Source organism: Pyrodictium brockii (genome assembly GCF_055379715.1).
Genome location: NZ_AP042401.1, coordinates 1348632 through 1405391 on the forward strand (window position 1 = coordinate 1348632; position 56760 = coordinate 1405391).

The following is a 56760-nucleotide window of genomic DNA, read 5'->3' on the forward strand; positions in this document are numbered from 1 at the left end:
GCTCGAGAGGGCGGGGCTGCGTATATCGCATAAGCTTATAGTCCAGGCCACTCCTCAGAGCACCCCTAAGGCCTACATAGCGCTCGACGCCTACGAGAAGAGAGTAGTATCGTTCCCCCTGGCTAAGCTGTCTAAGAGAGAATACGAGTTCTACTACTTTGGCGGAGCCCTCGACTATGCCGGGCTGGTGGCCGGGAGACGCGTCCCCGGGGTCAATAAGAGGCTAGTGCTGATAGAGCCTACACCGGAGGGGCATAGAGAATCACCCGTTATAGGCCGCGAGGCCGAGGTGGCTAGGGTGGTCGGGGTTAGCGTAGACACGGTGCTGGAGAGGGTCAGGGTGCTCACGCGCCGCGACGCGCTCGGTAGAACGGGTGTGTTTGTCAAGCACGAGCTTGAGCCCTGGGATAGCATAGAGGATGCTGTCCGCAGGCTTGCACGCGAGAACCCCCTGTTCCGCCGCGCCCTCCGGGCTAAAGGTTCGCCGCTGGTGTGAACGGCTTTGAGGAGAGTCAAGCTGGTCAAGGATGTATACTCCCTGGTGGGCTCCCTCCCTCTCGGCTGCATATACTGCGTAAGGGGCTCAAAGATAGTGGTGTTCATAACCGGGCTCTGTGACGATAACTGCTTCTACTGCCCGGTCTCCCCCGCAAAGCTCCACCACGACGTAATTACCGTAGACGAGGAGCCGGTTAAGTCTCTCGAGGACATAGTTCTCGAGGCATACCGTATAGGGGCCGACGGGGCCAGCATAACCGGCGGGGACCCGCTCGTAAGGCTTGACAGGACTGTCAGAGCCATAAGGCTCCTGAAGGACGTGTTCGGCGACGGATTCCACGTGCACCTCTACACGAGCGGCCGCTACGCCACCTCATCGGCCCTGCTCGAGCTCGAGCGCGCCGGGCTAGACGAGATACGGTTCCATGTGGTCGGAGAGTGGGTTTTGAAGCGCATAGAGGCCGCCCTCCACCTTCTAGAGCGGGTGCGGGTTGGCGTAGAGATACCGGTGCTCCCCGACAGGGTCGAGGAGACCAAGAAGCTTATAAAGAGGCTTGATGACATGGGGGTAGAGTTTATTAACCTAAACGAGCTCGAGGTGTCGGAGGCTAATGTGCGTCAGCTCATCCTGCGCGGCTACCTGCCGAGCCACTCGAGGCCCGTGGTCAAGGGCAGCCAGGAGGCGGCTATGGAGATAGTGAAGTGGGCGGCGGCCCATACGAGGAGGATAACCGTCCACTACTGCCCTGCCGTCTACAAGGATAGTGTGCAGATGCGTGTAAGGCTTATCCGTAAGGCCCTCCGCACGGCTAGGCCCTACGAGGAGGTCACGCCGGAGGGTATGGTGGCTGTTGTGGAGGCCGAGCCAGTGGGCCCGGCGCTGGAGCTGGCTAGGCGGGGGTACGGCGAGCTGCTGGGGGGAAGGGTGCTCCTCCACCCCGGGGTGGCGGTCCCCGGCGCGAGGCTGAGGAAACGCTACCCCGCCGTGCTAGGCGCAGGCCTTCCCTCCGAGCTGCAGAGCGTAGCGGAGAATCGCGACAACTCCCCCTAGCGACTTCACCCGCGCTCCGGCAGGGGCCTCGGCGCTCACGAAGTGTATCTCCGCCCTCGTACTATCGGCTAGCCTGAGCAGCTCATCGACCCTCCTCCGGACCTCCGGGTCGGGGTGGTGCAGCATCTCGTCGAGAACCAGCAGCTTCTCCACAGCGCCCATGGAGGCGGCCTCAAGCACCTGGTCGAGCGTGTACGCGACCCTACATGGCTCCTTGGCCAGGAGCCTCTCGAACTCCTCCATGAGCCTCTCGGCCTGAATTGCTGCAGCCTCTCTAAGCGCGCTCCTCATAACCCCCCGCCGGACCTCCTCCAACACCCCCGCGTGGCCCCCCATGGACACGTTGTCCGTGTAGAGCTTCACCCTCGAGGGCAGGAGGGGGTGGAGCCTCTCGGCCACAATATCCTTGAGCGAGCCTGGGCCAGCGACCACCACTAGCAGGGGATTCTCGCGCTCCACCACGCCCGCCACAGTCTTAGCTATAACGGCCACAGACTCCCTCAAAGCATCCTCCCTTGAGGGGTCATCCTTCCCGGGCAGGTGCAGGCCCCCCTCGGCCACCACCCTAACCCCCTGGCCCCGCGCCACCGCTACAGCGTACTCGTCGTAATCCACCGCAACTATCACGGCAGCGGGCTGCGGGCCTCTAGACTCTAGCTTCTCTAGCAGCGACCTCGGCCAGCCCTTGGGCTTTACTATTTCGAGCTCCCTCCCAACATCTATGCTCATGGTATGGTACTTGCCTAGCACACCGTACTTCTCAGGCCCCTCGACAACCACGCCTCTCACACGGAGCCTCGTAGTGAACGCCTGGAACTCCGTCTTCTCAACCCTAATGGTGAGCGTCATGGGCACCCTGCTGCTCCTACCCGAGCCCCTCTCGCCGAAGTGCACCTCGCGCACAGTGCGGGCCCTAACCAGGTCTCCCGGCTGGATGACTGTGTGGAGCACCCAGATGTCGTCAGTCGTCTCCGGCACAACCTTCACCGAGCCCCGTTTGAGATCCTTGGAGAGAATCTTCATTCCCCGCCAGCCCCCCTCTCAGCCATGGTGTCTAGGCCGGAATGACCTGTTGTAAAACAGTCCGGCCGGTGGAGCCCGACGAGCTTGACGAGGTCTACCGCATAGAGGCGGAGTCGTTCGACCAGCCCTATCCACGGTGGTATCTCGATCTGCTCTACGGGCTCAGCGGTGGTGAATACTTTCTCGTGTCCCAGGGCTCTGAGGGAAGGATCACAGGCTACATAATAGGTATACCTCTCTCCTCTGGCGCCTGCCACATAGCCTCCATAGCTGTGGAGAAGAGGTGCCGCAGGAGGGGTGTTGGCACGGCCCTGCTTCAGAGCCTAGTAGAGGTCTGCAGCTCTCGGGGCTACAGCTCCTTCGTGCTCGAGGTGGAGGCCGGCAACTATCCAGCGCAGAGCCTATATGCGAGAAGCTCCTTCAAGCCCGTCATGATAGTGCCCGACTACTATGGCGAGGGCCGGCACGCTGTGGTCATGGCGTTGTTGGGGGAGAGGCCCTGCTGCCTAGACGGCTAGCCGTCCTCATGCGTTAGCGGGCAGAGGCAGGCAATGATATACGATTATGTAGGGGCGGGTGGTGGTAGATTCTCCAGGGCAGAGCCAGCCCATGACAGAGACTATAGAGTTCGTGCTGCTAGACTCTAGCTACGAGATACTGGGGAAGGAGCCGGTAGTAATCCTCTGGGGGATAACGCTTGACGGTAAACGTGTCGTGCTTCTAGACCACCGCTTCCGCCCCTACTTCTACGCCCTCATAGCCCGGGGCTATGAGGATATGGTGGAGGAGATAGCAGCTTCCATAAGGAGGCTTAGTGTGGTCAAGAGTCCGATAATAGATGCCAAGCCTCTTGATAAGAGGTACTTCGGCAGGCCCCGTAAGGCGGTGAAGATTACCACTATGATACCCGAGTCTGTTAGACACTACCGCGAGGCGGTGAAGAAGATAGAGGGTGTGGAGGACTCCCTCGAGGCAGATATAAGGTTTGCAATGAGATATCTGATAGATAAGAGGCTCTACCCGTTCACGGTTTACCGGATCCCCGTAGAGGATGCGGGCCGCAATCCAGGCTTCCGTGTTGACCGTGTCTACAAGGTTGCTGGCGACCCGGAGCCCCTAGCGGATATAACGCGGATCGACCTTCCCCCGATGAGGCTGGTAGCTTTTGATATAGAGGTGTATAGCAGGAGGGGGAGCCCTAACCCTGCAAGGGATCCAGTGATAATAGTGTCGCTGAGGGACAGCGAGGGCAAGGAGAGGCTCATAGAAGCTGAAGGCCATGACGACAGGAGGGTTCTGAGGGAGTTCGTAGAGTACGTGAGAGCCTTCGACCCCGACATAATAGTGGGCTATAACAGTAACCACTTCGACTGGCCCTACCTAATGGAGCGCGCCCGTAGGCTCGGGATTAAGCTCGACGTTACACGCCGTGTGGGGGCAGAGCCCACCACCAGCGTCTACGGCCACGTCTCGGTGCAGGGTAGGCTGAACGTGGACCTCTACGACTATGCCGAGGAGATGCCGGAGATAAAGATGAAGACGCTTGAGGAGGTAGCGGAGTACCTAGGCGTTATGAAGAAGAGCGAGCGTGTGATAATAGAGTGGTGGAGGATACCCGAGTACTGGGATGACGAGAAGAAGAGGCAGCTGCTAGAGCGCTACGCGCTCGACGATGTGAGGGCTACCTACGGCCTCGCGGAAAAGATGCTACCGTTCGCCATACAGCTCTCCACTGTTACGGGTGTGCCTCTCGACCAGGTAGGTGCTATGGGCGTAGGCTTCCGCCTAGAGTGGTATCTCATGCGTGCAGCCTACGATATGAACGAGCTGGTGCCGAACCGGGTGGAGAGGAGGGGGGAGAGCTACAAGGGTGCAGTAGTGTTAAAGCCTCTCAAGGGAGTCCATGAGAATGTTGTGGTGCTCGATTTCAGTTCCATGTACCCGAGCATAATGATAAAGTACAACGTGGGCCCCGACACTATAGTCGACGACCCCCCGGAGTGCCCAAAGTACGGCGGCTGCTATGTAGCCCCCGAGGTCGGGCACCGGTTCCGTCGCTCCCCGCCAGGCTTCTTCAAGACCGTGCTCGAGAACCTACTGAAGCTACGCCGACAGGTAAAGGAGAAGATGAAGGAGTTTCCGCCTGACAGCCCCGAGTACAGGCTCTACGATGAGCGCCAGAAGGCGCTCAAGGTTCTTGCGAACGCGAGCTATGGCTACATGGGGTGGAGCCATGCCCGCTGGTACTGCAAACGCTGCGCCGAGGCTGTCACAGCCTGGGGCCGTAACCTTATACTGACAGCTATCGAGTATGCCAGGAAGCTCGGCCTAAAGGTTATATATGGAGACACCGACTCCCTCTTCGTGGTCTATGACAAGGAGAAGGTTGAGAAGCTGATAGAGTTTGTCGAGAAGGAGCTGGGCTTTGAGATAAAGATAGACAAGATCTACAAGAAAGTGTTCTTCACGGAGGCTAAGAAGCGCTATGTAGGTCTCCTCGAGGACGGACGTATAGACATCGTGGGCTTTGAAGCAGTCCGCGGCGACTGGTGCGAGCTGGCTAAGGAGGTGCAGGAGAAGGCGGCTGAGATAGTGTTGAATACGGGGAACGTGGACAAGGCTATAAGCTACATAAGGGAGGTAATAAAGCAGCTCCGCGAGGGCAAGGTGCCAATAACAAAGCTTATCATATGGAAGACGCTGAGCAAGAGGATAGAGGAGTACGAGCATGACGCGCCTCATGTGATGGCTGCACGGCGTATGAAGGAGGCAGGCTACGAGGTGTCTCCCGGCGATAAGGTGGGCTACGTCATAGTTAAGGGTAGCGGGAGTGTGTCCAGCAGGGCCTACCCCTACTTCATGGTTGATCCATCGACCATCGACGTCAACTACTATATTGACCACCAGATAGTGCCGGCTGCTCTGAGGATACTCTCCTACTTCGGAGTCACCGAGAAACAGCTCAAGGCGGCGGCTACGGTGCAGAGAAGCCTCTTCGACTTCTTCGCCTCAAAGAAATAGCTCCTCCACCCGGCTAGCTTTATTAAACGCGTAGGCACAAGCTCTCCGAGAGGCCTGGAGGGTAAGGGGTGCAATAGAGCCAGCCTCTCCGCCGAGGCCGCTGCGCTCTTGGGTGGCTTGGAATGATCCTCGCATCCTGGAGATCCTTGGCGTGGATAGTAAGGCGTGTCGACGTAGTACTCGAGGTTGTCGATGCGCGCGACCCGGTCTCGACAAGGAGCCGGCGGCTAGAGAGGATGGTGCAGAGCCTAGGGAAGCGCCTCCTAATAGTCATCAATAAGGCTGACCTGGTGCCCCGCGGGGTCGCTGAGAAGTGGAAGCGCATCCTCGAGGATCAGGGTTACCGTACTGTCTACATGGCTGCCCGCGATCACAAGGGTACCAGGGTTCTGCGCCGGGCCATAAGAGATGTCGTTGAGACCTATCCGGCTATAGTGGCTGTTGCTGGGTTCCCCAAGACCGGTAAGTCCACGATAATAAATGCTCTGAAAGGCAGGCATAGCGCCTCGACAAGCCCTATACCTGGGAGCCCCGGCTACACTACCCACGCCCAGCTCTACCGTATAGGCGAAAACCTCTACATGCTTGACACGCCCGGCGTCATACCGGTTGAGGGCGGCCCCCTGGAGGCTATCATACGTGGCCGGCCCCCTGAGCAGCTGGAAGACCCTGTCCGCCCTGCTGTAATGCTCCTCGAAAGGGCGTTGAGGTACAACCCCTTAGCTGTCAAGGAGGCTTACGGTATCGATGAGAAGGATCCATACCGGATACTCGAGCTTATAGCCTTGAAGCGTGGATGGAGGTATAAGAGTGACGGTGAGCCCCTCATAGAGGAGGCCGCCCGCACAGTGATACGTGATTACCACACGGGGAAGCTCCTCTTCTACGTGCCGCCGGAGGAGTACATGGCCAGGAAGAGCAGCTACAAGCTCCATGCTGCACAGAGGGGGCTAAAATAGCGCCATACCCGGTCTAACGGGCTCCCATCCCCGCCGCCCCTGGGGTGCCTAGGCGTGTACCTCTACGCGCTCGTCACGGGGAGGCCTGGTGTGGGCAAGACCACGCTCGTGCGCAGGGTGGCGGAGAGGCTCAGAGAGGAGGGCTATAGGCTAGCCGGCTTCTACTGCCCCGAGGTCCGCCGGGGAGGTAGGAGGGTAGGCTTCAGGATAATGAGCCTCGATGGCCGCCATGAAGCCTGGCTGGCCAGGGTGGATGGCTGCTCCGGCCCCCGTGTAGGCCGGTATAATACGTGTAGAGAGGCCGAGGAGGTTGCAAGCCGGGCGGCCGAGGAGGCGAGCCAGGCGGACTTGGTGGTCATAGACGAGATAGGCCCTATGGAGCTTAAGCTCCCCGGCATCCGGGGGTCAATCCTATCCATCCTCCGCTCGGGGAAGCCGGGGCTGTTCGTGGTGCATGAGAGGCTCTCCGACCGGGAGGTCCTACCCCAGCTCCAGCAGCGCGGCAGGTGGTTCAGGGTAACGCTCGAGAACAGGGACAGCCTCGTAGACGAGGTCTACAGGTTTGTGAAGAGCATAGTCCATGCAGTGAGGGCTTCCCGAGGCCCAGCGGTAAATTAGAGCCCCTACCCCGGCCATCCCCTGGGAGCCTGGAGGGCGGGATGCCCGCGCGTTCCAGCGCTGAAGCCCTCCCCGGGGGCGGTGATGTAGCCTTGTTAACTTCCGCCCCCGGGTACCGCCCCAGCCTGCATATAATGCTTAAACTACCCCGGGAGCCGCATGGCTGCCTCGGGTGCAGCAGGGTATGAGCGAGAAGTGTCGTGAGTACATCATACCCGTGGGTGAGAAGCAGGTATTCATAACGCCGCAGGTGCTCGAGGTTATACACGAGTACCTCCACCGCCCAATGGGCCTTGAGGAGCTTGCCCGCAAGCTTGGGCTGGAGAGCTGGGAGGAGGCTTACGAGTTCATAAAGCGCATCCCTGCATGGATAATGTGGATGCCCATAAACATGTGGAGGATGAGGCTGGAGAGGGAGGGCTGCCTAGAGCTATTCGAGGGCGGTTCTGGAGAGGAGGCCAGCGGGTCCAGCTGAATACTAGAGATAATACATATGTTCGCCGGCCTGCTTTTATGCACTACCTTACCACGGCGTAGCAGCCGAGACTCTTTTCGTATATGACTCCATCCCTGCGGAACGTGCGGATAGCCTCTTCGACGAGGCTTGAGTCTATGCCCTCGCTGGCAGCCCTCTTGACCACTTCCTTAACCTTCGCACACCCGTCCTCGCTCTCCTGCTCAAGCTCCTCTATTATCTCCATTATCCTGGTCAGCTTCTCCTGCTTGCTCCGCGGCTTCCCGGTCATTATAACGTCTATGTCTATTCTCCCACTCTCTATGTCCATGCCACTGCTCTCCAGGAATGTTTTCATAAGCCTTATTGCAGCCTCCGCATCCTCCCTAGTAACCTCGCTACGGAGAGCCATCTTAGCATGGGCCTCGGCGAGGCGTATCAAGGCCTCAAGCTGCCTAGCCGTTATAGCTATGGGGCCTTCAGGGTTCTCACTGCTCATCCGCCTCATTTCCACGTAGAAGTCCTCTATCAGCTTGCTCGCCTCAAGGGTTAGCCTTGGCCTCATGTAGCGGCGGGCATAGCTTATGTACTTCTTCAGCAGCGTAGGGTCTATTTCAGGCTTAGTTTTCTCGGTTTCTCGGTGTACTTCGAGCACGTGCCTAGCTAGTTTCCGGTCCTCCTCCGGATTAGGCTGGTCTCTAAGTATGAATATGAGGTCAAATCGTGAGAGTATCGTGATGGGCAGGTTTATATTATCTGCGAGGGCCCTGTTGGCTAGATAGCGGCCGAACTTGGGGTTGCCGGCGGCTATAACTGTTGTTCTAGCGTTCAGCTTAGCAACTATGCCGGCCTTAGCTATGCTCACGGTCTGCTGCTCCATTGCCTCGTGTATGGCTACGCGATCCTCATCGCGCATCTTGTCTATCTCGTCTATCGCTGCCACGCCCCCGTCAGCTAGGACGAGCGCGCCCGCCTCGAGGTAGTATTCGCCGGTGGTCTTGTCCCTTATTACAGCGGCTGTGAGTCCTGCCGCAGTCGCTCCCTTACCGGTTGTATAGATTCCTCGAGGCGCTATCCTCGCAGCGTATTGGAGGAGCTGGCTCTTTGCGGTGCCCGGGTCGCCTACTATCAGCACGTGTATATCGCCACGTATCCTCACTCCGTCCTCGGTCACCTTGGGGACGCCGCCGAAGAGCGCCAGTGCTATGGCCTCCTTTATCTCCCAGTGGCCGTATATGGCGGGTGCTATGCTGGCTATAATCCTCTTGTGTATCCAGGGGTCCTTGGCTAAAGCCCTTATTCTCTCCTCGTCCTCTCTGGTTATCACTACCTCCTCGAGGATCTTCTGCGATACTTCTATGTGGTTAGCCTCTATGTATAGGTCGTAGATGGCCTTCTTCTTGGCCACCGAGTCGGGTCTAACCCTTACAATACCTACTACACTTATCCTGTCACCTGGTCTAGCAGTGTCCACGAGCTCATCCTGCAGTACCACCTCTATACTCCTCGGGAGCTGGCCCGGAGGCACCTCCTCCGGCCTCTCCTGAAGCACTATCCTCTGCCAGTCTATCAGCTTGGACTCCTCCGGGAGGAGGCGGAAGGTGCCACTGGAGGAGCCGCAGACCGGGCAGGCGGGCGGCCTCTCGAGAACGTCTCCTATAAGCTCGCCCTCCGGGGGCCAGTCAAACTTATGGCAGCCATGCTCCCTTGTACAGTGCATGAACTTTGCCTTAACCACCTTCTCCTTAACGGGTGTAGTCCTAACGAGGATGCCCTCAAGCATAACCAGTTTGCCCAGATACTCGCTCCGGAGCCGGCGGAGCGGCACAGTCCTCGGCAGGGCACGTATGCGTACATAGAAGTGTTCCACAGTCTCCGCGTACTCCGGCGCCTCGCTTTCAACAATCTCCTTCACAACGTTACTAGCCTGGCGGAGTACCTCGTCGGGACGGTCTATCAGCAGCCTGGCCAGCCTATTGTCGAACAAGTAGAGGTCGTTATAGTCAACTATCAAGCTCTTCTGGCCCATAGTTATCATCTGCTTTAGACGCTCCCTATACTTATAGGAGCCGCTACGATCCCTGAAGCCTCTTATGAACTCGTAGAACCTTTCATGTACATCGATAACTTCCTCCCGCTCAATGTTAGTTGACAGGGGCTCCATGGTTCTAGTGTCCCCGGCTCCAGGTCCTGGAGGTAGAGCTGGCGCAGAGCTGCTTCCTTAACCCTTCCCATACATGAATCTATTGATGCTCTGGCAGTATGTTACGCTTCCACTCCTCGATGGTCTTATATAACGTCTCGAGGAGCATAGCCTCCTCTGGGGCTAGCTTTGATGAGACCTCAGCTATCGCGGTGGGGCTTCTCAAGCTCTGAAGCATTATGAGGAGCCTCTTGTCCACAATCTCGGCCAGGTACTGGATCGCCTTCTGCTTCTCCTCCAGTAGGGCGGGGTTCAGCTCGCGTCTAATCCTCTCCTCGAGGCTCTCTATGAGATCCTTTACATTCCTGTAGAAGTTCTGGGGCAGGGGCTCCAGGTCGGCTGGCGTTCTGGCGCTTAGCGCGGAGAAGTGCACACGGGCTATATCCTCTATGGTTATTGGCATCTCGGTAGTGTTGGCGACTTCCTCCTCTATAAGTACTCTTGATAGCCAATAGGGTACTTCCATCTCTATGCCCTTTTGCAGCTCCACCTTCTGCCCGTCGACGGTGAACGGCTTCTCGTCCCGGAGCACCATTACGCGTACTGGCCGGAGTTTATACGCTATCTCGGAGATCTTCAACATGAGGCTAAGCCTGTCCTTGCCCATGTAGGGGCCCGGTGCGGGAATTAGCGTAACCGCTCTAATATAGGCGTTAGCTGGTGTAGAGTCCAGTATACCGGGGTATGGAGGATCCAGCCTTGAGCACGAGCCTCTCCGAGCTACTCTGGGCGGAGAAGTACCGGCCTAGAACGCTGGATGAGATAGTGAATCAGGAGGAGGTAGTTAGGAGGCTCAAGAAGTTTGTTGAGGAAAAGAACATGCCTCATCTCCTCTTCGTAGGGCCGCCGGGTACCGGTAAGACCACAGCGGCCCACGCGCTGGCCCATGACCTCTATGGAGAGAATTATATGCAGTATATGCTCGAGCTAAACGCCAGCGACGAGAGGGGTATAGACACGATAAGGACTAAGGTTAAGGAGTTTGCGCGTAGCAGAACGCCGCCTAACGTGCCCTTCAAAATAGTATTGCTCGACGAGGCCGACAACATGACCGCCGACGCTCAGCAGGCGCTCCGCCGCCTAATGGAGATGTATACTGCCTCCAGCCGCTTCATACTAATAGCAAACTTCCCCAGCAAGATAATAGAGCCCATACAGTCCCGCTGCGCCCTCTTCAGGTTCACGCCGCTCAAGAAGGAGGACGTGGTGGCCAGGTTAAAATGGATATGCGGGCAGGAGGGCTGCAAGTATACAGAGGAAGGCCTGGAGACCATATACGAGATCAGCGAGGGCGATATGAGGCGCGCCATAAACACCCTCCAGGCTGCGGCGGCCCTGGGTGTTGTAACCCCCGAGACGGTGTACAAGGTGGTGGGGCTAGCTCATCCCAGAGAGATAAGAGAGGTTATACAGCTAGCCCTAAGCGGAGACTTCATGAAGGCCCGCGAGAAGCTGAGGGGCCTAATGATAAACTACGGGCTGAGCGGCACGGATGTGATAAAGCAGATCCACCGCGAGATATTCAGCCAGGAGTTGAAAATACCCGAGGAGGTAAGGGTGATGATAGCAGACTACACGGGGGAGATACAGTTCAGGCTTGTAGAAGGAGCCGACGACGAGATACAGCTCAACGCGTTCCTGGCATGGCTGACCCTGCTGGGGCAGAAGCTGCAGGGCTCCTAGCTCCCGTAGACCATGAGCGCATAAGCCATGCCACGTTATTATTACCATGGCCTCCGCTGTCACGGGGGCATCAGCTCCGCGGCGTATCATCCCCTGGCATGAGGGGTTGGTTTTGACGACAAGGAACCTCCCCTGGATCATGAAGTATAGGCCCCGTAGGATAGATGATGTGGTTAACCAGGAACAGGCGAAGGAGAAGTTCATACCATGGTTGCGCCAGTGGCTCTCTGGGCGGCCTCCGGAGAAGAAGGCGGCCCTCCTCTATGGGCCTGCTGGCGTGGGTAAGACAAGCCTCGTAGAGGCAGCCGCTCACGAGTTTGGGCTTGAGCTAATAGAGATGAACGCGTCTGACTTCAGGAGACGCGAGGATATAAACAGGATAGCTAAGGTGGCTGCGACGCAGAGCAGCCTCTTTGGCCGTAGGAGGATAATTCTACTCGACGAGGTGGACGGCATATCTGGTACGGCCGACAAAGGCGGGCTCGACGCTATCCTAGATCTCATAAAGGTTGCTCGTCACCCGATAGTTATGACTGCCAATGACCCCTGGGATCAGAAGCTCCGCCCTCTCCGCGAAGCAGCCCTCATGATACCCTTTAACAGGCTGTCCGAGCGCCATGTGGTGCAGGTGCTGAAGAAGATATGTAGTATGGAGGGGTTGGAATGCGAGGATGCTGCCCTCAAGCTCATAGCCCAGCGCTGTGAGGGCGATCTACGCTCGGCGATAAATGATCTCCAGGCAATAGCTGAGGGCTATGGCAGGGTCACGGTGGACATAGTCAGGGGTGTGATTGCTTCGAGGGATCGCGAGTACACGCCTTGGGAGATGCTGCGCCACCTGTTCATGTCAAGGTATGCCTGGCAGGCTAAGCGTGCAGTCACCCATACTGATCTAGACTATAATACTATGCTGCAGTGGGTGAACGAGAATATCGCTGCGCAGTATAGCGACCCCGAGGATATATGGAGAGCGCATGAGGCCCTGGCCCGGGCCGACATATTCCTCGGCAGGATAATCCGCACCCAGTCCTGGGACCTCCTCTCCTATGTCTTCGAGCTGGCGGGCCCTGGAGTGGCGCTGGCTAGGAAGAAGAGCAAGTTCAAGTGGGCTAGGTACCAGTTTCCCCAGAAGATAATGATGCTCGCACGCACAAAGGAAGTACGTGAGATCAGGGATGCGCTGGCCGAGGTTATAGCTAAGCGTCTCCACATATCAAGGGCAAGGGCTAAGAGCGAGGTAATCCCGCTACTCTCTGTCATATTCAGGGAGCGGCCCGACTACGCAGCACGGCTTGTAATAGGCTACAACCTGACCGACAGCATGGTTAAGTATCTGGCGGGCCCCATGTATAGTAGGGTCAAGGAGCATGTTAACATGCTTCTGCTGAGGCTAGAGAAGCCCTCGCCTGCAAGCGCGGGTGCCCGGGCAGCGGGGGGAGAGGCTGCTGAGGGCAAGGGCCCTACTGCTACTGGCTCCGCCCAGCCCGCTGCAGCTACAAAGACGGCTAAGAGGTCTAGGTCTAGAACGAGCTCTAGAAGCAGGCGGCGTAGAAAGGGTGGCGGGTCCCAGACCACCCTCCCAATCTAGCACCAGGGCCCCATAAAACGAGGCTTAATGCCGGAACTGAGGCGCCTTAGCCCTCCTTCTTCACCTTCTCCTCGACAATTATCTTTTCTATAGCCGTCTCCGGGTACAAGCCTCTCTCATCCTTTTCAAGCTTCTTAACCATATCCCATACGTTGAGGAGCGCTACGCTAACAGCAGTAAGCGCCTCCATCTCCACGCCGGTCCTCGCTATAGCCTTAACCCTGGCCCTGCATGCTACGTGATCCTCATCCTCTATGAAGCATTTTACATCGACATTTGTAAGCTCTATGGGATGGCACATGGGCAGAAGCTGGGGCGTCATCTTAGCAGCCTGAATACCCGCTATAGACGCTACTAGGAGAGGGTCGCCTTTCTCCACGAGCCCCTTCCTTATAGCCTCTATGGTGGACCTTCTCAGCTTTATCCTGCCATAAGCGACTGCTTCCCGGTACACGACAGACTTCTGTGATATGTCAATCATCCTAGGGCTCTGGGCCGGGCTGGATACGATCTGCTCCATACCCGCCACGCCCCTCGAGGATAGAGGACTGTGGGCCCCCAGATCTCCGGTATAGCCCCGGCTTGTAAAGCACTCCGAGCGGTTTCCGGCTCTACCGGCTCTACTTGTTGAAGGCTCGGAGAAGCTCGATCAGTACAGCTGTCTTGGGGTTGTCGTATCTAAGACTAAATAGTCTTAGTCTCCCTATGCGCTGTTCCTCTACGAGCCCTGCGTTCTTCAGCTCCTCGAGATGCTGTTCCACGAGACGGTGATGGAGCCCTGTATCCTTAATAATCCTAGTTATGTTGAGCTGTCCGCTTCTGGCAAGCAGGCTAAGGATCTTGATCTTACCCTTGCTGCCGAGTATCCTCGCCAGCTCGTCGCTTTCTATGCTCATTCACCCTCCCTCTTGTACTCTATTATCTCCGCTACATGCTTCTCGAGGAGCTCGAGAGGGCCGACGCTTATGCCTATGAGAGTGCTCTTCCCCCGGTAGCCCTTACCGGATACACGTGCGTCCACAACGCCCCTCTTCTTTAGATCCATGATGTACTCGTAGACCTGGGTATGTCTCCTCGGCTTCTCGCCTATCTCCTCGCAGACGCGCTGATACTCCTCCTCAACTTCGCCTATCCTTGCATAGGCCTCGGAGGAGCGTCTAAGCACCCTTATCGCGGCGAGCAGTATCAGGAGCTCATGGAGGGGCAAGTGCCTTATAACGTCGTTTATCATTATTGATAGGTTAGGGTTTGTCTTGGCAAACGCCTTCCTCACGTGCTCTATGGTGAGCATGGGGGAGCCCTCGTCGTCGGCTTCTGTGCCGGCGAGCATTAGTATCTCGAGGGCGAGTCTAGCGTTACCACTCCCGCCGGTGTCTACTCCAACGATTTCGGCTATGTAGCTGAGTACATCGTCGCTTACAGTACCCTCGTAGAAGGCCTCGACACTCCTATACTTCAATATGTCGAAGAGCTCCGAGCTGGTGTATGGTTTGAAGTGTATAACGTTTCTGACCAGGTAGCTCTCTGTAGCGGAGTCCAGCCTGCTGAGGCTTGTCAGCCCTCTGGTAATGAATATGTAGCTTATCCGCTTGGTCAGCTCTGGGTGCTCGTCGTAGGTGCGTATGAGGAAGTACACTGCGTCGTTCCCAGCAACCTCTATGAAGTAGTCGAACTCGTCAAGGGTGATTATAACATAGGTGTCCCGGTTCTCGAGGTGCTTCAGTATAATCTGGAACATCTCCTGGGCCGAGAGGCCGCGTGGCGGGATAGGTATGTGGAGCTGCCTGGCTATCTCCTGCACGACAAAGTAGAGCGTGCGGTCTCGGTGACAGTTTACATGCACATACTCGAGTTTTATGCCCCTCTGCCTGGCAAGGTGTTTGAAATCGCTTCCAAACCTTCTAGCCGTCGCGCTCTTCCCCGTACCTATGCTCCCGACGAGGAGTACACGCTGCGAGATGGCGCCCGGCTCTAGCAGCAGTGGACGAAAGTATGTTGCCAGGCTCTTTAGCTGATCCTCTCGATGGGGTAGATAGGCTGGCACGTACTCTGGATACAGCTTCTCCTTGCTCTTGAACACCGAGGGATGCTCCAAGACACTTTCGATTATGTCACGTGCAGTAGGCATAGTTTCAGCCTACCCATGTAGGGGGCCCGCTGTACTACCTTTTACTCTCTTCCTCGCCTTCAATGCCCAGCCTGCGATACCTCCACAGCCGCATTCTATCCCATAGATTCCTCATGAGGGCTGCGACAACCCCGTATCGGGTATCCTCAAGCTTAATGCTCCAGGGCGCCTTTCGGAGCACCCTAACCCCCGCCATCCCGCTGACCAGGCGTCCTACTTCACGGCTCCACCTCTTCTCATCACCTCCCAGAAGGAAGAATCCCCTAGGCTTAGCCTCAACTCTGATAGAGTCCACGCCGCGCTTCTCGAGAAGCACCACAAGGGCTTCCACGAGGCTCCGGAGGCCCCTCTTGTCCTCAACCTCCACCTTCACGCCGATAATGAGCTCGGCGGGTACGACACGTTCTACATAGGCTGGTGGCTCCCTCACAACAATCTTAAAGGCGTCGAAAGGTGAGAGTCTAGTGGAGAAGACATATAGGAGGGGTGCCACCTCTTCTCTCTCCAACGTTACGTTATTATCATATCTTATGAGGGCGTCGCCTATCTCTTCTTCAGCCGGCTGAAGATGCCAGGGTTTAGCCGTCGCTACAAGTACCAGCCTTCCCCGGGCCACAATCCTCGGCGCCTCCCGGCCCTAGGCTTGTAGGATACCCCTCGCAGTGTAGAAGTAGATAAGTCCGCGGAGTGCCAGCCTCCCAGCATACACTGCGTCGCCCGCTAGCTCCTCCTCTATTCTCAACAGCTCGTTGTACTTGGCAGTCCTCTCACCCCTTGCCGGTGCACCTGTCTTGATAAACCCGGTTCTCATGCCCACAGCTATATGGGCTATTGCCGTATCCTCTGTCTCGCCGCTGCGGTGGCTCACGATAACCTTCATGCCGCTAGCCGCGGCGGCGCGTGCATAATCCATGGCTTCTGTGAGAGTACCTATCTGGTTAACCTTGAGCAGTGCCGCATTGGTAGCACGCATCTCTACACCTTTCCTCAGCCTCTCCAGGTTAGTGACATATAGGTCGTCTCCTACTACGGCAACCCGGTTTCCGATACGGCTCGTAAGCTCAGCATGAGCCTCGAAGTCTTCCTCGTAGAAGGGATCCTCTATAGAGGCTATAGGGTACTCATCTACAAGCCTCATGTAGTATTCTAGTAGCTCCTCTCTACTAAGCTGCCCCCCATCAACTATGTACGCGTTCCTACTCTTATCGTAGAAGTGGGAGGCAGCAGCATCAAGAGCGAGCAGGACCTCCTGGCCGGGGGTATAGCCTGCCTTAGAGATGGCCTTGATCAAGGCATCAAGAGCCTCCCTGTTCTTCTTCATAGGGGGTGCATAGCCTCCCTCATCGCCGACATTGACAGCCATAGCTCCATACTTCTCCTTGAGCACTCCTTTCAGAGTATGGTACACCTCTACCGCAATCCTGATAGCATCACTAAACGTGTCAGCGCCAACAGGCATGATCATGAACTCCTGGAAGCTGAGCTCATTACCCGCATGAGCGCCGCCATTAATTATGTTTAGGAGGGGGACGGGTAGGATGAAAGTACCTCCTACTCCCCCGATGTACTCGTAAAGGGGTACGCTTGCAGTGTCTGCGGCGGCCTTAGCTACCGCAAGCGATACTGCAACAATAGCGTTGGCTCCAAGCCTAGACTTGTTGGGAGTGCCATCAAGCTGGCACATTAGGGAATCTATCAGTCTCTGATGCCTAGAGTCAAGGCCTCGTAGACGTGGAGCAATCACACTATTGATATTATACACAGCCCGGCTGACACCCTTCCCTTTGAATGCCTTGCCTCCATCCCTGAGCTCCAGAGCCTCATGGGATCCCTTAGATGCTCCTGCAGGTGCAGCAGCCCGGCCGAAACCACCACCCCTTGTAACAACCTCGGCTTCAACTGTAGGGTTGCCGCGGGAGTCGAGAATCATCCTTGCACGCACATCCTCTATTACAAAGTCTCCGTAAAGCTCTGCTGGCAAACCCATATACCGCACCCCCCTCCAAGCCGGCCCAGGGGCTCCTAGGGGATGCGAATACTAATTATTGGCGCTGGTAAGCTTGGCTCGCTTCTAGCCAAGAGGCTATCCGAGAAGGGACATGAAATAATAGTAATCGACAAAGACGAGAAAAAGGCCAGGGAGGTTGCGGAGGAGGCGGACGTGGCATCATATGCTAGGGACGCCACGGACCCATCGACCTACGATGAGGTAAACATAGCTAACATCGATGTCGTCGTGGCGGCCACTAACAGGGATGAGGTAAACCTCTTCGCAGCACTGATAGCTAGAGAGTATGGAGTACCGAGGGTAATAGTGAAGGTTAGGGACAGCAGAATAGCCCAGATACTCTCAAGGATAGGAATAGCGGAGCATGTAATAGTAGAGCCCCGCGTAATAGGCTCAATAGTAGAGGGGGTAATTGAGGGCAAGTACAACGTGGTAGAGCTGGTCCCGGTATACGTGGGAGGCTTCCGGCTAGTAACGATAACCATAGCAGAGGGCAGCAGCGTGGAGGGCCAGCTACTCGACGAGGTCAAGTATCCACGCAGCGGGGTCAAGATACTAGCAGTATTCGATGGCGAGGAGTTCCATGATCCGGGCGAGGTGCTTCGCCTCGAGGCAGGCTTCCAGATAATTGCACTAGTACGTGATGATGTGATAGAGGAATTTCTGGAAGCCTTTAGGTAGAAGGATCTGCACTGCATGGGTCCAGGTTAGGGGTGGAGCCCTGCCTTGGCCACCAATACTACGGCAGAAGCATTCTCCCTTAATAACGTGACTAACTTCCTCGGAAAGACAGTAAGCATTGTGAGGACGAAGCTAATACCTCCACTGATAGAGGTCATAATCGTATTTGTCATAGTCTACTTGTTCCTCAGGCTAGTGAAGTCTATACTTTCAAGGCTCCAAAGGCGCGAGATACTGCCCAGCGTCCTCTCGGAGCGTATCTACAAGCTTATAGCGCTCATAACATATGTGACTACAGCGATAATCATAGTGTACATGTTTACCAGTGCGCCAGCGGTAATATACACCCTAGTAGCCCTGCTCATCGTTGTATTCCTGTCGAACTGGAATATAATAGCGGACATATCAGCCTACTACGTCATGCTGATATCTAAACAGAGCTTCAGAGGAGCTTCCCTGATAGAGCTGCCAAGGCTGGGGATAAAGGGCAAGATAATAGAAACAAGTCCTTTGTACACGCGCATTAGGACCCTCAGTGGGAAGATAGTATTCATACCCAACCACATAATGGTTAGCGAGCCGGTTACCCAGCTTACCAGCATACAGAGCGTGGTCACACTAGAGGTTGAGGTGAACAAGCCTGAGATTGAGCGTGGGAGCCCTATAGAATATATAGAGAAGGCTATCAGGACCATTCTGGCAGAGAGCAGGCTCGCCACAAGGCCTCAAGACGTAGTCATAACGGTTCTAAGCGCCTCGAGTGATAGGATTAAGCTAGAGGTGCGTATCCCAACAATGGGTGCCGAGCCTAGGCCTGCAACAGTGAACGCCATAATAGATAACCTATACCGTGGACTGGCGGAGTTGTCGCCAGCAATAAGGTTTAAGCCAGTAATCTAAAGGGGCCTGCTGCAGTGCCGTTATTAGACGCCATGCCGCGTGACTAGCAACGGTAATACAGAGATGCATGGTGGTGGCTGTGGCTAGGAAGAAAAGAGACCCATATGTCTGCCCCAAGTGTGGTACAAGAACAGAGCCGGTGAAAACCTGGCAGCTTGTATCGCCCTTCCCCGACTCCAAGGGCCGTGTAACAATAACCGTCATGGGTAGCTTCGTCTGCCCTAACTGCGGGTATCGGTGGAGGGCAGTAGTCTCCAAGATAAAGGTGGGTGGCAGCGAGGTCGAGCTAGAGTCCGGTAAGGGTGCAAAGGCCTCTATAACGGGCGAGAAGGAGGAGAGAAGGGGCGAAGTGATAGAAATCGACATAGACGACATCGACGAGGAGTGAGAGCTAGCTATCCCATTATAACTCGTTAAGGGATGTCTGCTATGCCCGCCGGCCGTTTGAACCCTTACAGCGAGGAGATGAAGACTGTAGCAGTCATAGTAGCAGTTGTAGCTATTGCTGTACTGCTGCGTGCCGGTCTGGGCTCTCGGCTAGGGATATCATCGCCCTTTGTGGTCGTCGAGGGCTACAGCATGCTGCCGACTCTATACAACGGTGATATAGTGGTCATACACAAGCCCCCGCCAACCGATATAAAGATAGGCGACATAATAGTATACCACAGCCTCCGCGGAGAACTGGTAATCCATCGGGTTGTGAAGATAGAGAAAGGCCCCGGCTGCAGACCCCTCTGCTACATAACCAAGGGCGATAACAACCCGGTAGATGATGCCACCATGGGGCTTCAGCCCTGGACGGGAGTAAGCTACAGCGATGTTGTCGGAGTAGTATGCCAGGTCAGCCTGAACATAGATGGCAGGAGGGTCAGTGCACCGCTCCGCATACCCTACCTTGGGCTTCTAAGCTTCATACTCGGCTAGGCCAGGCGGGCAGGCCCCCTTTTTCATAAAGTACTCCGCGGCCTCGCGCACCCACTGCCCTGCTGCACGGAGCCCAGCAATACTCTCTAGGAACTTCCTACACCCTAGGCCGGCCCTCCTACGCCACTCCCCGTACATATTTACGAGCCTCTTAACCGCCTCTAGGTGGAAGCTGCAAAGGCCATCCGCCACCGCCTCGCGGCCACAGATAACGCACCTCCTCGCGGGTCTGACCAAGCCGAGTGCTTTTGCAAGCTCCATCCCTGCATCCCTCATAGCCTCAGCTTTGAACCTTTCCAGCATCTCCCGGAGCACTGCCTTGGCCTCTTCTACCACCTCCCTGCGGCCAGCTCTACGAGCTCTAATAGCTTCGAGCCTCTCCTCGAAGTGCCTGGTCAGAGCCACGCTTGTGAGCTGCGGGAAGTATTTTGAGAGAACCCCGGCCACCGCGTAGCCCAGCTCGGTGGCTTCAACCCTCCTTCCCCTCGCCTCCAGGTAGCCGCGTTCAAAGAGGAGCTCCACAATCCTGGCCCTCGTGGCCTCGGTGCCTATACCGACCCTCTCCATCCACTTAACGAGTGAGGCCTTACTATAGGGTTCTGGGGGGCTTGTGTATGAGATGCTCAGGGATACCCTCTTCACAGGCACTAGGCCTCCCGGCTTGAGACGCGGTATAGCCTTCTCCTCGGGCGCTGCGAAGTAGTATATTCTAAGCCACCCGGGCTCCTCGACCCGCAGGCCCGCCAGCTCCATCGAGCCTATGCCGGGCGCTGCCAGTCTAGCGCTAGCCTTAGCAACCACCCCTGCAGGCGCCATGGAGGCGAGAAACCTCCTCACTATTAGATCGTATATCCTCCGCTCGGCCTTGTCGAGGGCCCCCCGGGGCAGCTCCCCCGTAGGGTGTATCGCGGGGTGTGCGGGGTCATCCTTAGGTCCGTTGCGCGGCCTCAACAGCCCCCGGGTGGCCTTCAGCAAGTAGTCTATGAGCTCCCGGTACTCGTTGAGCCTAGCCAGGCTCCTCGCTATAGATGCCACGTCTACTGTAGGAGGTATTTTCTGGCTGTTAGTCCTCGGGTAGCTTATCAGCCCCTCGAGGTAGAGCTGCTCGGCTATCTTCTGAGTGAACATGGGGCTGTAGCCAAAGAGCCGGGCAGCCTCCGCCTGCAGGTCGCCTAGATTGAAGGGGTAAGGCGGCTGCAGCCTCTCCATCCACTCCCGGTAGTGCTCCACACGGAGCACCCTATTCCTCCTCAGCCTCTCTGCCGCGGCCTCGGCTGCACGCCTCTCCTCGTATGCTGCGAGCGTGCCAGTATAGCTCCGGCCGCCGACCTCTACTGTGACGCGCACCGCAAACCTTGGCAGGGGCACGTGAAGCTTGATCTCCTTGTCCCTGGACACGGCCTCTATGAGCGTGGGCGATTGGACGCGCCCGGCACTAAGCACCACGCGCCTGCCGGTGACGAGTTTGACAGCGTCCATGAGCGCTCTGCTGACGTTAATACCCCACAGCCAGTCTAGCTCATGCCTGGCCAGCCCTGCCTCAATCATATCCCAGTCTAGGGGGTCAAGCTTCCTAAAGGCCCTCCTCACGTCCTGCCGGGTCAGCGCACTGAATTTAGCCCTGTAGGCCCTCCCAACATCCCCAACATTCTTTATAACCATGTAGCCTATGACGCTGCCCTCTATATCATAGTCGCAGGCATTCACGAATATTGCCGCGCTGGTTGCGAGCCTCCCCAGCACATCGAGAAACTGCCTAGTGTGAGAGGCCCCCCTGTCAATGCGCCATAGCGGCACCCAGTAGTAGCTGAACACAGGGAACCCATGCTCATCTGTAGTGAGGCCATAAAGATGCCCGGCGGCCGGCGCGATAACGTGTAGGCGGCCAGCCCAGTAGACCATCCAGAAGGGGATCCGGCCAGAGCGGCAGAGTCTCGCGCCAGACCCATCGGCAAGCGCCTCTGCTATCTTGCGCGCAGCCTTAGGCTTCTCTGCAACTACCAGCACATACCCACGGCCCATAGGACAGCTCTGCTTTGCACCGCGCCGTAGACTCCGCCGCGGAGGCACGCCGGCCACTCACCCACAGCCACGCTAGGACACACCCCTAGCAGGGAGGTTGCAGCAGCGAAGGGGCGCTTAGGGCCCAGAGAAAGGAGGAAGAGCATCCCTAGTGTACACGGAGCTTATCCAGCTCAACAAGCCACTTTAGAGGTATAGCCTGCGCATCCCCCCGCCGTGTATACCTTATAATAGTCAGAGGCAGAATTCCAGCCTCTACCTCCTTCTTGGCTATGAGCACCGGGCTCTCCCGGACATGCTCGGGCTCGCTCTCCAGGTCTATGAGCACAGGGGCGCCCATGCTTATCTGCAGGGCCCTGACCCCTATCACACGTGCCCTCTCGAACCTCGTAAGCCATGGCGGCCCTATCTTAATCTTCTTCCTAAGCTCGCTTACACTCGCCTCTGAGGCAGCCAAAACTCCCGCCCCCGGGGAGACGTCTGCGTGCATACACGGGAGGTATAAAGCGAGATAGTGCGCCTAAGCCCCTGGCGATGTGAGCACATGTGCCTGGAAGTATTAAGAGGCGGCGTGCAGCAACGCAGAGAAGCCCGGAACTAATGTAAAAATAGGATTTGGCTGTATCCAGCCTCTGAGGTCTGGGAGGTTACTCCTCCTCCTTACCCTTCTTGCCCTTCTTCTCCTCGGTCTTGGGCGCAGCGGCGATCACGTCATCTATCTTCAGTATAGCGGTGGCGGCCTCGGTAGCGCTCTTCAGCACCTGCTCCTTCACTAGTATCGGCTCGATCACATTGACCTTGGTCATGTCCTCCTCTATCTTACCCTCCACTGCGTCGATGCCGGCGAAGACCTTGCCCTCAGCGTGCAGCCTCCTCAGGTCCATGAGTGCCTGCAGCGCGTCCATGCCGGCGCTCTCGGCCAGCACCATAGGTATCTCCTCCAGAGCATCGGCGTAAGCCTCTACTGCTAGCTGCTCCTTGCCGCCTAGGCTCTCAGCGTATTTCCTAAGCCTCATAGCCAGCTCCACTTCGACCGCGCCGCCGCCGGGCACGATCAGGGGCTTCCTCAGCACGTTCCTCAGCACGTGCAGCGCGTCATTCAGGCTTCTCTCGGCCTCATCCAGCACCATGTCGTTAGCGCCGCGTAGCAGTATAGTCACCGCCTTGGGGTTGGGGCAGCCCTCTATGAACACCATCTTGTCATTGCCGACCTTCCTCTCCTCAACTAGCTTGGCGAAGCCCAGGTCCTCGGGCTTCAGGTCGCGGAGGCTGCTCACGATCCTGCCGCCGGTGGCGTACTCCAGCTTCTCGAGGTCGCTCCTCTTGACTCTTCTCACGGCCATTATGCCCTTCTTGGCTAGGAAGTGCTGGGCCACCTCGTCGATGCCCTTCTGGGTTATCACCACTATGCCGGCTTTACCAGGCTCCATGCCATCCCTCTTCATCCTCTCAACGGCGATCTCGTATATCCTGTCAACCATCTCGCGGAGCAGCTTGGCCTCCTCATCGAGGAACGCCTTTATCTGGTCGGGGGAGGTTATGTTGATCTTAGCAGTTATCTCCGGCTTCTCCACCTCGAGCGGGGCGTCGAGCAGCACTATGTAGGCGTTCTCAACCCTCTTGGGCATACCGGGGTGCACAACCTCCTTATCGAGCACAATGCCTTCTACCAGCTGGCTGTCGAGCAGGCTACCGCCCTTCTTCTTCTCTATCTTCACCCTGTCCAGCCTCACCTCGTAGGTGCCGTCGCCCCTGGGCTCGGCTACGCGTAGCACGGCCTCCACAGCCATGTCGGTTAGCTTGTCCATGGTGGCACCGCTGCCGACGTACTTGCTGTAGAGGCTGGTGGAGGCTATCCTCTTGAGGAGCTGGCGGTCGTTCACATCGACCTTTACGCCTATCTTTGATAGCTCTCCTAGGGCGTAGTCGAGGGCCTTCTTGTAGCCCTCGATGATGGTTGTGGGGTGTATGTTCTCGTCCAGCAGGTTCTCGGCCCTGTCGAGAAGCATACCTGCCAGTACCACGGCGCTGGTGGTGCCGTCGCCCACCTCGGCATCCTGGGCCTTAGCCACCTCTACCATTAGCTTGGCGGCGGGGTGCTGTATCTCCATCTCCTTGAGTATGGTGGCGCCATCGTTGGTTATGGTTACATCGCCGAAGCTGTCGACGAGCATCTTGTCGAGTCCTCGGGGCCCGAGGCTGCTCTTCAGCACCTCTGCGAGGACCTTAGCTGCTAGTATGTTGTTGCGGAGAGCCTCCCTCCCGTAAACCCTCTGGGTGCCCTCCTTGAGTATGAGTACCGGTACGCCAAGCGCCATAGCCTACACCTCTAGCCATCCCTTTGATGCGCTACGTCCGGGTAGGTTGCCTTCAGAGTGCTTCTATATAAACCTTGCTCTAGGGTTAGAAGCGGAGGGAGATGCCTAGCCTAGAAGGGCTGGTGTTGCGGCTCCGAAGCGCATAGAGTATACCCCTCCTAATGGCGTACCTGTCGCTGGCACTGTTATAGAAGAAGCCTATCTGCTCCCACACCTTCTCCCCATCAAAGTAGAGCTGCAGCCTGGGCACAGACCTTGCATAGCGCCTCACCACGCCGGGCAGCGTAGCGGCGTCAACCCTCGCCACAGCTATCACGGGCTCCACTGCACGGGCAATATCCTCCACTATGCCGGCGAGGTACCTCCCGTTAGGACTGCGCGAGTCGTAGAAGAGGACCAGGAGTATACGCGTAGACCTAATCAGCTCCTCAAGCTCGTTAGGCGCCTGGACCTCTAGCATAGCTCGCCTTCCTCTCCTCCAGCAGCTTTCGCAGCCTCTCCCTCTCCGAGCGCGTCAGATGCAGCACTATATCGGTTGGCTCCCGCGGGGCCGACGGGGGCTTGAGAGTATCCCCGACGACTACAACACCCCTCTCAATAGCCTCACGCACATCTGATGCAGGATAGAGCTCCACAAACTCCTCAAGCCTATAGTTAAAGTCGATAGCCTCCTTAGCCTCTCTCTCGGAGAGGGTGTAGCCGCACACCATGCACACCAGGTCAGGCGTCACGGCCCGGAAGCCGCAGCGGGGGCAGGCTATGGGGGTAGGCCTGCCATACTGCTCCCATGCGCTCCTCAGCAGCGGGAGGAGGTCCCTCCTATTACTCTCAACAATCTCCTTGTAGAGCCTCGAGGCATACTTTGCTGCGATGGGGCCCCCGTAGGTGACGACGAACTCGAGCTGCTCCGGGGTGAGCTTTTCAAGCTTCTCGAGGAGGTACGCGGAGGCGAGGATGTAGACATTGTTTACCGCGTTCTGCAGCCTAGACACTATAGCATCCTTGGAGGGCCTGGAGGAGTACCGCTCGACTATACCCTCCACGAGCGGTTTCAGCATCTCCTTGTAAGACTCCCTGTCGAGCCCTAGTATTCCTAGCCCAAGCCTCTGCACGGCCTCATCCACTATTGAGTCGAGCAGCTTATCCGGGTCCACCCTTGGCTGGGAGAGCCTCCTAGCACCCGAGGAGCCGCGGGAGCTGGCCCCGTGTCTACGTCTCGTAGACCCTGCTGACCTGGTGGATCTCCTCCTGCCGCGAGCCACGATGCCCACTCCCTTGGAACCCTGCTCGGAGAGAATTCCCCCCGGGCAGTAGCCCGAGTGGAGGAACTGGAGGCCCCGGGGAGCCTCTATAACTCTCCCCGGGCCCCGAGCCAGTAGCCCCGGGGGATGTTGTGACTTGCCCCCCGCGACCCCGGGATAGGGGATGACGACATTACCGCGAACAGAACCCCATGTAGCCCTCTACGAGTGGCTAGTACTTCTCGTCGTACCAGTCTCCTCCCCGGGGCATATATATGGGCCCGTTTCTGGCCGCGTAGCGGCTCACTAGATAGCTTAGAAGAATCTCCAGCTGGCGCCTCTTCTTGCGCGCGTTCTGCAGGGCAGCCTCAAACTCCTTGAGGGAGACCCCGCGGCCCTTGAACCACGCCTTTACGAGCCTCCGGTATATGTAGCGGAGAAGGCTCTCATACTCGTCCTCGAGATCAACGTTATAATGATACTTATAAACAACATGCTCTATGATTTCGCCGAGGTATTTGTCTATAAGCATTAGTGCTTCTTCATCCATGGTTCACTCCGTGTTAACTGGTAGTGGCCCGCGGATGCACCCTATAACTTCTCCCCCATAACAGTCCCCGAGGGGATTCGCTGTCTGCAAACGGTGGAAGGCGAGGAGGGGCTTCAGCGGCTACCATTCTCAGCACTAGAGGGGCGCTCAGCAGCGGTCAGAGCTCAACACAGCCCCACGAGCTCCTGGATGGCCGAGTACACCAGCCCGGCTTTAAGCTCTCCTCGAGGGAGGGCTCAGAATGCTCGTGCAATGGCATCGGAGCCCTGCCATCACGGGCGCTCATCATAGCCCAGCCTGCCTAGCCTCCGGGTGGTAGCTTAAAGCCGGCGGGCGCAGGGGCGTAGCCGGTGAAGCTCCTATGAAGATGAGGCCGCAGCATATACGTATAAGCCCCGAGAAGGTGGCCAAGAAGGTCGTCGCCGTAGGCGATCCCGCCCGCGCCAGGTTCCTGGCTGAGCACTTTCTCGAGGATGCTGAACTAGTTAACGAGGAGCGCGGCTTCAACATATACACGGGCTACTATAGGGGCGAGCGGGTCAGCGTAGCGGTACATGGCATAGGAGGGCCCTCGGCGGCCATAGTGTTTGAGGAGCTCCACATGCTTGGGGCGCGTACAATCATAAGGCTCGGCACGGCTGGCGGACTCGTACCCCGGCTTGATATAGGCGATGCGGTGGTAGCTACCGGTGCAGCCTACATGCATGGAGGCACCGTGGGCTCCTATGTGCCCGACGCCTGCATGGCTGCGGCCCCCAACCCAGTACTCACAACAATGCTCTACGAGAAGGCTAGGGAGATACACGGCCGCGTCTACCTGGGTCCCGTGTTCAGCAGCGACGCCTTCTACGCCGAGGATCCAGCGTTCGTCGAGAAGTGGTCCAAGCGTGGAATAATCGCGGTAGAGATGGAGGTTGCCACACTCTACGCGCTTGCTGCACTGAGAGGCTTCAACGCCTCCGCGCTGCTGGTGATATCGGACAACCTGGCCGTGCCCGGCAAGGAAGAGCTCAAGCACCACCAGGAGCTAGAGCCCTTCGTAGAGAAGGCTGCAAAAGCTGTACTAGAGACGTTGAAATCTTTCAACCCCTAACCTCCGGGGCCTCTGGGTATATGCGGGACGGCCGGCCTCCACCTCCCCGGCCTCTGAGGAAGCCTTGGACGCCCACGACCCCTTGGGGGGTGACGCGAGCCGTGGCCACCGAGGCCTCCCCATCTAGTATACGCACGCTCTTCAGGAACCGTGGGCTCGAGGTAGCCGAGTCCCGGTCCCAGCAGACAACCCTTCTAGGCGGCATGCTAGAGTACCACTCTGTATCCGGGGTGAGGCAGGGCTCGTACCGTATAACGGTCAGGATAAGGCCGGCGCCCTCGTCCACGCAGCTCGTCATAAACGCTTCTAGCAGGGAGAGCGCCAGGAGAGCGGCTGATATGCTGGAGAAGTTAGGCTTCAAGGTGGACGCCGACGAGGAGGTGGTGAGGGCAAAGGCGAAGGGGGTGAGCATGAGCCTCGTCAGCCGCGCCATAGATATAGCGGAGGAAGCCACAAGGTCTTGAGCAGCCTGGAAGGCCTCCGCGAGACACTCATAGCTATCCTGGCCCCCTTCCTCCGGGCCGCCGCCCTGGAAGGTTCAAGGCTTCGCCTAGGTGCTGGAGAGAGCTGCAGAGCACTGCTGTCGGAGCCCAACGCCCCGGTGCTCCGAGCGGCGGGGGTAGATGCTCTAGACTGCGGCGGCGAGGCCAGGCTGAGGCTGGTAGCGAGGAACGGCACCTGGCTAGAGGCAAGGCTCCCCATACCCGGCTGCAGCTGCAGCCTCGCGGAGCTACCCCTATACCCGCCGGCCCCGGACTACCGTGGCCCCAGCTACCGGGCTGTAAGCCAGGCTCTCCAGGCACTAGCTGGCCCCGGAGAGAGCCCGGCTGTCGTGGCAGACGCCTACACGCCGTCAACAGGTATGGTGTGCAGGCCCCGGCTGGGTTGCAGCCGTCCCGCGAGACCCCCGGCTACGCGGCCCGCCGAGGAGGGCAGCCGCATATACTCCAAGGTCTACCGGCCCAGGATAGTGCAGCCGACAATGCTCTCCTGGGTCAGGAGGAGACTCGCCAGGGGCAGCCGCATATACCGGGTGCCATGGCTCTGCGTGGGCGGAGGAGGCAGCTACCTAGCGCTGGTCTGCACACCCCCATCAGAGCAATGCAGGGTAGGGGTCGACGAGAAGGGGGTCCTGGAGATACTGGAAGGCAGAGGGGTAGCACTGGACGCCAGGAGATGCAGCCCCACGTGGCTCTACACAGCCTATCTCCTAGGAAACCTCCTGGCCGCTGACGGTGCGAGGCCTAATGCCGAGAACCCGCCACTATGGTCTCCCACGGGGCTAATACCGCTCTACGCCTCCGTGCGCCGTGAGGGTAGGAGTCTGGAACTCGTACTATTAGTCTGGAACCCGTCGCCGGTGGCCCGGAGGCACGAGCTTGTAGTCGAGGGGTACAGGCTGAGAAGGGCGCTGCTCTACACGGGGCTTCAGCCAGCATGGGAGGAGCTAATTCCGAGCTTTAATAGGGTGGCTATACCGCTTGCATCTCTCCAGACAGCGCTGGTAAGAATTGAGGGCGTGGAGCTTCCGCCTCTCTTGCGCAGGAGAGGAAAAGGCGGCATATAGCCAATGCTCTGGGAGTACTCCATAGGGATGGGAGAGCGGGAAGCGCTAGTAGGGGGGCTCCGGCAGCACAGCCTTAGGCTCGACCTTAGATCTAAGCTTGCGGCATATCTCGCATATGTAGAGAGGCATCAGCCTCTCAACCGCATTATTGCTTATAATCTGCTCAGCCATCTTTGCGACCATTCCGTATAGCTCTTTGTCCTTGAGGATAACATCTATGTAGCTTCCACCCCTACGCTTAAGCAGATAGTTGGAGACCGCAGCCGGCGTCAGCCGGAGCAGCTTAGCCGCCCGGTATATGGTCAGACCATAATCGCGCACCAGCACTATGGCTAGTGACGCCCTTATCGATGGCACGTACTTCTTTACAGCTATTTCGCAGGGCGCTGACAGAAAGCCTGCCTGTCCAGCCATAGCTCTCGTGACCCATTTTCACGAATGTTACTAGCCTATCCTTATAACAGCTGCCCCGGGCTGTATGTGAGGCGTCACCTCCGGAGCCTCCTCCAAAGCATCCAGGAGCATCTGTGATGGGAATTAGCGGTAGAAATTAGCTTACGTTCGTTTAAGAGAAAAGAAGAAAAGAACCAAATAGCTAATAGCACGGTCTTGGCGGCACAGAAGGGGCGTTGGGCAAGGGGTGTACGCCATGTCGGATCCGGTACGCATGGAGATAGACCAGGAAACCCGGGAGGCTATACGCGAGGCATTCCAGGATCTAGAAAAGCCCGTTACAATAAACGTATTCATAGGCCCGAACTGTAGATACTGCGACGAGTCGCTGAAGATAGCCAAGGTGCTTGAGGAAGAAGCCCCGGAGAAGAACGGGAAAAAGCTGGTCAAGGTACGGGTCTACGAGAAGGGTAAGGACGACGAGGAGTTTAAGAGGCAGAAGGTTGAAAGAATACCAACAACTACGCTCCTAGAGGGGTCGATAAGGTACACCGGCACCCCCAGCGGCGAGGAGATAAGAGGGCTTGTTGAGACAATTATCAGGATATCCCAGGAGGATAGCGGCCTAGACCAGACCACCATAGAGAAGATAAAAAGCATAGACAAGCCAGTGCATATAGAGGTAATAGTGACGCCTCAGTGCCCCTACTGCCCCTACGCCGCTCTCCTGGCCAACATGTTCGCCTTCGAGGCCTGGAGGAATGGGAAACGCGACTTCATAGCAGACACTGTGGAGGCCTACGAGAACCCCGACATAGCAGACAAGTACAACGTGATGTCGGTCCCTGCTATAGCTATAAACGGCGTACTAGCCTTCGTCGGCGTGCCTTACGAGGAGGACTTCATAGAGAGGATACTAGACATAGTCGAGCGCAGGAAGAAGGTAAGCGGCCCGGAGGTTATATCGGAGAGCGCCACCGGGCTCTAGACACAGTACCAGCAATCATATAGTCGTTCAAGAGGGCCAGGTGCTAGAGGCTCCGACAAATGCCTTTTCATCACGGCCCGTTTTCAGCGTCGGGAGTACTCTTCACCGCCTCCAGCACTATGGAGCTAGGATAGACGCCCCTGGAGGTAAATGGCCGGGTCTTCCGGAAATATGTAGCCGAGTGCTCCTTTATTGCCGCGGGTGGCTGACTACCAGCTTCAGCCCCTCCTTTCCCCCAGCAGCTCACTTATCTTCCTCTTGGCTATCTCAGCCACGGTTCTGCCGTCCACCTTGCCGCGCAGCTTCGGCATAACTCTACCCATCACCTTGCTTAGCGCCGCGTAGCCGCGGCTTCTTATCTCGCCCTCAAGTGCTCTCACTGCCTCCTCCACCATGCTCTCCACCATACTCATGTCTACTGCCTGTATGCCCAGAGCCTTCATGGCGTCGTCGAGCCTTGCTCCGGGGTTTCTAGCCAAGTATGCAAGCACATCAGGCACCGCGTCCTTGGCTAGTCTGCCTTGCGCGGCAGCCGAGACAACCTCCTCAATACTCTCATCGCTCAGGTTGTCTATCGGCACGCCTTCACGTGAAAGGCTCCTCAATATGTTCGTGAATATCGATGCTATGTAGGATGGGGGGACCTTATCCCCGTACCTCTCTGCGAGCCTCTCGAATAGGTCTAGCCTCACATCCCTCACTATCTGGCGAGCCAGGTCATCGCTTAGCCCGTACCTCTCCTTCAGCTTTCTCAGCTTCTCGCTGGGCTTCTCCGGCACGAGTTTACGGGCTTCTTCAAGTAGGTCCTCTGTGACTTCAAGGGGTGGTATGTCGGTCTCGGGATACATTCTCGCCGAGCCTGGCTGAGGCCTCATGAACCTGGTTGTGCCGTCCTCCTTAGCAGCCCTGGTCTCCTTCGGTATGCCCTCGAGGGCTGCAGCAGCTCTCTCGACCACAGCTTGTAGAGCCTTCCGGGCTTTCGGCTCTTCATCAGCCACTATCACTACTGCATCACGGCCCCGGGCAGCGCCTACGGCTTTGTAGAGCTGCTCTACCTCCTCTTCGGTTATCCCGTAGCCGGGCAGCTCGTCGGTGTGGAATATTCCCCCTACGCCGCCCCAGAACCTGGCGTAGTCCGCCAGCTCGGTTCCGAAGCGCCTCCCCGGCTGCACCTCCACTCCCAGCAGCCCATGGAACCCCGGCAGCTTGACTGCGAGAACCTTGCCGCCCCTCTTGATGGCCCTAGCTATTATCTTCGACCCTGTGCCTCTGAAAATGCCGGTGACGTCAACTATCTCGGCGGATTCGACGTCGCGCCTGGAGACCCCCCGGCTCCGTAGCTCATCCCGTATCTCTAGCAGCCTCTTCTGCCGTATAGCCTCGTAGAGCACTATCTTCGGGAGGAGATCGAGCCTCTGAACACCCTTTATCTCCGTCTTGACACCGCCCTTTATCGAGACGTTGAGATCCTGCCTAATCGTACCTATACCCCTCTTGACCCTCCCGGTGAGGCGGAGCAGCTGGCCTATGGTTAGCGCCGCCTCGTATGCCTCCTCCGGAGTCTCTATGTCGGGCGCGGTGGAGATCTCTATCAGCGGTATGCCCAGCCTGTCGAGCATGTAGTGGGTGTAGCGGCCCTCCTCGCCAAGCTTGCGTGCAGCATCCTCCTCTACGGCTATTGTCTGTACCCCTATCTTCTTCCCGCTCTCTAGCTCTATCCCGCCGCCCAGGGCTATGATCGCTGTGCGCTGGAACCCGGTGGTGTTAGACCCGTCTATCACTATCTTCCTCATAACGTAGATCTCGTCCACCGGGGTGGATCCCAGCGCCAGCGCCACGGCTAGCCCTATCACTACCGCCTCCCGGTTGATCTCGTGGGGTGGCTCCTCGTCCGCCTCGACCAGGCAGGAGGCGGCGCGGGGCGCATGATAGTGGTATAGCCGGCCCTTGCGCCACTCGAAGAGGGCGGCTATATCCACCTCCCCGAGCTCGCTTCTCGTGGGCCTAAGCTGCCTAATGAACTCGTCCTTATCAGCGTCCTCGCTCACCAGCGTGGTCGGGCAGCTGCAGAACAGCTTGCGCCTCGTATCAAGCTGCTGGTGTATCTCCAGGCCTACTCGGAGCCCCAGCTCCCTAGGATCATACTTCGAGGGATCCACCTTAGGCTCGATCAATGCGGCCACCTCGGATAGAGGTCCAGTGTGTGGCGATACGTTATCTCTCCTGCCAGGTTCTCGCGGAGCATCCTACCCGCTTCCCGGGGATCATGGGTATGGGCCAGTATCCAGGAGAGCTTCACAAACGCTACCTCGGGAAGCATATCCTCCCCCGGTATGACACCGGCCTGGAGCAGCTTGCGCCCCGTAGTGTAGACGTTCATGTTAACCCTTCCAAAGAGAGTCTGCGACGTCATTACCACAACTACCCCCTGCTCCACCGCACGCCTTATACTCTCGACAAGCCACTCGCCGACGTGGCCGAGCCCGGTGCCCTCCAGCACTATTCCCCGGTAGCCGCGGTCCACGAGGAAGTCTATCAGCTCCGCCTCCATGCCGGGATAGTACTTCACCAGCGCTACCTTCTCCTCGAACCCGTTTACCACGTGCAGCTCCTCCCTGCCCCTCTCACGGAGCGGTTTGTCCCGCAGCTCTATCCTCCCCTCAAAGGGGTAGATCTTGGCTAACGGCCTTCCGTTTATGGTCTGGAAGGCGTCGCGGCGGCTGGTGTGCATCTTCCTAACCCTGGTGGCGCGGTGGGCAAGGGCATAGGTGTCGCCGGCCTCCCCGTGCATGACCACTACGACCTCCGCGAAGGGCGCCCTAGCGGCCACCAGGGTGGCGGCTACCAGGTTGAAGGCGGCGTCGCTGCTGGGCCTATCGCTGCTCCTCTGGGCCCCCACGAAGGCTATCGGAACCGGTAGCCCCCGGAAGGCGAAGGCAAGCGCCGACGCGGTATAAGCCATGGTGTCGGTTCCGTGCGCTACAACGATGCCCTCAGCCCCCTCCTGGATAGCCTTGGCGGCCTCGTCAACTATCTTCTCCCAGTACTTGGGCCTCATGTTCTCGCTCAGTATATTCATGACAACCCTCGAGGATATGTCGGCTATGAAGCCTACCTCCGGCACAGCCTCCAGTATCTCTTCAGCCGAGAAGGCCGGCCTCACAGCCCCGGTCTCGTACTCTACCTTACTGGCTATAGTGCCTCCAGTCCCGAGTATCGTCACCCTGGGCCTCTTCCCGGGAGGCGGCTGCTCCTCGAGAAGCGGCACAGCCGCGGGAGCGCCGGCCGCGGCCTCATGGAGTATAGCCTCCCTCGTCTTCACAACCTCTATGCGCGTCCCCTCGTCGACCCGTACCCCTATATTGTAGCCGTTATCAAGCTTCACGACTATGATGGGCCTAGCCGAGATAGCGTAGCGGGGCATCAAAACGCCCTCGAAGACGCGGCCATCGCTCCTCTCAATCCTTATACGGTCGCCGGGCCTAGCCCCGGCCCTCCGGAGAAGCCTCAACGCAACACCAGTGTAGCCAGCCTCCTCCATCCCGCCTTGCCCAGGTGAACTAGCACCCCCAAGGGATAAAGCCTATATAAGGTCTAGAGGCGGCCCCAGCCCCCTGGGGAGCAGCACATGCCCAGCCACGGCTCGCTTACAAAGGCAGGTAAGGTTAGGAAGCAGACCCCACGCATACCCGCCAAGCCCAAGAAGAACCCCGCCCCCCGCGTCCGCAACAGGAAGGAGTACCGGCGCCTCCTAATCAGGCTCCAGCAGGGCCAGGCCGGCCGCCGCTAAGGCTTCGGCTCAGAACGCCGTTACCATCCTCTGGCAGCTCTGCAAGGGGCCCTACGGCTGCCACATGCGCGGGTTTTTACAAGCCCTCTCGTCAACAATTCCCGCCTCCCGAGGAGAGAGGGGTGGACACATCCTAGCCAAAGGAATTACGGCGTAAGGAGTATGGGGCTACTCCCCCTCTTCTAGAGACGCGGTAAGGAGCTCCAGCCCGAGCCCCTTCCGAAGCCTCTGATACGCGTTGAAGAGCCTCATGAAGTCCAGGTAGAGGCCGGGAAGACCGTCGCAGACCAGCCTAAGCAGAATACGCGGGTCCATATCGATATAGGAGAGGAGTGCTGCGAGCCTCCTGCAGGCTTCTTCACTCTCGCGGCACTGGCTACAGGGCGGGGCAGAGGTCTTCACCGTAAAAATACCTCATGTGTCCCCGGGAATGTTCGTACGTTACTCCTCCTTCCTCTCTAAGACGATCTCTATGGTGCTGACCCTGCTCTGGCGGCCGTCGGGGTTCTGGATCACCTGGCTGTCGATCTTTATGTCCTTTACGTCGACCTTGCCGGGCAGGAACCTCTTCCTCACTATCTCGACGGTATCGACAGCCTTGCTTATGGCGCGGCCCCTAGCCTTTATCACTACCTCCTTGACACCCTGGTTCAGCAGGGTTAGGGTCGCCAGAACGTAGTTCATGACAGGCTTCTTACCCACGAGAACGACGTTGCTCGGAGCTGCACTCGCCTGCGCCATCGCATGTCCCCTCGCGCATTGGTCATGTGCTGCAGACCGGCCGGGTCCTCTATTTAGGCTTTACTCCCCTCGGGCATGGGCTTCGGGGTGTTACTGGGCCAGCTACTCTAAGTCAATCACAGCAGCCCCATGCTAAGCCTAGCCATCGGGTAGTTCCTCCAGCGCACTTGGATAGGTAGGCGACCCGGCATGGAGTGGACGCTGCTGAGGCCGTTGTATCACGGAGCCTGCCCCAACTGCGGCGGGCCTATAACAGCTGACAGGCTCTCCCAGCGCCTCCCATGCGCCCGCTGTATGCCCGCGGCCCCGGAGAGCCTCCCCCACGACTACTATGGCCTCGTGGAGCGTATCGGCAGAGAGCTGGCTAGTAGGGGTGTCCTCCAGGGCTACCTGTACCTCTACAGCACTGTCACGATGCTCCGGGACTTCGAGGAGTTCTTCCACCGGCTCACGGGTGGAAGGCTCTGGAGCGCCCAGAGGACCTGGGCTAAGAGGCTACTCCAGAACGAGAGTATGGCAATAGTGGCTCCCACCGGTGTAGGCAAGACAACGCTCCTAAGCGTCTATGCCCTCTACCGGGCCAGGTCCGGCGCCCGGGCCTACTACCTGCTCCCCACGGAGAACCTCGCGAGGCAGGTCGAGGAGAAGCTCCGCGTGCTTGCAGAGAGGGGCGGTGTCGCTGCAAGGATTGTCTCCTACTACTCCAGCCTGAGCAGGAGCAGGCGGGAGGAGAGCCTACACCTCATAGAGAGGGGTGACTACGACATACTAGTCACCACTACTGGGTTCCTCTCTCGCCGCTGGGAGCTGCTCCAGGGGACCCGCTTCGACCTGGTGCTGGTCGACGATGTGGATGCTGTACTGAGGAACTCGAAGAACATAGACAAGATATTGATGCTGCTGGGCTTTGACGAGGAGACCCTGGCCACGGCGTACAGCCTGGTTAAGAAGAAGATACTGGCATCCCTAGCCAGGCTCTCCGGCAATATTAGGCGCTACGAGCAGCTCCTACGCGAGATGGAGGAGCTGCAGGCAAGGCTCTCAGCCAAGCTTGTCACGTCCACGCCGGGCCAGCTGGTGATAGCATCAGCCACGGGGAGAGCCCAGGGGCTGAAGCCGAGGTTATTCCGCGAGCTGCTTGGCTTCGACATAGGGAGGGTCTACGACTATACTAGGAGCATAGCCAACTTCTACCATGTGAGCAGCGACCCGGCTGGGGACGCTGTGGAGGCCGTAAGGAGGCTAGGCCCCGGAGGCCTCGTCTTCGTAGCCAAGAGGTTCGGCAAGGACCTCGCCAGAAGGCTTGTTAAAGCGCTAAACGAGGCTGGCGTGAGGGCAGGCCTCGCCCTGGCAGGCCGCAGGGTTCTAGACCGCTTCGCCTCCGGAGAGTACGACGTCCTGGTCGGCATATCCTCCTACTACGGCGTCATAGTACGCGGCATAGACATGCCCAGACGCGTGCTCTATACAGTGTTTGTCGGAGTGCCCAGCCAGGCGGTAAGCGCCGAGAAAGCGCTACAGTCGCCATTCCGCATAGTGAGGGCGGGGGTGGAGCTAGGCATAGAGGGTAGCGAGGAAACCGCCCGCCTCCTCTCGAGGACGAGCCCCGGGGAGCAGACTGCTCTACGCATAGCCCTCGCCTCCGGCGAGAAGCTTGATGGGAGACTGGGCGAGCTGCTGGAAGGCCTCCAGGCTCTTAGAAGGAGGGTGCTGGCTAGGCTCCAGGAGACACTAGAGCCCGGCTCCTCAACCGTTGTCGGGGGCGTGCTCTACCGCCACACCGGCAGCGATATCGTGGCGATAACTCCGGACGCGGCCACCTACCTACAGGCTAGCGGCCGTGCTAGCCGCATGCTGGGCTCGATAATGACCCATGGAGTAAGCATAGTCTTCGAGGAAGAGGAGGAGCTGGTGAAGCTGCTGTCCCAGAGGCTGCGCAGGTACCTGGAGAGCGTTGACTTCGAGAAGCTTGACTGGCGTAAGGTGGAGGAGGAGATGGAGAAGGCCCGTGCCAGCAGGAGCAGCGGCACGGGCCGGAGGGTGGACATAGAGACCTGCCTCATAGTGGTCGAGTCCCCTACCAAGGCCAGGACAATTGCCAGCTTCTTCGGCAGGCCCGTCCGGAGGCGCGTAGGCTCGCTGACAGTCTATGAGACGACCTTCTATAACCACGTGTCCGGGAAGATACACGTTGCGTCGATAACAGCCTCCGCCGGCCACCTCTACGACCTATCGGTTGACGGCGAAGGAGTGCACGGTGTAGAGATTAGTGGAGGTGGGGTGAGCCCTGTATATAAGCCTATCAAGCGCTGCCTAAACTGTGGCCACCAGTTCTCTTCCAGCAGCAGCGTCTGCCCCCGCTGCGGCTCAAGCAACGTGGTTAGCAAGCAGGATGTGGTTGATGCGCTCCGGCAGCTGGCTAGCGAGGTGGAGACTGTGTACATAGCCACCGACCCCGACATAGAGGGGGAGAAGATTGCCTACGACCTAGAGCTGCTCCTGAAGCCTTATGCACGCAGTATAAAGAGGATAGAACTCCACGAGATTACTAGGAACGAGCTGCTAAAGGCTCTCGCATCGCCGCGCAGCGTGGATAAGAGGCTAGCCTCGGCACAGATCGTTCGAAGGATAGAAGACCGCTGGATAGGCTTCGGGCTCAGCCAGCACCTCTGGAGCGTGTTCAACAAGCACTGGCTCGGCGCCGGCAGGGTCCAGACGCCCGTACTGGGCTGGATTATAGACCGCTACCGGGAGTGGAGAGCAAACATAGGCTACAACGTCTACGCCAGGCTGGAGGACGGGCCCCTACTGAGGCTCCACTTTGAGGAGCCCAGCCAGGCTCGGAGGGTGGCCGAGGAGATCACGGAGAAGGGGCTTCTAGTACTGGACGTGGCGGAGGAGCTTGTGGATCTGAACCCGCCCCCACCCTACACCACCGAGTCCCTCATATACGACGCGTCTAGGTTGATGGGCTACTCCTCTCAGAAGACTATGAGGATAGCCCAGGAGCTCTTCGAGGCTGGGCTGATAACCTATCACCGCACGGACTCGACCCACGTGTCAGCGCTCGGCCAGAGCATTGCCAGGGAGTACCTCTCCTCCAAGGGGGGCATCGAGGACTTCCAGCCCCGCAGTTGGGGGCCTCAGGGCCACCACGAGGCGATAAGGCCCACCAGGCCCCTGGACGCTGAGACCCTCCGTAGAATGGTAGCCCTCGGCGAGCTGAGGCTACCCATCACCGTGAGGGAGAGCCACTACCGGCTCTACAGCCTCATCTTCCGCCGCTTCATAGCAAGCCAGCTGCGGCCGGCGAGGCTAAGACGCCTCCGCATACTCCTTGGCCTTGAGGGCTACGGGCCCCTGGCAGAGGTGGAGGCCTACGTCGCAGCGCCGGTGGAGGGCTTCCACCGCTACTACCCACAGCCCCCGCTCTACCCCTCACTGGCGGGCCTACGGAAGGGGGACCGCGTCAAGGCCTCCCGGGTCGTGGTGCGCCGCGGCTCTGCAGTATACCTCTACAGTCACGGTGACGTGGTAGCCCTTATGAAGCGCCGCGGCCTCGGCAGGCCCAGCACCTACGCCAAGATACTCGAGGCCCTAACCCGCCACGGCTACGTGCTGGAGAGCAAGTACAGGAAGAGACTTGTACCGACCAAGCTGGGGATAGAAGTCTACGAGTACCTGGAGGCCAACTACGGCGACCTGGTCTCCGAGGAGAGGACGCGCCGCCTCAACGAGGAGATAGAAGCCATAGCGTCCGGCGGGCTGAACCCCCTAACCGTGTTGAGCGAGATCTACAACGAGCTAGAGCAGCTGCTCCGCCATCCAGCAACGGTGCAGGCAGCCGGGAAGGTGGAGGGCCACGCCTAGCGCCTACGGAACCTCCACACAGTATCCCCCGGATCCGGGGCCGGCGGGAGCCTACGCTTGTGCTCGCTCGCCCGGTGCATATCCAGCACTTTCTCCAGCTTTTCCCTGGGCAGCCCAGTGGCCTCAGCAGCCTCCTCGACCCCGAGCCCCAGGTCGAAGAGAGCGTAGAGCGCCAGGTCAATCTCCTCGTACTTCATCCCCAGCTCCTCCTCGGCCAGGTGGCCCGGCCAGAGCCTAGGGCTGCTGGGCTTCAGGGCTATCGACTCCGGCACCCCCAGGTGGAGGGCCAGCCTCCTCACCTGCGTCTTGTAGAGGGAGCCTATTGGCAGGAAGTCCACGGCACCGTCCCCGTACTTTGTGAAGTAGCCTATCAGTATCTCGCTGCGGTCCCCCGTGCCTGCCACCAGCAGGCCCTGCATATTGGCGTAGAGGTAGAGTATGGCCATCCGGGCCCGGGCCCTCAAGTTGCCCAGGCTTCTCCGGTCCGGCTTCTCCCCAGTAGCCTCCAGGAAGCTCCGCACCACCGGCCTTATGTCGATAACCTTGTAGCGGACTCCGAGGGATTTAACCAGCTCACGGGCGTCCTCTACATCGCCTCGTGGTGTCACCTCACTGTCCGGCAGTAGCAGGGCGAGTACCCTCTCGGGCCCCAGGGCTCTGGCCGCGAGCGCAAGTGTGGTTGCTGAGTCTACTCCCCCGCTTATACCCACTACAACACCCCTAGCTCCAGCCTCCCTTACCACGCCTCGAATGAAGTTGGTGAGGGCCCTGGCAATGCCCTCGTAGTCTAGGCTTGTAAGCTCCCCCAGGCCTATCTTTCTCCCCGCCACGGGGCGCCCTCTTCAACCCAGAGGGACTCTTAGAAATAGAGGTTGCCTGGACCTAGGCGGGGGCTTAGGCCTTGGAGGATGCTGAGAAGCCTCAGCTCGGCCTCGGTGACACCATATCATCCCTTGATGTGGCTGTTATAGATGCTAACTCGGAGGCGCTGGGGGTGAGCAGGCTCCAGCTGATGGAGAACGCTGGGAGAAGCGTTGCCGAAGAGCTGGCCAGGCGGGTACCCAACGGCTCCAGGGTGGCTGTGCTCGCGGGCCCTGGGGGCAACGGCGGCGATGGCCTCGCGGCAGCCAGGCACCTGGCTTACATGGGGTACCGGGTGGATGTGATACTCCTGGCCAAGCCCGAGGATATACGCAGTCCGGAGGCGAGATCAATGTACGAGGCACTGGAGGTCATGGACATCACTGTGGATATAACCATAGCCCGGGACCCCCGTAGGATAAGCCTCGAGGGCTATGACGCGGTTGTCGACGCTCTCCTCGGCACCGGCCTCCGCGGCCCGCCCAGGAGCCCTTACGCGGAGGCCATAGAGGCAGTAAACAGAGCTAATGCTCTGAAGCTCTCGGTTGACGTGCCCTCGGGGCTTGACTCGGACACCGGTGAGGCGCCAGGCCCAGTGGTCCGGGCTGATGTGACGGTGACGCTGCACAAGCCGAAGCCGGGGCTCTTTCGCCGTCCCGACCTGGTTGGAGAGCTTGTTGTGGCATCCATAGGCGCGCCGCCGGAGGCCGAGATATATGTAGGTCCTGGCGACGTAGCGTACCGTGTGCCGAGGAGGAGCTGGCGCACCCACAAGGGCCAGGCCGGCCGGGTCCTCATAATAGGCGGCTCCCAGGGCTTCGTGGGAGCCCCCGTGATCTCCGCGCTGGCCGCCCAGCGGGCCGGCCTCGACCTCGTCTACCTCGCGGCTCCTACAAGAGTGGTGGAAGCCGCGGCGAGGTACCCCACGATTATACCCGTGGAGCTCGAAGGCCCCTATCTGAGCCCAGAGCACGTCGACCGACTGCTCGCGGTCGCCCAGCGGGCCGATGCAGTGGCAATAGGCATGGGGCTCGGGCTCGAGGAAGCCACCCAGGAGGCGGTTAGAGAGCTCCTAGCACGACTACCACCCGGCAAGCCTGTAGTCGTGGATGCGGACGCCCTCAAGGCCCTCTCCACGAGCCGCGAGCTTATACGAGGCAACATGGTTCTCACGCCCCACGAGGCCGAGTTCGCCCGCCTCTTTGGTGCAAAGCCCGCACCCGTGGAGAAGATAGAGGCCCGGGTAGCCGACGCGGCGCAGCAGGCAAGACTCCACGGCAATGCCACAATACTCCTCAAGGGCCCCGTCGACGTTATCACCGATGGGAGGCGTGCCAGGCTGAACAAGGCCGGAGCCCCCGCAATGAGCACCGGTGGCACGGGCGACGCCCTAGCCGGCTTAGCCGCAGCCCTCCTAGCCAAGGGTGTCGAGCCATTCCACGCTGCATGCATAGCCGCCTATGTAAATGGAGCCGCGGGTGCTCTGGCCTACCGGGAGTACGGCGAATCCATGACTGCGCTCGACCTCGTGGACCGCATTCACCTGGTGCTGAAGGATCCGCTGGGGCTGGCAGGCAGCTCTATCCTGTACCGTCGTCTCCCCCTCGAGAAGACGAGGTATCAGCCCCCCACCCGGGGGCGGCCCCGGGATAGGGGATTGTAGGCCGCAGCGGCCACAGGGGCAAGGGCTCCGGCCAGCCTACGGCCCTCTCGGGGCCGCCCGGGGTGGGAGAGGGCACTCGCTAGCCCCCTTATCTTGGTTCCCTCCTGGAGACCGTGTCGTAGGATAGGATGCTGCGAGACGGGGGTCGGCGTGAGACTAGGCCAGTCACCCTCCACGCCTGCCTGGAGTCCTAGACTGCCCGCCTCTCCATCCCCCGGGAGGACGTCGGAAGCCTAGCCAGCAGGTTTTAAATAGGATTTTTATACAGGGCTTAAAAGGGTGCCCTGGTGTGGAGTCTTCTGTCACACCGCAGAGGCGTAGCGCTGCAGAGCAGGAGCCCAAGCCTACTGCCAACATAGAGAACATAGTGGCTACAGTATCCCTCGACCAGACTCTAGACCTGAACCTCATAGAGAGGAGCATACTGACGGTAGAGTACAATCCGGAGCAGTTTCCCGGGCTGGTCTACCGCCTCGACTCGCCCAAGGTAACAGCACTGATATTCAAGTCAGGCAAGATGGTCGTGACTGGGGCCAAGAGCACGCGCGACCTCATAGAAGCCGTCAAGAAGATCGTACGTAACCTGAAGAAGCACGGCATCCAGATCTACGGGCGCCCCAAGGTTCAGATACAGAATATAGTGGCCTCGGCCAACCTAAACGTGTGCGTAGACCTTGAGAGGGCTGCCCTGACTCTGGAGAACAGCATGTATGAGCCGGAGCAGTTCCCAGGCCTAATACACAGGATGGATGAGCCCCGCGTTGTCCTGCTAATATTCAGCTCGGGGAAGATGGTGATAACCGGGGCGAAGCGCGAGGAGGAGGTCTACGAGGCTGTTAACAAGATATACGAGAAGCTGAAGAAGCTGAGGGCCATAAGGCCTTGCTAGAGACGATGCACCGTGACCCGGCTAGCCGGAATCCAGTATCCCCATCTTTAGCGCCTGCAGCGCCACCTCCCGGGCGATGCGCCTCGACCTAGTTCTCAGTATCACCACGTCGCCCGCCTCCTCTACCTCTAGGCCATATCCCTTTAGCAGCTTCTTTAGCTCCTCCCAGCTCGTACTAGTTCTCCTCACAACTATGACGTAGCGGCCACTCGGGTCGGGTCTCCGCAGGATCTCATCGACCACTCTCCTTCTGCGACTCGGCCCGGCCATCCCCACCACCCTGAAAGTAGAGCTGCAGGGACGCAAAGGCCTGGTTCTCTTCATCCATATAGGCCGCTATTATCCTCTCGAGCGAGGCGGCTAGGCGCAGTACCTCCTCGCTGGGAAGGCTTGAGATCGCGTACATAGCGGCAAGGTACCGCGCAGCTGCCGCAAATACTAGGGGCTCGAGTATGGAGATGACAGCCTCCAGAGCATCTACCCCCTGCTCCAGGGTGCTGCGCAGCATTGAGGCTGCATAATCTATTAGCCTTATCTCATGCATGGCATACCTCGTAAGGAGTATTGAGAAGGCGGAGTAGACATCGTCCCCGAGTCTTTCAAGGTGTGCAGACAAGGCTTCCATAGATTTGTCTAGTATTAGCCTGTTCAGAGCGTTAAACTGGCTCATGAGGTATGCGTGGTAAGGCTGCCTGGAGGGCCTGCCGCAGGCCCCATGCTCCCTGGCATAGCTTATGGCAGCCTCGACCGTCTTAGCCAGGGTTAGCTGCGGCGTCCCCGCCTCTAGATCCCGCTTAACCTGGAGAGCGAGCCGCTCGATGAAGCCCTGCACTATGCTGGCGCACTCGTTGCCCGCGCCGCCTTCCTGCATTATGGCCACCAGCATGCTTGCACGTGAAGAGGGTGGGTCAGCAACCTACCCTGCAGTCATCGACACATACACATGGAGCCCTCCTCATCGGAGTGTCTCATCACCCATCTAGCTTCTACCCCCGGCTCTAGCCCTCCGGGGGTCTGCCGCCCAGGATCCAGGAGCGGATACGCTGCGCCATAAGCTTTAGAGCCATCTCCTTGCCGGCTACCTCGCCGGGAGGTATGTACTCAACGTGTACCCCCGGTACGAGCCTTGCCTGGTTTGCTAGCCTCTTATCACCGGTGAAGAAGAGTACGCCGCCCCTATACCTGTTAGCCAGCTGCTCTAGCAACTTAAGTATATCATAATCATCCTTGGCGGGCTGCCTGTACACTCTCTCCCCGGCCTTGAGAGGCCTATTTATCCCCCTGCCAAGCACCTCGTGGAACTCCACGCGGGGATCCTCTATCTCGCGGGCCAGTATGTCTGCGAAGCCCTTGTACATCTGGTCAAAAACCACAGCGTACTCGGGGGCTCTCCCGGAGGGCTTGGGCACCTCTCCTATATGCTTCCCTCGGGGCTCTCCTCCCTCCCGGGCAGCGGTGCGTAGGACGCTCCTCAGCTCGTTAAGTTCGCTCTCAGCTAGCTGAAGGACGCGCGTAACACGGTACACCACGGCTTCGCCGCTGCACCGGGACGCCGCTGTCAATAGCGCCTCTGCAAGCCCCGCGGCTTGATAGAGGCCCTCGCTGCACACTACAATGTATACGGCCTGCTCCTCCTCGCCCATGACGAGCGTCCCAGCAGGCCGGGGCTCTCTGTAGCGTTCTTAACAGCTATTCTTCTCCGGGGGCCCTCGTAGGATGCTAGCGGATAATCATAATCGAGGTCGCCGAGTTAACCACCATGGAGAGGGCCACGCTGCCAATGATTATATCCTCGCTAGCGGTGTTACCCCGGGCGCCCAGTATTATGAGATCATAGCCGCCCTCTATGGCTTCGGAGAGTATCTCGCTAGCTACGCTACTCGCGCTGGGCTTGTACTCCTTGACCTTAACTGAAACCTCTACCCCCCTCTCTCCTGCCAGCTTCTTAGCAGCATTAATGATGGGAGTGGCGTCCTCGCTAGGGTGCTTCACGTGTATCACTGTTATCCGCGATCCATAGCGTTGGGCGAAGTCAAGAGCCACCTTGAGAGCCCTCATGCTGGACTCGGAGCCGTCTACAGGTACCAGGATCTTCCTGAATAGAAAGCTCACGGTGTATGTAGGTTCCAAGGTCGAGTCCCTCAGGCTGCTTCATTAGAGGTCCATTGAGGTGTATGGGTCGAATTGCTCTCGAATAAATTATCTGCTGGGGTCCTTAAGGTATGCGGCCATGAGTTATGCCCAACGTCTTATCAGTTATCGACATGGTTTCCTCGGCTGACTTAGCAGTCTCCATCACCGCCCTTATCGCGTCAATGTTCTCCGGGACCACTATTGATTCCTGGTGCACTGCCTGCATCCATATAACCTCCTTGTCGTTAAGCACTGCCACGCTGTCAAGCCATATTACTAGCTCCGGTATGTCGTAGCGCTTCCTTCCGAGATCCCTGGCGTACTCTACCAGGTCTGCAGTGCTGGCCAGCCCCGTGTCAGCGTCGGCGAGCAGTATCCTAGGCGTCTGCTCGAACGCCGAGACCACGTCCTCCCGGGACACTTGCTGCTCCAGCTCTGCAACCACCACGTGGACGTGCATCAGCGTTGTCGGCACCACCACTGCGGCTGTAGCTATGTCGAGCCACGGCAGCACAGTCTTAACGTCAAGCGCGTGGTGGCTGGGCAGCCTAGCGGGGTTCGGCACTATAGCGTTGACGGGGCCCCGTTTCACCTCCTTGGGGTCCGCTGCGCGGCGTACTATAGTGGCGCGTATCCGCCTTATCCTGGCTATCCGGGAGAGACTACATATACTGCGCAGGAGCCCGGTGGTGTTGCAGGAGACCACCCTGACGCTCCTTCTGCCCAAGGCCTCCTCGTAGTTGCACAGCGTGTTGAACGATACCTCGGCTACGTCAGCCTTCTCGCCGCCCTGGAAAATAGCCTTGACACCGTACTTCTCGTAGAGGGGCTTATACTTGGCTCCCATGCCTCCAGGCGTGGCATCAACCACGACGTCTACCTTGCCGAGGAGATCCTCTAGGGACCCTTCCACGGGCACCCTCTTCTCCTGGAAGGCCTCCAGGCGGTCGCTGGGAGCGTAGAGCGGTATGCCTCTCGAAACCGCGTACCTGGCAACATAGTCCGGCTTAGTCTTCACGACACCGACCAGCTCCATGTCCGGCTGCTTCATAACAGCCTCGGCGACACGCTTCCCTATGGTGCCGAATCCGTTCACAGCCACCTTTACCCGGGCCAAGCCGGCCACCTCCACCTCTCTCTAGGGTGCCCGTCTCAAAGAGGTTTAGGGGAGAGCGGCCTGCTTCAGGAATTTGTCGAAGAACTTCTGGGCTGACTTAGCCAGGGCTACCAGGCCTGGCAGATCCTCCCCGGCCAGGAACAGGAGAAGCGCGCCGCCACCCGTGCTTATGTGCAGGTTGGGGCGCTCGCTGAGCCCCAGCTTAGCCGCAATGCTGTTGAGGTGGCCGCCGCCAACTATCACATAGGCGCTGCTCTCTACTGCAGCCCGCAGTAGCTCCTTGCTCCCATCCTGGAACCGGGGATCCTCTATCACGCCGGCGGGGCCTCTCAGGACTATTAGCCTGGCCTCTTTCATGATCTCCACGTACATCTTAATCGTCTGGGGCCCTATGTCTTTTATAACGCCTTTGATGCTGCTGCCTATCGCCTCTACCTCTACATTATCGTTCACAAGTGTCTTGAAGTCCACAGGGGTCTCTATAGGGAGACCCTTTAGCAGCAACCGTCTGGCCCGTGGGAGGAGTGCTAACAGCCCCTTCGACTCCAGCACCTTCATATTAGCTTCGCCGATATCCACGCCCTTGGCGACGAGGAAGAGCTCTGCCACAAGACCCGTGGCGAGAATCCTATCCACAGCCCTATTGCTGTGTAGATACTCGAGAATCCTCAGGGTGTCGTGAACCTTCCCCCCGCCTAGCACGAAGACTCGTGGCCTCTCCTCCGGGTTGTAGAGCTTTGACAGAGCTACTAGCTCTCTCTCCATTACACGGCCGGCTGCAGATGGGAGCTTCATGGGGAAGCCTACAATGCTGGGCTGGCTTCTATGGGCGGTGGCGAACGCGTCGTTAATGTAGTAGTTGAAGAGGGGTGCTAGCCTGCTGACAAAGATGCTCTCAGCATGCTTCTCCGGCGTAGCTTCGATAATCTCCTCGGATACGAGACGCGTGTTGTCTAGGAGCAGTATCTCGCCCGTCCTCAGCTTCTTTATCTCCTCGCGGGCGGCGGGGCCTATGACGTCGTCTATAAAATGGATTGTCATCCCCGTATGCTTTTCGAGCAGCTCGGCGTGCTTATTCAGGCTGACGAAGTCGCTCTCCCCGGGCCTCCCTTGGTGCGACATAGCGACGACAGCGGCTCCTCTCTCGACGAGCTCTCGCAGCGTCTCGGCGTGTGCGCGTATCCTGCTGTCGTCGAGTATCTCGCCGGTCTCCGGCTTTATCGGGCTGTTGATGTCTATCCTTATCAGTATCTTGGAGCCCTTAATGCCGAAGTATTTGTCAAGATCGTCGATGGTGGGTATCAAGTACTTATTGCGCAAGCTGCACGGCAATAAGGATCCCGTGTTCTGGGGAGTAGAGTGCCGGGCCTGGAAGTAATAAGGGAAATGCCTCTCTAGCTAAGCCATGGGGGCGTTGAGGAGATACCCCGGGATCGAGCCGAGGGAAACAGCTAGTGACGAGGTGGTCCTTCGCCGAGCCCCTCCTACTCTCCCCCTACGGCTGCAGCCTCCCCGCTCGCCCTGCCCAGCCTCTCAGCCAACAGCTCCATAACCCGGCTGTGCAGCTCCATAAGCATCTTCTTCCGGTCCTCCATCAGCACTATGTCGCTGTAGCCCTTCACCACTATGTGGTGGGCGAATGGGCTTGGCACGCTGGTTGGCCCGAAGAGCGCCACCTTCACATCGCCGTTGTGGATCCAGCGGAGCACGAGCCTGGCGTTCTCTATATCCATATAGTCTTCCAGTATCTCCCGGTAAGCCTCTCGGAGCAGTGGGAAGTCTGGTATACGCTCCACAGCCTCGAGCAGCGCCTGCGCATTGAGCTGCAGTGAGTGCGGGTCGCGGGTGCGTCCACGGTAGCGGCGTAGTAGCATGAAGCCCCTCTCCGCGCAGTGGCGGAACCTCCTCTTCAAGAGCTCAGTGTTCCGGAGCACCCTCCTCAGTATATCGTCTATGTTCTCTGGGGTTACGCTGTACACGAGGCTGTGCACGTCTAGGTCATTTCTTATCCCCGGCACGGTGAGCATGAAGGCGTTGTCGGTCACGGTTACACGTACATTAGTATTGGTCATGTTAGTGAGCTTGTATGCATATGCTCTAGACAATGCGTCGTTAACCCTCCTGCCGAAGAGCGAGTGGAATATTATCGACGTGGACTCCTCGTCATGGTCGTGGAAGATCTCTACTAGTATCAGCTTGTCGCTGGGTACAAGCCCGTCGGTAAACAGGTACTGTTCCAGTATGTAGTTGTATATGTTCTCGGCCGCGTGGGGCTCAAGGTTATACTCCGATGCTATACGCTTCACGGCCTCGCTCTTCGGCACAGCATTCCTAATCATGTCCGCTACCCGGCGGCGGAAAGCTCCTATTAGGAGCGCCGAGTCGAAGGCCAGTGGCAGCATTTCAGAGAACCAGCTGGGCACGGTAGGCTTCTGGCCCTCCGCGGGCTTGACGTAGACCCTCATACCCTCGGAGCGTATGAACTCGTAGGTACGGCCTCCAAGGACAAATATATCTCCAGGCCCAAGTATCTGGACGAAGGCCTCCTCGAGGTCTCCCACGTAGCGGCCTTCAAGCGTGTAGACCTTCACCTTGACATCGTCCGGTATGGTGCCGCTGTTGAGGTAGTAGATCATTCTCGCCCCACGGCGCCTGCCGAAGACCCCTTCCTTCTCGTCAAGCCAGATCTTAGCGTATACCTTGTGCTCTTCTAGGCCGTAGCGGCCCGCCAGGAAGCGGAGCACCGACATGAAGTCCTCGAACGATAGCGTGTGGAAAGTATAGCTCCTCTTGACCAGCCTGTACGCCTCCTCTATGCTCCACTTCCTCTCTATAGCCATGCCGACGAGGTGCTGGGCCAGCACGTCAAGCGGGTTCCTCGGTATATGAACACGATCTATCTTCCTCTCCATGCCCGCCTTGGCCAACACAGTGCATTCAACAAGGTCGTCGCGGTCAACGACTATTATCCTGCCTTTACTCACCTGGCGTATGTGGTGCCCTGCTCTTCCTATCCTCTGGAGCATCCTGGAGACGCTCTTGGGGCTGCTTAGGAGCACCACCAGATCTATATAGCCAATGTCTATGCCGAGTTCAAGGCTTGTCGAGGATACTACTACCCTCAGCTCTCCCCGCTTGAGCTTCTCTTCCACGGAGAGCCTCACGTCCCGGCTGAGGCTGCTGTGGTGGGCCTCGATCTCATCAATATCTGCTATGCCCTCTTCTTTGAGCATCTTCTTGAGCTTGTACACGACCCTCTCAGTTGCGCTCCGCGTATTAGTGAATATGAGCGTGGTGCGGTGCTCCCGTATCAGCTTAGCGAGGAGCCTATAGATGGCCTCGTTCACTACATCTGCAGGAGTATGTATTAGGTCCTTCACCGGGCAGAGTACGCGTATATCAACCGGCTTAGCGAACCTGGCATCCACTATAACGCAGTCCCTAGGCTCTCCAGTATCCCGGTAGCCCACGAGGAACTTGGCAACCTCCTCCAGCGGGGCTATGGTGGCCGAGAGCCCAATGCGCTGCAGCCTACCCCCAGTTGCGTAGTCGAGCCTCTCCACGGAGAGGCTGAGATGGGAGCCCCGCTTGCTTGAGGCAAGCTCATGGATCTCGTCGATAATTATCCAGCGTGTGGTGCTGAGCCTCTCGCGGAACTTTGGGGCGGCGAGGGCGATAGCCAGGCTCTCGGGCGTGGTTATGAGTATATGGGGCGGGTTCTTGGTCATCCGCTGCTTCTCGGAGGGCGGTGTGTCGCTTGTGCGTACAGCCACTCTTATCTCGGGGAGGCTTAGCCCCATTTCCTCGGCAGTCTTCCTTATACCTTCGAGGGGCTGGAGCAGGTTCCTCCTCATATCGTTGTTGAGTGCTCGGAGGGGTGATACGTAGACGACGTATATCTGCTCCTCCAGCCTACCCTCCTCGGCGAGCCGGTAGAGCTCATCTATAATACCGAGGAACACGGCGAGCGTCTTGCCCGTCCCTGTGGGTGATGATACAAGCACGTTATGCCCCTTCTTTATCAGTGGTATAGCGCAGCGCTGGGGTAGGGTGAAGCTGCCATACCTTCTCCGGAACCACTCAGCCACATAGGGCCTTAGCAGCTGGTACACTTCCTCGTCGCTGGGGCAGCTGGTGACGCGGGTTATCGCCATCGTTCGCAGCACCTCCAGGGGCCTCCCCTTTTTCGCCCGCGCAGTTGTTGCGGTATTACACCTCTGGGCTTAATTCTGAGGCCCTGCACTTCTCTAAACCCACGGCTCCGGGGAGTGCTTTTGCCGCAGACCGTGATAGTGACCTTCAAGGCGCCGGTGGAGCTTGTGGAGAGGCTTGACGAGCTGGTGCGCAGCGGGGTGTTCCGTAACCGTAGCGAGGCTCTCCGTCGCGCCCTGGTTATGCTGATAAGCAGGTACCGGGGTGCAGAGCTTGACTCGCCTCACGGAGGAGGAGAGGAGGACGCTCTACAAGCTACGTGATCTAATAATAAGGTTTAGCTCTGACGAGCTGAAGGTGTTTAGCTATGTTTGGGACAATATATCAGTCGGAGAGATAATATTTGAGCGGGATCTCAGCCAGATACATGGAGTCCCCAAGCCCATACTAGTAGCCATGAGCCTGCGCGACAAGGGGGTCATAGAGAGGGGGGAGGGTTGCTACAACCTAGCACGCTGGCTCCGCCCCCTCCGGAAGAAAGTGGGGAACTTCCAGGACCTCCGTCTCCTCCTAGATAGGCTGCCCTAGACCATAGCTCTTCCCGCCGGCAGCAGAGGCCGGATAGGGGTGCAGGCTGGGCCATGGGTATAGTTAGTGAGCTCTACAAGGCTAAGCAGCGCGACTTCAGCGAAAGGCTGCGCGAGATGACAGATCCCCGAGTGGTTTATGTGACCGACCTCGTATCATGCAGCTATAAACGGGTAATGAGGCTGCAATTCCCCCTGCTCAGCTTCCGGTTCGAGCCCTCCCTAGTCCTCGGCGATTTAGTCCACGCGGGCCTGGGCTCCCTTCTCGCCAGCCGGGGATGGGAGACGGAGGTGCCCATAGAGAGGAAGTACATTATAGATGGGGAGGAGTATATACTCAAGGGCAGGATAGACCTGCTAAAACGGAATGATGACGGCAAGCCGCACACCATAGTGGAGATCAAGACCTCAAGGGAGCTACCCGAGAATAGCCCTAGGGAGCACCACATAATGCAGCTGAGGATATACATGGAGCTTACAGGGGCTAAACGCGGCTACCTCCTCTATGTAACTCCCGACAGGCTCGTGGAGTTCGAGGTGGAGCCGAGCAGCGTGGATGTAGAGGCTCTGCTGAGAGAAACAATATACAACCTCCGCGCGCCAAGGTACGACTGGGAGTGCAGGTACTGCAGCTACAGGAAAATATGCCCCTTTGCCAGGCTTGGGAGGCACAGCTAGCCCCTCCAAGGCCATGGTGGCGTACTCTATGAGGTTGCGTGCTGACATGCATGTACACACAACGGTCAGTGATGGTAGGAATAGCCCAGAGGAAGTACTGATAGCGGCGGTAGAGAAGGAGCTAGACGTTATTGCCGTGACAGACCATGACACGTTCGAGGGAGGTCTACGAGCCCTTAGAGCGGCCAGGAGTATGAGCCTCGACCTAGTCGTAGTCCCGGGGGCAGAGGTGCGTACCACTGCAGGCGACGTGCTGGTCTACTGTAGTGACGAGCCCCTCGAGAGGATCCCCCGCGACCCCTTAGAGCTGGCCGATGTGGCTCACGATAACGGCTGCCTCGTGGCTCCAGCCCACCCGTTTGACACCCGCCGCGCCGGCATAGGGGAGCTAGTATACCATGGCAGCTGGGACGCGCTGGAGGTCTACAATGCCCGCAGCGACCCGGCCTCCAACCAGCGGGCGGAGCGGGCGGCGCGGGAGCTAGGCATACCAGGGCTGGCCAACAGCGATGCCCACTTAGTGGACGAGCTGGGCGCGGCCTACAGCATAATTGATGCAGAGGAGAAGAGCCCGGAAAGCGTGCTGGAGGCCATAAGGGCTGGGAGGGTTAAGCCGGTACACAGCGGCGCGGGGCGCACCTCCGCGCCCCACCCTCCCCCCTGGGAGCTGGGGCGCAGGGCCAGGAGGGGCGGGCCCAGCAGGCTCGACTATCTAGAGGACCTGGGGCCCGGCGGCTGGCTCTAGAAGCTTGGGGGCTCCACGTACTCTAGCACCCTGTCCTTGGCCTTCTCGAGCTTCCTCTGGTGCTCCTCCAGGAACTTGGCTAGCAGCTCGGCCGCGTACTGCTTGTCAGGGCCGCAGAGGAGGCGCCCCCCTCTGCACTCCTGGTATATTCTCGCAAGCTTCTTGTCGTCCCTGACTAGATGGTATACGTAGAACTCGTAGACTGTGCACTTTTCCGGCTCTCCTCCGAGCCGGCGCTGCTCCTCCACCGTCGCCCGGCCGCCGGTGAGGGCGTTCTTCAGCTTACGCACAGCCACGTCTATGGGGTCGCTTAGAAATATGGTATAGTCCGGCCTAGAGCTGCTCATCTTGTTGCCGTCCAGCCCGCTCTGGAACCGATGGTAGGTCGAGGCCGGCCTCCGGAGCCCTAGCTCGTTCTCAAACCTGTCAGCGATATCTCTTGCAAGCCTTATGTGTGGGTCTTGATCGGCTCCAACGGGTACGAGTACGTGTTTGAAGCCTCCGAAGTAGTCTAGCTGGGGGTGTAGTATGTCTGCAGCCTGGGTGAGCGCGGCCATCACCTTGCCCGGCTCTAGGTCACCGTATATAGCCTCCATCTCGGCCATTGTTATCTTCCTGGAGAACATCTGGATGAGGCGGTAGTAGGGTGTCTCGTAGTTGGTCTGGAAGTATATGTGGGTGTGCCGGTTCTTCTCAAGCCCCAGGGCTATGAGGTTGGCAACGTACTCGTAGAGGCCCGTCTCTATCACCTTCCTACGGTCTAGCTTGCGGACAGCGTAGGCCTCCGCGTCAGCTATAACAATGAATATCTCGAAGCCCAGCTTCTGGTAGTATATTATCTGATCCGCCACCATCTTGTGGCCGAAGTGGAAGCGGCCGCTGGGCATGAAGCCGGTTACAAGGGCTACCCGCTCGCCGGACCGGTATGCTTCAAGCACACTGTCGAAATCCCTATGGCCGAATATGACGCCACGGCGCATGAGGTGGAGGGGCTCGCCAAGCACCTCCGTTACGCGTGGCAGAAGCTCCCGAAAGGGCTTTATCCCGAAGTAGCGGAAGAGCTTCTCATACTCCAGCCTTACCGCCGATGCCCAGGGGTCTAGCCTGAACTCCTCGGCCACAATAACTCTCACCCGGTAGCCCGGCTCTATGCGCCGCCGGGCCGGCTGCAAGGCTTTATTGGTATTAAACATGATGCCGGTGAATAGGGCTGGCCGCTGAATGGTAGAGGTCGTAGAGCTGGGTGACGATATTCACGCGGCTGTGAAAAGAATAGCGTCACGGCTGCCAAGCATTGATGAGGGCCTGCGCCGCCTCGTTGAAGAGAGCATCGGGATAAGGAAGATCAAAGAGCTGGGCACGCGTTTCGAGCCAGTCTATGCTGTAGACTCCGCCTTCCCGCGGTCTCCTCTGAACCTTGTAGGCATATCTATGAGCATGGTTACGGTGGCCCTGGTCAGGTACTCCGATAGGGGCACTAGCATTAGGCGTGGCCGCAAGCTCCTCGTCGAGTATCTTGGGGACATCGAGCAGGACTACGTAGCGGCTCTCGCCAGGCTCGAGGAGCGCCGCTACGCCGTCAGTGTCGTGGACGATGCAGGCCTCATGGTTGTTGATGGCGAGATACTGCCCCGGCGTGGAGCCTCCGACCTCTGGGTCGATGTCGAGAACCTCAGCCTCATGCTTGTAAAAGAGTTGTCCAGGAGACGCGTACCCCTCGTCGGGGTCCTCAAGAGGAGCTACTCGGCCCAGATGGCGGGCGTCCTGGGCGTCAGGATGAGCGATAAGGCGGTAGCCTCTATCGTGCTCCGCCGCGGCGAGTACCTCGAGCTGCCCCACCCCCAGGAGACACTCGCATCCATGGGGTGCAGGATTGTCTTCTACAAGCCCCTCCGCGGCCTCGCGGAGGCGGTGAAGCTAGAGCTCTGCAGCGCAGGCCACCCCGTCGACCAGGTTGTCTCGATGCTGGCTAGGGAGACGGGGCCCACCGGGCTGCCCTGGGTGATAGACCTGGTGGACTCGGTGGTAAAGAAGGAGGTTGCCCGCCTGGCTGCTATACACCAGCTTCTCCTCTCAAGGCTCTCCCGTGGACGCAGGCACCAGCTCGCGTACCCTCTTAACCCGCAGGAGGCTAGAAGCAGGCCCGGCGCGGGCTCCTAGACCCCCTTCCCCGGTGGCTCGAGCCCGGGTAGTGGAGTGAGAGGGTGTTCGCCCCCGACCCCCAGCCGTGAGGGTCCGCCGCTCATCCGCCTTCCCGGGGCCCCGGCTGCGGGGCTGTCGCGGCGGCGAGCCCCGCCAGCCGGGTCTAGACGGCTAGGCCCCGAGGGGTCTTTAACCCCTCCAGGCCCGGCTCCAGCGGCTAAAACGCCTCCACCTCGCTGGGGGCCAGGCAGCCGGTCATATAGGCGTTGTCGAGAGCCTCCCTGGCCGCCCTCGCCGCTGCCCGGTGCAGCTCCGGGCTCCAGGTGCTGTGGAGTATGCAGTCGAATGACTCCAGCACCGTGTATGCGAGCCTCCTCACGGTCCTGCAGGGGGGCTCCGGTGTCAGGCTCCGCGCGCGGGCCCAGAATCTGAGCCTCGTAAGGGCTATGAGCAGCTCTATGCTGCACCCTAGGCTCCTAGAGTAGAGGGCCCAGCCACCGCCTTCCTCCACATGGATGGGGTCTAGCCAGAGGACTATGAAGCCTCCCGGGGCTCGTTCCCGGGACGATACTATGGCCTCCACCCTGGGCCCCTCGGCCCTGGGGCAGGGCGCGTGCACCGCCCTGGCGGGCTCCAGTTCAACGCTGTGCTCGAGCACTGCACTGTAGTAGCTCAGCGGGTCGTAGGGCTGGGCTAGGCATGCCTCGTAAACGCTGTAGCCCAGGGGCTGTAGTCTCGTGCCCGGGTAGAGGCGGGCTACAAGCCTGCCTCCCTCGCGCCGTATGCCGAGGGGCGTAACCATGGCCTCGCCGGGCGCCTGCAGCACCGCGAGCAGCTCAACGTACCTGTCGTGGGGGATTAGGGAGTCCATGTTGTTGGCGGAGCTGTTGGACGCTGCGCGAGGGACCATGAGGTACAGCCTCCGGGAGGACTGCCTCGCAGCCCGTGTACTGGAATCCCTGCTCTACGAGGCCCTCTTGGAGGGGAGATATACGGGGGTATCCGAGGCCTGTAGCCTGCTCCGGGACAAGCACGTCTGTCTGGCAGGCGGCGCGGCGGGGCTCGAGGCCAGGCTGGGGGAGTTGGAGGGCTGCGAGAGGCTTGTAGCCGCCGATGGCGCCTCGGCGCTGCTTCTCCAGAATGGCTTCCTGCCCGATATCGTTGTCACCGACCTCGACGGCTCCTGGCACTACCTGCTCGAGGCAGGGCGTGAGGGCAGCATCATAGTCGTACACGCCCATGGCGACAATGTGGCGGCTCTCAAAGCCCTGGTGCCGCGGCTTCAGAGGCTGGCTGGGACAAACCAGTGCATGCCAGGCAGGTACTCGTCGCTGGCGCCGGGATTCACCGATGGAGACCGTGCTCTCGGCCTCGCGGTCCTCTGCGGAGCCGCCCGCGTAACCCTCTATGGGATGGACACCAGGGAGCCGACGGGCTGGTGGTCCAAGCCATGGCTTAGAGGCAGCGTAAAGCCCTGGCCAGAGAAGGCGCGTAAGCTAGGGATAGCAGGTATCCTAGCAAGGTTATTCGCCGCCTACGCGCGTGCGCGCGGTACCCGGGTGGAGTACGCGTGATGATGGAGTATTATGCTGAGCAGAGGCCTTGGTGATGACTCGGTTCTCGGCTGACGTGTGGCGTGCTGCGAGGCCTCTAGGCGCTAGCAGCGCCTTAAGGGTGAATGACTCCGTGGCTGTTCGGGTAAGGGTTGAGACAGGAGCGCGCCTCCACCTCGGCTTCTACGGGCTCTGCAGCAGCGCTGGGAGGCTGCTAGGAGGCATAGGAATAGCGGTGGATGGAGTAGGCTACAGGCTCCTAGCCCAGCTATCGGAGGCCGATGCTGTGAATGGCTGCGACGCTGATAGAGCCCGCGGCATCCTGGAGAAGGCCAAGAGGGCTCTTGGCCTCCGTGAGCCCCTGGAGCTGAGGCTAGAGGAGTGCATACCAAGCCACGTAGGCCTAGGCTCCACCACTCAGCTGACCCTAGCCATATACGCGGCTGTCGCCAGGCTCGCGGGGCTGGACTTGCATGACGCGGTGGAGGCGGCAGGCAGGGGGCCCTACTCCGGCATAGGTGTAGGCGCATTCCTCTACGGCGGCTTCATAGTCGACGCGGGGGTGCAGCTCGCCAACACCGCCCGGCCTGCGAGGCCCGCTCTCCACGGCAGAGTTCCAGAGGAGTGGAGGATCGTGGCCGTTGTGCCCGAGGCCCGCTGGCGCGTGGAGGAGGGACCTGTAGAGGAGGAGCTGATGCAGCTGCCCCGCGGGAGCATGGACATGTGCTGTAAGGCTATGCACGCGCTACTCCGCATGATTGTGCCAGGCATCGCTGAGAGCGACTTCAAGCTCTTCACCCGGGGCGTGGATGAGATCCAGCGGCTGACGGGCAGCTTCTTCGCAAGCGCCCAGTCTGGGCTCTACTGCTGCCCCGAGTCGGAGGAGGCGGCGAGGCTTCTTCGGAGGCTCGGCGCGAGAGGGGTGGGGCAGAGCAGCTGGGGCCCCCTGGTCTACGGCTTCTACCCAGACAGCCGCGAGGCCGAGAAGGCCCATAGAAGGCTCAGAGAAGAGCTCGGAGGACGCGGCCGGGTCCTCCTGCTGAGGCCGAGGAATAGGGGAGCCCGTATAGAGGCGTCGCCTTAGCCGTCTGCCTGGCCGCCCTCCTCACCCTCTCCTCCACCTTCATGATCCTCTTCTGTGCTCTTGGGCTTTCTCCTCTCCTCCCTCTTGCGGGCTTTGCGCACGGTAATAGGCTCTAAGAATATACTTCCCTTATCCAGCTTCTCCAGCAGCTTCTCAGCATCTATACCCACAGGCGACTCTGAGTCAAGCTGATAGTATATCTTCAGCACCTTCCTGGCAACATCCTTTAACGTCACCATCACGCTGTGAGGGCGGGTCTTAAGCTCCTCTGCTACCGCATCCCAGCTCCTGCCCTGCAGCACCTTGGCAACTACTATGTACTCCTCCCTCTTGGAGAGGCTGAGCCCCCTGGTCTTCGGGTACGTGAGCCAGTAGGCCTTGGCGACCTCCTTTATTGCGTCAGCAACAGCCTCGTATGTCATGGGGCCGTAGGCGTATATCCATAGCCGGTCTACCTGGATCGGCGTAAGCCTCGGGTAGTAGTCCTCGAATACCGGGTTCCCGCTCTTCAGTATCTGTATTGCAACCTGTGTCTCGAGGTCCCGGTAGGGATCGTGGAGGCTCTCGAGGACCTTCCTCTTGAACTCGCGGTTGGCGAGATCCACTAGCCTCTTCATCAGATCCTTTATGGGTTTTATTACCAGTATGGTGTACTCGCCGCTGACGGGGTTACGGTCGGGCGACATGTGCACGGGGAGGAACCCGTTTTTCAGCCAGAACCTCAGCAGCTGCTCGTTGACGCCGAAGCCGCTCCCGACCCAGTCAAGCCCCCTCTCCACGGCCTCTTCTGTAACCTTGCTGAGGGCGAAGGAGCCTATCCCCTTCCCCTGTACATCGGGAT

General features: G+C 58.9%; 58 protein-coding genes (2 of these 58 running past the window's edge). 28 read left to right on the forward strand and 30 right to left on the reverse strand.

From position 1 onward, the window contains the following. Together ACZ42Y_RS07245 and ACZ42Y_RS07250 are read left to right on the forward strand one after the other, a co-directional pair. Nucleotides 1–496 carry the 3' portion of a nucleotidyltransferase domain-containing protein gene (locus ACZ42Y_RS07245; protein ID WP_058370628.1) on the forward strand. Its footprint begins 236 nt before the window's first position, so the window shows 496 of its 732 coding nt (coding positions 237–732); its start codon lies beyond the left edge, outside the window; its stop codon occupies nt 494–496. Between the two features lie 6 nt (nt 497–502). Next, nucleotides 503–1549, forward strand: coding sequence for a radical SAM protein (locus tag ACZ42Y_RS07250; protein WP_058370627.1), 1047 nt, complete (start codon nt 503–505; stop codon nt 1547–1549). Here ACZ42Y_RS07250 and ACZ42Y_RS07255 read toward each other — a convergent pair. Then, nucleotides 1487–2572, reverse strand: a complete 1086-nt coding sequence (locus tag ACZ42Y_RS07255) for an mRNA surveillance protein pelota (protein ID WP_464735379.1) — start codon at nt 2570–2572, stop codon at nt 1487–1489. The genes ACZ42Y_RS07250 and ACZ42Y_RS07255 overlap by 63 nt on opposite strands. Before the next feature lie 68 nt (nt 2573–2640). Between ACZ42Y_RS07255 and ACZ42Y_RS07260 the strand changes: the two genes are divergently transcribed. The 5 genes from ACZ42Y_RS07260 (at nt 2641) to ACZ42Y_RS07280 (ending at nt 7645) form a co-directional block, all read left to right on the forward strand. Then, nucleotides 2641–3090 (forward strand): GNAT family N-acetyltransferase, encoded by a 450-nt coding sequence (locus tag ACZ42Y_RS07260; RefSeq protein ID WP_058370625.1) that lies wholly within the window; start codon nt 2641–2643, stop codon nt 3088–3090. A 91-nt stretch (nt 3091–3181) separates the two neighbouring features. Then, nucleotides 3182–5593, forward strand: coding sequence for a DNA-directed DNA polymerase (locus tag ACZ42Y_RS07265; protein WP_464735380.1), 2412 nt, complete (start codon nt 3182–3184; stop codon nt 5591–5593). A 122-nt stretch (nt 5594–5715) separates the two neighbouring features. Next, nucleotides 5716–6552, forward strand: coding sequence for a GTPase RsgA (gene rsgA / locus ACZ42Y_RS07270; RefSeq protein WP_464735381.1), 837 nt, complete (start codon nt 5716–5718; stop codon nt 6550–6552). A gap of 54 nt (nt 6553–6606) precedes the next feature. Further along, nucleotides 6607–7170 carry an NTPase gene (locus ACZ42Y_RS07275; protein WP_058370622.1) on the forward strand — a complete coding sequence of 188 codons (564 nt, stop codon included), beginning with the start codon at nt 6607–6609 and terminating at the stop codon, nt 7168–7170. A 184-nt stretch (nt 7171–7354) separates the two neighbouring features. After that, complete coding sequence (locus ACZ42Y_RS07280; RefSeq protein WP_058370621.1) at nt 7355–7645, forward strand: hypothetical protein; 291 nt, start codon at nt 7355–7357, stop codon at nt 7643–7645. A 43-nt stretch (nt 7646–7688) separates the two neighbouring features. Here the strand turns inward: ACZ42Y_RS07280 and mcm are convergent, their stop codons facing one another. Both mcm and ACZ42Y_RS07290 read right to left on the reverse strand, forming a co-directional pair. Beyond that, complete coding sequence (gene mcm, locus ACZ42Y_RS07285; RefSeq protein WP_058370620.1) at nt 7689–9788, reverse strand: minichromosome maintenance protein MCM; 2100 nt, start codon at nt 9786–9788, stop codon at nt 7689–7691. Nucleotides 9789–9867: 79 nt separating this feature from the next. Then, the gene (locus ACZ42Y_RS07290) at nt 9868–10434 is read right to left on the reverse strand and encodes a DNA replication complex GINS family protein (protein ID WP_168371255.1); all 567 of its coding nucleotides are present in this window, start codon (nt 10432–10434) and stop codon (nt 9868–9870) included. 77 nt (nt 10435–10511) lie between these two features. Between ACZ42Y_RS07290 and ACZ42Y_RS07295 the strand changes: the two genes are divergently transcribed. Together ACZ42Y_RS07295 and ACZ42Y_RS07300 are read left to right on the forward strand one after the other, a co-directional pair. Beyond that, a complete protein-coding gene (locus ACZ42Y_RS07295; RefSeq protein ID WP_464735382.1) occupies nt 10512–11510 on the forward strand; it encodes a replication factor C small subunit in 999 nt (332 codons plus the stop codon). Between the two features lie 112 nt (nt 11511–11622). Further along, the gene (locus ACZ42Y_RS07300; protein ID WP_464735383.1) at nt 11623–13098 is read left to right on the forward strand and encodes a replication factor C large subunit; all 1476 of its coding nucleotides are present in this window, start codon (nt 11623–11625) and stop codon (nt 13096–13098) included. Between the two features lie 46 nt (nt 13099–13144). On the opposite strand, the gene moaC is transcribed toward ACZ42Y_RS07300, so the two are convergent. From moaC to eno, 5 genes are all read right to left on the reverse strand, one after another. Beyond that, nucleotides 13145–13618, reverse strand: a complete 474-nt coding sequence (gene moaC / locus ACZ42Y_RS07305) for a cyclic pyranopterin monophosphate synthase MoaC (RefSeq protein ID WP_236698116.1) — start codon at nt 13616–13618, stop codon at nt 13145–13147. 100 nt (nt 13619–13718) lie between these two features. Further along, nucleotides 13719–13994 carry an ArsR/SmtB family transcription factor gene (locus tag ACZ42Y_RS07310; RefSeq protein WP_058370617.1) on the reverse strand — a complete coding sequence of 92 codons (276 nt, stop codon included), beginning with the start codon at nt 13992–13994 and terminating at the stop codon, nt 13719–13721. Then, nucleotides 13991–15226, reverse strand: coding sequence for an ORC1-type DNA replication protein (locus tag ACZ42Y_RS07315; RefSeq protein WP_058370616.1), 1236 nt, complete (start codon nt 15224–15226; stop codon nt 13991–13993). Before ACZ42Y_RS07315 ends, ACZ42Y_RS07310 begins: the two co-directional genes overlap by 4 nt. 34 nt (nt 15227–15260) lie before the next feature. After that, nucleotides 15261–15842, reverse strand: coding sequence for a hypothetical protein (locus ACZ42Y_RS07320; protein WP_058370615.1), 582 nt, complete (start codon nt 15840–15842; stop codon nt 15261–15263). Nucleotides 15843–15863: 21 nt separating this feature from the next. Beyond that, on the reverse strand, nt 15864–17213 hold the full coding sequence (gene eno, locus ACZ42Y_RS07325; protein WP_464735384.1) for a phosphopyruvate hydratase: 1350 nt from the start codon (nt 17211–17213) through the stop codon (nt 15864–15866). Between the two features lie 42 nt (nt 17214–17255). Between eno and ACZ42Y_RS07330 the strand changes: the two genes are divergently transcribed. The 4 genes from ACZ42Y_RS07330 to ACZ42Y_RS07345 all read left to right on the forward strand — a co-directional run bounded on the left by ACZ42Y_RS07330 (nt 17256) and on the right by ACZ42Y_RS07345 (nt 19742). After that, nucleotides 17256–17915 carry a potassium channel family protein gene (locus ACZ42Y_RS07330; protein WP_464735385.1) on the forward strand — a complete coding sequence of 220 codons (660 nt, stop codon included), beginning with the start codon at nt 17256–17258 and terminating at the stop codon, nt 17913–17915. A gap of 45 nt (nt 17916–17960) precedes the next feature. After that, complete coding sequence (locus tag ACZ42Y_RS07335) at nt 17961–18815, forward strand: mechanosensitive ion channel domain-containing protein (RefSeq protein ID WP_464735386.1); 855 nt, start codon at nt 17961–17963, stop codon at nt 18813–18815. A gap of 79 nt (nt 18816–18894) precedes the next feature. Next, complete coding sequence (locus tag ACZ42Y_RS07340) at nt 18895–19203, forward strand: CpXC domain-containing protein (protein WP_058371372.1); 309 nt, start codon at nt 18895–18897, stop codon at nt 19201–19203. Between the two features lie 41 nt (nt 19204–19244). Then, on the forward strand, nt 19245–19742 hold the full coding sequence (locus ACZ42Y_RS07345) for a signal peptidase I (protein WP_070807818.1): 498 nt from the start codon (nt 19245–19247) through the stop codon (nt 19740–19742). Here ACZ42Y_RS07345 and ACZ42Y_RS07350 read toward each other — a convergent pair. From ACZ42Y_RS07350 to ACZ42Y_RS07375, 6 genes are all read right to left on the reverse strand, one after another. Continuing rightward, nucleotides 19722–21764: a DNA topoisomerase I gene (locus ACZ42Y_RS07350; RefSeq protein ID WP_058370610.1), complete on the reverse strand. Its 2043-nt coding sequence runs from the start codon at nt 21762–21764 to the stop codon at nt 19722–19724. The genes ACZ42Y_RS07345 and ACZ42Y_RS07350 overlap by 21 nt on opposite strands. 148 nt (nt 21765–21912) lie before the next feature. Further along, nucleotides 21913–22221: a DNA-directed RNA polymerase subunit K gene (locus tag ACZ42Y_RS07355; protein ID WP_236698115.1), complete on the reverse strand. Its 309-nt coding sequence runs from the start codon at nt 22219–22221 to the stop codon at nt 21913–21915. Between the two features lie 190 nt (nt 22222–22411). Continuing rightward, nucleotides 22412–24082, reverse strand: a complete 1671-nt coding sequence (thsA, locus tag ACZ42Y_RS07360; protein WP_464735387.1) for a thermosome subunit alpha — start codon at nt 24080–24082, stop codon at nt 22412–22414. Nucleotides 24083–24167: 85 nt separating this feature from the next. Further along, on the reverse strand, nt 24168–24542 hold the full coding sequence (locus tag ACZ42Y_RS07365; RefSeq protein WP_058370608.1) for a thioredoxin family protein: 375 nt from the start codon (nt 24540–24542) through the stop codon (nt 24168–24170). Continuing rightward, nucleotides 24520–25344, reverse strand: coding sequence for a hypothetical protein (locus tag ACZ42Y_RS07370; RefSeq protein WP_464735388.1), 825 nt, complete (start codon nt 25342–25344; stop codon nt 24520–24522). Before ACZ42Y_RS07370 ends, ACZ42Y_RS07365 begins: the two co-directional genes overlap by 23 nt. Nucleotides 25345–25555: 211 nt before the next feature. Beyond that, entirely contained in the window at nt 25556–25873 is a 318-nt protein-coding gene (locus ACZ42Y_RS07375; protein WP_168371253.1) for a hypothetical protein, read from the reverse strand. 367 nt (nt 25874–26240) lie between these two features. Here ACZ42Y_RS07375 and ACZ42Y_RS07380 point away from each other — a divergent pair, with 367 nt between their 5' ends. From ACZ42Y_RS07380 to ACZ42Y_RS07390, 3 genes are all read left to right on the forward strand, one after another. Then, nucleotides 26241–26966 carry a purine-nucleoside phosphorylase gene (locus ACZ42Y_RS07380; protein ID WP_058371370.1) on the forward strand — a complete coding sequence of 242 codons (726 nt, stop codon included), beginning with the start codon at nt 26241–26243 and terminating at the stop codon, nt 26964–26966. A gap of 101 nt (nt 26967–27067) precedes the next feature. Beyond that, the gene (locus ACZ42Y_RS07385) at nt 27068–27430 is read left to right on the forward strand and encodes a hypothetical protein (RefSeq protein ID WP_058370605.1); all 363 of its coding nucleotides are present in this window, start codon (nt 27068–27070) and stop codon (nt 27428–27430) included. Beyond that, nucleotides 27427–28533, forward strand: a complete 1107-nt coding sequence (locus ACZ42Y_RS07390; RefSeq protein ID WP_058370604.1) for a hypothetical protein — start codon at nt 27427–27429, stop codon at nt 28531–28533. Before ACZ42Y_RS07385 ends, ACZ42Y_RS07390 begins: the two co-directional genes overlap by 4 nt. Nucleotides 28534–28578: 45 nt before the next feature. On the opposite strand, the gene ACZ42Y_RS07395 is transcribed toward ACZ42Y_RS07390, so the two are convergent. Further along, nucleotides 28579–28947, reverse strand: a complete 369-nt coding sequence (locus tag ACZ42Y_RS07395) for a transcriptional regulator (RefSeq protein ID WP_464735389.1) — start codon at nt 28945–28947, stop codon at nt 28579–28581. Nucleotides 28948–29182: 235 nt separating this feature from the next. Between ACZ42Y_RS07395 and pdo the strand changes: the two genes are divergently transcribed. Then, nucleotides 29183–29914 carry a protein disulfide oxidoreductase gene (gene pdo, locus ACZ42Y_RS07400; protein ID WP_058370602.1) on the forward strand — a complete coding sequence of 244 codons (732 nt, stop codon included), beginning with the start codon at nt 29183–29185 and terminating at the stop codon, nt 29912–29914. A 218-nt stretch (nt 29915–30132) separates the two neighbouring features. On the opposite strand, the gene gatE is transcribed toward pdo, so the two are convergent. Further along, nucleotides 30133–32088: a Glu-tRNA(Gln) amidotransferase subunit GatE gene (gene gatE, locus ACZ42Y_RS07405; RefSeq protein ID WP_464735390.1), complete on the reverse strand. Its 1956-nt coding sequence runs from the start codon at nt 32086–32088 to the stop codon at nt 30133–30135. Beyond that, nucleotides 32085–33455 (reverse strand): Glu-tRNA(Gln) amidotransferase subunit GatD, encoded by a 1371-nt coding sequence (gatD, locus tag ACZ42Y_RS07410; RefSeq protein WP_058370601.1) that lies wholly within the window; start codon nt 33453–33455, stop codon nt 32085–32087. Before gatD ends, gatE begins: the two co-directional genes overlap by 4 nt. Before the next feature lie 87 nt (nt 33456–33542). Between gatD and ACZ42Y_RS07415 the strand changes: the two genes are divergently transcribed. Continuing rightward, nucleotides 33543–33704: a 30S ribosomal protein S30e gene (locus ACZ42Y_RS07415; protein WP_058370600.1), complete on the forward strand. Its 162-nt coding sequence runs from the start codon at nt 33543–33545 to the stop codon at nt 33702–33704. Nucleotides 33705–33872: 168 nt separating this feature from the next. Here the strand turns inward: ACZ42Y_RS07415 and ACZ42Y_RS07420 are convergent, their stop codons facing one another. Together ACZ42Y_RS07420 and albA are read right to left on the reverse strand one after the other, a co-directional pair. Further along, entirely contained in the window at nt 33873–34106 is a 234-nt protein-coding gene (locus tag ACZ42Y_RS07420) for a hypothetical protein (protein WP_058370599.1), read from the reverse strand. Between the two features lie 39 nt (nt 34107–34145). Beyond that, the gene (gene albA, locus ACZ42Y_RS07425; protein ID WP_058370598.1) at nt 34146–34445 is read right to left on the reverse strand and encodes a DNA-binding protein Alba; all 300 of its coding nucleotides are present in this window, start codon (nt 34443–34445) and stop codon (nt 34146–34148) included. A 189-nt stretch (nt 34446–34634) separates the two neighbouring features. On the opposite strand from albA, the gene rgy reads away from it, so the two are divergent. Further along, the gene (gene rgy, locus ACZ42Y_RS07430) at nt 34635–38315 is read left to right on the forward strand and encodes a reverse gyrase (RefSeq protein ID WP_464735391.1); all 3681 of its coding nucleotides are present in this window, start codon (nt 34635–34637) and stop codon (nt 38313–38315) included. On the opposite strand, the gene ACZ42Y_RS07435 is transcribed toward rgy, so the two are convergent. Next, nucleotides 38312–39145, reverse strand: coding sequence for an NAD+ synthase (locus ACZ42Y_RS07435; protein WP_464735392.1), 834 nt, complete (start codon nt 39143–39145; stop codon nt 38312–38314). The genes rgy and ACZ42Y_RS07435 overlap by 4 nt on opposite strands. A 71-nt stretch (nt 39146–39216) precedes the next feature. Here ACZ42Y_RS07435 and ACZ42Y_RS07440 point away from each other — a divergent pair, with 71 nt between their 5' ends. Together ACZ42Y_RS07440 and ACZ42Y_RS07445 are read left to right on the forward strand one after the other, a co-directional pair. Beyond that, nucleotides 39217–40839 (forward strand): NAD(P)H-hydrate dehydratase, encoded by a 1623-nt coding sequence (locus ACZ42Y_RS07440; RefSeq protein ID WP_464735393.1) that lies wholly within the window; start codon nt 39217–39219, stop codon nt 40837–40839. A gap of 289 nt (nt 40840–41128) precedes the next feature. After that, the gene (locus ACZ42Y_RS07445; protein ID WP_070807817.1) at nt 41129–41728 is read left to right on the forward strand and encodes a TATA-box-binding protein; all 600 of its coding nucleotides are present in this window, start codon (nt 41129–41131) and stop codon (nt 41726–41728) included. Nucleotides 41729–41749: 21 nt separating this feature from the next. On the opposite strand, the gene ACZ42Y_RS07450 is transcribed toward ACZ42Y_RS07445, so the two are convergent. From ACZ42Y_RS07450 to ACZ42Y_RS07480, 7 genes are all read right to left on the reverse strand, one after another. Continuing rightward, nucleotides 41750–41998 (reverse strand): STN domain-containing protein, encoded by a 249-nt coding sequence (locus ACZ42Y_RS07450; protein WP_168371252.1) that lies wholly within the window; start codon nt 41996–41998, stop codon nt 41750–41752. After that, nucleotides 41961–42614 carry a hypothetical protein gene (locus tag ACZ42Y_RS07455; RefSeq protein WP_058370593.1) on the reverse strand — a complete coding sequence of 218 codons (654 nt, stop codon included), beginning with the start codon at nt 42612–42614 and terminating at the stop codon, nt 41961–41963. Before ACZ42Y_RS07455 ends, ACZ42Y_RS07450 begins: the two co-directional genes overlap by 38 nt. A gap of 112 nt (nt 42615–42726) precedes the next feature. Then, on the reverse strand, nt 42727–43371 hold the full coding sequence (locus tag ACZ42Y_RS07460) for a hypothetical protein (RefSeq protein ID WP_058370592.1): 645 nt from the start codon (nt 43369–43371) through the stop codon (nt 42727–42729). A 76-nt stretch (nt 43372–43447) separates the two neighbouring features. Next, nucleotides 43448–43840: a universal stress protein gene (locus ACZ42Y_RS07465; RefSeq protein ID WP_236698114.1), complete on the reverse strand. Its 393-nt coding sequence runs from the start codon at nt 43838–43840 to the stop codon at nt 43448–43450. Nucleotides 43841–43943: 103 nt separating this feature from the next. Then, nucleotides 43944–44978, reverse strand: coding sequence for a type II glyceraldehyde-3-phosphate dehydrogenase (locus ACZ42Y_RS07470; RefSeq protein WP_083494476.1), 1035 nt, complete (start codon nt 44976–44978; stop codon nt 43944–43946). Nucleotides 44979–45023: 45 nt separating this feature from the next. Next, on the reverse strand, nt 45024–46298 hold the full coding sequence (locus ACZ42Y_RS07475) for a phosphoglycerate kinase (RefSeq protein ID WP_464735394.1): 1275 nt from the start codon (nt 46296–46298) through the stop codon (nt 45024–45026). A 164-nt stretch (nt 46299–46462) separates the two neighbouring features. Beyond that, complete coding sequence (locus ACZ42Y_RS07480) at nt 46463–49132, reverse strand: ATP-dependent helicase (protein ID WP_058370589.1); 2670 nt, start codon at nt 49130–49132, stop codon at nt 46463–46465. A gap of 120 nt (nt 49133–49252) precedes the next feature. Between ACZ42Y_RS07480 and ACZ42Y_RS07485 the strand changes: the two genes are divergently transcribed. Genes ACZ42Y_RS07485 through ACZ42Y_RS07500 form a run of 4 tightly spaced genes read left to right on the forward strand, consistent with a single transcriptional unit; the run spans nt 49253 to nt 51140 of the window. Beyond that, entirely contained in the window at nt 49253–49453 is a 201-nt protein-coding gene (locus ACZ42Y_RS07485; RefSeq protein WP_236698113.1) for a ribbon-helix-helix domain-containing protein, read from the forward strand. Further along, nucleotides 49395–49718 carry a PolB1-binding protein PBP2 family protein gene (locus tag ACZ42Y_RS07490; RefSeq protein WP_058370588.1) on the forward strand — a complete coding sequence of 108 codons (324 nt, stop codon included), beginning with the start codon at nt 49395–49397 and terminating at the stop codon, nt 49716–49718. The genes ACZ42Y_RS07485 and ACZ42Y_RS07490 overlap by 59 nt, the downstream gene beginning before the upstream one ends. Before the next feature lie 53 nt (nt 49719–49771). After that, nucleotides 49772–50395 carry a CRISPR-associated protein Cas4 gene (cas4, locus tag ACZ42Y_RS07495; RefSeq protein ID WP_058370587.1) on the forward strand — a complete coding sequence of 208 codons (624 nt, stop codon included), beginning with the start codon at nt 49772–49774 and terminating at the stop codon, nt 50393–50395. Then, the gene (locus ACZ42Y_RS07500; RefSeq protein ID WP_464735395.1) at nt 50379–51140 is read left to right on the forward strand and encodes a CehA/McbA family metallohydrolase; all 762 of its coding nucleotides are present in this window, start codon (nt 50379–50381) and stop codon (nt 51138–51140) included. Before cas4 ends, ACZ42Y_RS07500 begins: the two co-directional genes overlap by 17 nt. Here the strand turns inward: ACZ42Y_RS07500 and ACZ42Y_RS07505 are convergent. After that, nucleotides 51137–52261, reverse strand: coding sequence for a tryptophan--tRNA ligase (locus ACZ42Y_RS07505; protein WP_058371366.1), 1125 nt, complete (start codon nt 52259–52261; stop codon nt 51137–51139). The genes ACZ42Y_RS07500 and ACZ42Y_RS07505 overlap by 4 nt on opposite strands. Nucleotides 52262–52361: 100 nt before the next feature. On the opposite strand from ACZ42Y_RS07505, the gene ACZ42Y_RS07510 reads away from it, so the two are divergent. After that, entirely contained in the window at nt 52362–53300 is a 939-nt protein-coding gene (locus ACZ42Y_RS07510; RefSeq protein WP_058370585.1) for a DNA double-strand break repair nuclease NurA, read from the forward strand. A 199-nt stretch (nt 53301–53499) separates the two neighbouring features. On the opposite strand, the gene ACZ42Y_RS07515 is transcribed toward ACZ42Y_RS07510, so the two are convergent. Further along, the gene (locus tag ACZ42Y_RS07515; RefSeq protein WP_464735396.1) at nt 53500–54153 is read right to left on the reverse strand and encodes a hypothetical protein; all 654 of its coding nucleotides are present in this window, start codon (nt 54151–54153) and stop codon (nt 53500–53502) included. 4 nt (nt 54154–54157) lie between these two features. Between ACZ42Y_RS07515 and ACZ42Y_RS07520 the strand changes: the two genes are divergently transcribed. Both ACZ42Y_RS07520 and ACZ42Y_RS07525 read left to right on the forward strand, forming a co-directional pair. After that, entirely contained in the window at nt 54158–54856 is a 699-nt protein-coding gene (locus tag ACZ42Y_RS07520) for a 6-hydroxymethylpterin diphosphokinase MptE-like protein (RefSeq protein WP_168371251.1), read from the forward strand. A 112-nt stretch (nt 54857–54968) separates the two neighbouring features. After that, nucleotides 54969–55919 (forward strand): GHMP family kinase ATP-binding protein, encoded by a 951-nt coding sequence (locus tag ACZ42Y_RS07525; protein WP_058370582.1) that lies wholly within the window; start codon nt 54969–54971, stop codon nt 55917–55919. On the opposite strand, the gene ACZ42Y_RS07530 is transcribed toward ACZ42Y_RS07525, so the two are convergent. Then, a protein-coding gene (locus ACZ42Y_RS07530; RefSeq protein ID WP_083494469.1) for a tRNA(Met) cytidine acetyltransferase TmcA crosses the window boundary here: on the reverse strand, nt 55916–56760 show its end. Its footprint extends 1804 nt past the window's final position; only the last 845 of its 2649 coding nucleotides appear in the window; its start codon lies beyond the right edge, outside the window; the stop codon is at nt 55916–55918. The genes ACZ42Y_RS07525 and ACZ42Y_RS07530 overlap by 4 nt on opposite strands.

Coding starts and splice junctions, on each gene's coding strand:
- ACZ42Y_RS07255 (WP_464735379.1), bottom strand. CDS start 2,572: ATGAAGATTCTCTCCAAGGATCTCAAACGGGGCTCGGTGAAGGTTGTG.
- ACZ42Y_RS07265 (WP_464735380.1), top strand. CDS start 3,182: ATGACAGAGACTATAGAGTTCGTGCTGCTAGACTCTAGCTACGAGATA.
- rsgA (WP_464735381.1), top strand. CDS start 5,716: ATGATCCTCGCATCCTGGAGATCCTTGGCGTGGATAGTAAGGCGTGTC.
- ACZ42Y_RS07280 (WP_058370621.1), top strand. CDS start 7,355: ATGAGCGAGAAGTGTCGTGAGTACATCATACCCGTGGGTGAGAAGCAG.
- mcm (WP_058370620.1), bottom strand. CDS start 9,788: ATGGAGCCCCTGTCAACTAACATTGAGCGGGAGGAAGTTATCGATGTA.
- ACZ42Y_RS07290 (WP_168371255.1), bottom strand. CDS start 10,434: ATGGGCAAGGACAGGCTTAGCCTCATGTTGAAGATCTCCGAGATAGCG.
- ACZ42Y_RS07295 (WP_464735382.1), top strand. CDS start 10,512: ATGGAGGATCCAGCCTTGAGCACGAGCCTCTCCGAGCTACTCTGGGCG.
- moaC (WP_236698116.1), bottom strand. CDS start 13,618: ATGGAGCAGATCGTATCCAGCCCGGCCCAGAGCCCTAGGATGATTGAC.
- ACZ42Y_RS07310 (WP_058370617.1), bottom strand. CDS start 13,994: ATGAGCATAGAAAGCGACGAGCTGGCGAGGATACTCGGCAGCAAGGGT.
- ACZ42Y_RS07315 (WP_058370616.1), bottom strand. CDS start 15,226: ATGCCTACTGCACGTGACATAATCGAAAGTGTCTTGGAGCATCCCTCG.
- eno (WP_464735384.1), bottom strand. CDS start 17,213: ATGGGTTTGCCAGCAGAGCTTTACGGAGACTTTGTAATAGAGGATGTG.
- ACZ42Y_RS07330 (WP_464735385.1), top strand. CDS start 17,256: ATGCGAATACTAATTATTGGCGCTGGTAAGCTTGGCTCGCTTCTAGCC.
- ACZ42Y_RS07345 (WP_070807818.1), top strand. CDS start 19,245: ATGCCCGCCGGCCGTTTGAACCCTTACAGCGAGGAGATGAAGACTGTA.
- ACZ42Y_RS07350 (WP_058370610.1), bottom strand. CDS start 21,764: ATGGGCCGTGGGTATGTGCTGGTAGTTGCAGAGAAGCCTAAGGCTGCG.
- thsA (WP_464735387.1), bottom strand. CDS start 24,082: ATGGCGCTTGGCGTACCGGTACTCATACTCAAGGAGGGCACCCAGAGG.
- ACZ42Y_RS07365 (WP_058370608.1), bottom strand. CDS start 24,542: ATGCTAGAGGTCCAGGCGCCTAACGAGCTTGAGGAGCTGATTAGGTCT.
- ACZ42Y_RS07375 (WP_168371253.1), bottom strand. CDS start 25,873: ATGGATGAAGAAGCACTAATGCTTATAGACAAATACCTCGGCGAAATC.
- ACZ42Y_RS07380 (WP_058371370.1), top strand. CDS start 26,241: ATGAGGCCGCAGCATATACGTATAAGCCCCGAGAAGGTGGCCAAGAAG.
- ACZ42Y_RS07395 (WP_464735389.1), bottom strand. CDS start 28,947: ATGGCTGGACAGGCAGGCTTTCTGTCAGCGCCCTGCGAAATAGCTGTA.
- pdo (WP_058370602.1), top strand. CDS start 29,183: ATGTCGGATCCGGTACGCATGGAGATAGACCAGGAAACCCGGGAGGCT.
- gatD (WP_058370601.1), bottom strand. CDS start 33,455: ATGGAGGAGGCTGGCTACACTGGTGTTGCGTTGAGGCTTCTCCGGAGG.
- ACZ42Y_RS07415 (WP_058370600.1), top strand. CDS start 33,543: ATGCCCAGCCACGGCTCGCTTACAAAGGCAGGTAAGGTTAGGAAGCAG.
- albA (WP_058370598.1), bottom strand. CDS start 34,445: ATGGCGCAGGCGAGTGCAGCTCCGAGCAACGTCGTTCTCGTGGGTAAG.
- rgy (WP_464735391.1), top strand. CDS start 34,635: ATGGAGTGGACGCTGCTGAGGCCGTTGTATCACGGAGCCTGCCCCAAC.
- ACZ42Y_RS07450 (WP_168371252.1), bottom strand. CDS start 41,998: ATGGCCGGGCCGAGTCGCAGAAGGAGAGTGGTCGATGAGATCCTGCGG.
- ACZ42Y_RS07455 (WP_058370593.1), bottom strand. CDS start 42,614: ATGCTGGTGGCCATAATGCAGGAAGGCGGCGCGGGCAACGAGTGCGCC.
- ACZ42Y_RS07460 (WP_058370592.1), bottom strand. CDS start 43,371: ATGGGCGAGGAGGAGCAGGCCGTATACATTGTAGTGTGCAGCGAGGGC.
- ACZ42Y_RS07480 (WP_058370589.1), bottom strand. CDS start 49,132: ATGGCGATAACCCGCGTCACCAGCTGCCCCAGCGACGAGGAAGTGTAC.
- cas4 (WP_058370587.1), top strand. CDS start 49,772: ATGGGTATAGTTAGTGAGCTCTACAAGGCTAAGCAGCGCGACTTCAGC.
- ACZ42Y_RS07510 (WP_058370585.1), top strand. CDS start 52,362: ATGGTAGAGGTCGTAGAGCTGGGTGACGATATTCACGCGGCTGTGAAA.
- ACZ42Y_RS07515 (WP_464735396.1), bottom strand. CDS start 54,153: ATGGACTCCCTAATCCCCCACGACAGGTACGTTGAGCTGCTCGCGGTG.